General features: G+C 71.1%; 52 protein-coding genes and 4 tRNA genes (2 of these 56 running past the window's edge). 14 read left to right on the forward strand and 42 right to left on the reverse strand.

The window, feature by feature from the left end; translation table 11 throughout:
- The 11 genes from rplP to gdhA form a co-directional block, all read right to left on the reverse strand.
- Positions 1-156, reverse strand: the 5' portion of a protein-coding gene (gene rplP, locus ACI2LW_RS02865; protein ID WP_029380975.1) for a 50S ribosomal protein L16. The gene continues 264 nt to the left of window position 1, outside the view; only the first 156 of its 420 coding nucleotides appear in the window; its start codon is at positions 154-156; its stop codon lies off the left edge, out of view.
- A gap of 5 nt (positions 157-161) precedes the next feature.
- Entirely contained in the window at positions 162-992 is an 831-nt protein-coding gene (rpsC, locus tag ACI2LW_RS02870) for a 30S ribosomal protein S3 (RefSeq protein WP_028420771.1), read from the reverse strand.
- Positions 992-1339 (reverse strand): 50S ribosomal protein L22, encoded by a 348-nt coding sequence (gene rplV, locus ACI2LW_RS02875; RefSeq protein WP_351890877.1) that lies wholly within the window; start codon positions 1337-1339, stop codon positions 992-994. The genes rpsC and rplV overlap by 1 nt, the downstream gene beginning before the upstream one ends.
- Before the next feature lie 43 nt (positions 1340-1382).
- On the reverse strand, positions 1383-1664 hold the full coding sequence (gene rpsS, locus ACI2LW_RS02880; RefSeq protein ID WP_006130777.1) for a 30S ribosomal protein S19: 282 nt from the start codon (positions 1662-1664) through the stop codon (positions 1383-1385).
- Between the two features lie 12 nt (positions 1665-1676).
- The gene (gene rplB, locus ACI2LW_RS02885) at positions 1677-2513 is read right to left on the reverse strand and encodes a 50S ribosomal protein L2 (RefSeq protein ID WP_361285554.1); all 837 of its coding nucleotides are present in this window, start codon (positions 2511-2513) and stop codon (positions 1677-1679) included.
- A 51-nt stretch (positions 2514-2564) separates the two neighbouring features.
- Positions 2565-2984 (reverse strand): 50S ribosomal protein L23, encoded by a 420-nt coding sequence (gene rplW, locus ACI2LW_RS02890; protein ID WP_404729304.1) that lies wholly within the window; start codon positions 2982-2984, stop codon positions 2565-2567.
- Entirely contained in the window at positions 2984-3643 is a 660-nt protein-coding gene (rplD, locus tag ACI2LW_RS02895; protein WP_404729305.1) for a 50S ribosomal protein L4, read from the reverse strand. Before rplD ends, rplW begins: the two co-directional genes overlap by 1 nt.
- 8 nt (positions 3644-3651) lie before the next feature.
- Positions 3652-4296, reverse strand: coding sequence for a 50S ribosomal protein L3 (gene rplC, locus ACI2LW_RS02900; RefSeq protein WP_404729306.1), 645 nt, complete (start codon positions 4294-4296; stop codon positions 3652-3654).
- Positions 4297-4314: 18 nt separating this feature from the next.
- Positions 4315-4623, reverse strand: coding sequence for a 30S ribosomal protein S10 (gene rpsJ, locus ACI2LW_RS02905; protein ID WP_003948644.1), 309 nt, complete (start codon positions 4621-4623; stop codon positions 4315-4317).
- Positions 4624-5212: 589 nt separating this feature from the next.
- Positions 5213-5545, reverse strand: a complete 333-nt coding sequence (locus ACI2LW_RS02910; RefSeq protein WP_404729516.1) for a cupin domain-containing protein — start codon at positions 5543-5545, stop codon at positions 5213-5215.
- Between the two features lie 462 nt (positions 5546-6007).
- Positions 6008-7369, reverse strand: a complete 1362-nt coding sequence (gene gdhA / locus ACI2LW_RS02915) for an NADP-specific glutamate dehydrogenase (protein WP_404729517.1) — start codon at positions 7367-7369, stop codon at positions 6008-6010.
- Positions 7370-8348: 979 nt separating this feature from the next.
- Between gdhA and ACI2LW_RS02920 the strand changes: the two genes are divergently transcribed.
- A complete protein-coding gene (locus ACI2LW_RS02920) occupies positions 8349-8897 on the forward strand; it encodes a YrhB domain-containing protein (protein ID WP_404729518.1) in 549 nt (182 codons plus the stop codon).
- Between the two features lie 153 nt (positions 8898-9050).
- Here ACI2LW_RS02920 and mycP read toward each other — a convergent pair whose 3' ends face one another.
- The 9 genes from mycP to rpsL form a co-directional block, all read right to left on the reverse strand.
- On the reverse strand, positions 9051-10277 hold the full coding sequence (gene mycP / locus ACI2LW_RS02925) for a type VII secretion-associated serine protease mycosin (RefSeq protein WP_404729307.1): 1227 nt from the start codon (positions 10275-10277) through the stop codon (positions 9051-9053).
- Positions 10278-11882: 1605 nt separating this feature from the next.
- Entirely contained in the window at positions 11883-12458 is a 576-nt protein-coding gene (locus tag ACI2LW_RS02930; protein ID WP_404729308.1) for a hypothetical protein, read from the reverse strand.
- 162 nt (positions 12459-12620) lie between these two features.
- Positions 12621-12872, reverse strand: a complete 252-nt coding sequence (locus tag ACI2LW_RS02935) for a hypothetical protein (RefSeq protein ID WP_404729309.1) — start codon at positions 12870-12872, stop codon at positions 12621-12623.
- Between the two features lie 296 nt (positions 12873-13168).
- Positions 13169-15199 (reverse strand): hypothetical protein, encoded by a 2031-nt coding sequence (locus ACI2LW_RS02940; RefSeq protein ID WP_404729310.1) that lies wholly within the window; start codon positions 15197-15199, stop codon positions 13169-13171.
- 130 nt (positions 15200-15329) lie between these two features.
- Entirely contained in the window at positions 15330-15704 is a 375-nt protein-coding gene (locus tag ACI2LW_RS02945) for a hypothetical protein (protein WP_404729311.1), read from the reverse strand.
- A gap of 175 nt (positions 15705-15879) precedes the next feature.
- On the reverse strand, positions 15880-17073 hold the full coding sequence (gene tuf / locus ACI2LW_RS02950) for an elongation factor Tu (protein ID WP_404729312.1): 1194 nt from the start codon (positions 17071-17073) through the stop codon (positions 15880-15882).
- Between the two features lie 157 nt (positions 17074-17230).
- A complete protein-coding gene (fusA, locus tag ACI2LW_RS02955; RefSeq protein ID WP_404729313.1) occupies positions 17231-19357 on the reverse strand; it encodes an elongation factor G in 2127 nt (708 codons plus the stop codon).
- Positions 19358-19395: 38 nt separating this feature from the next.
- A complete protein-coding gene (rpsG, locus tag ACI2LW_RS02960; RefSeq protein ID WP_003998848.1) occupies positions 19396-19866 on the reverse strand; it encodes a 30S ribosomal protein S7 in 471 nt (156 codons plus the stop codon).
- Between the two features lie 2 nt (positions 19867-19868).
- Entirely contained in the window at positions 19869-20240 is a 372-nt protein-coding gene (rpsL, locus tag ACI2LW_RS02965; protein WP_003948652.1) for a 30S ribosomal protein S12, read from the reverse strand.
- Between the two features lie 482 nt (positions 20241-20722).
- Here rpsL and ACI2LW_RS02970 point away from each other — a divergent pair, with 482 nt between their 5' ends.
- The 6 genes from ACI2LW_RS02970 to ACI2LW_RS02995 all read left to right on the forward strand — a co-directional run bounded on the left by ACI2LW_RS02970 (position 20723) and on the right by ACI2LW_RS02995 (position 29003).
- Entirely contained in the window at positions 20723-21445 is a 723-nt protein-coding gene (locus ACI2LW_RS02970; RefSeq protein ID WP_404729314.1) for a Crp/Fnr family transcriptional regulator, read from the forward strand.
- Positions 21446-21639: 194 nt separating this feature from the next.
- Positions 21640-22812, forward strand: coding sequence for a hypothetical protein (locus ACI2LW_RS02975; RefSeq protein WP_404729315.1), 1173 nt, complete (start codon positions 21640-21642; stop codon positions 22810-22812).
- A gap of 137 nt (positions 22813-22949) precedes the next feature.
- Positions 22950-25100: a hypothetical protein gene (locus tag ACI2LW_RS02980; RefSeq protein ID WP_404729316.1), complete on the forward strand. Its 2151-nt coding sequence runs from the start codon at positions 22950-22952 to the stop codon at positions 25098-25100.
- 31 nt (positions 25101-25131) lie between these two features.
- The gene (locus tag ACI2LW_RS02985) at positions 25132-26616 is read left to right on the forward strand and encodes a PE-PGRS family protein (RefSeq protein ID WP_404729317.1); all 1485 of its coding nucleotides are present in this window, start codon (positions 25132-25134) and stop codon (positions 26614-26616) included.
- Entirely contained in the window at positions 26613-27194 is a 582-nt protein-coding gene (locus ACI2LW_RS02990) for a Pycsar system effector family protein (RefSeq protein ID WP_404729318.1), read from the forward strand. The genes ACI2LW_RS02985 and ACI2LW_RS02990 overlap by 4 nt, the downstream gene beginning before the upstream one ends.
- 51 nt (positions 27195-27245) lie before the next feature.
- Positions 27246-29003: a M48 family metalloprotease gene (locus ACI2LW_RS02995; RefSeq protein ID WP_404729319.1), complete on the forward strand. Its 1758-nt coding sequence runs from the start codon at positions 27246-27248 to the stop codon at positions 29001-29003.
- Positions 29004-29086: 83 nt separating this feature from the next.
- Here ACI2LW_RS02995 and ACI2LW_RS03000 read toward each other — a convergent pair whose 3' ends face one another.
- The 12 genes from ACI2LW_RS03000 to ACI2LW_RS03055 all read right to left on the reverse strand — a co-directional run bounded on the left by ACI2LW_RS03000 (position 29087) and on the right by ACI2LW_RS03055 (position 43131).
- Positions 29087-32986 (reverse strand): DNA-directed RNA polymerase subunit beta', encoded by a 3900-nt coding sequence (locus ACI2LW_RS03000; protein WP_404729320.1) that lies wholly within the window; start codon positions 32984-32986, stop codon positions 29087-29089.
- 96 nt (positions 32987-33082) lie between these two features.
- Complete coding sequence (rpoB, locus tag ACI2LW_RS03005) at positions 33083-36568, reverse strand: DNA-directed RNA polymerase subunit beta (protein ID WP_404729321.1); 3486 nt, start codon at positions 36566-36568, stop codon at positions 33083-33085.
- A 273-nt stretch (positions 36569-36841) separates the two neighbouring features.
- Positions 36842-37042: a hypothetical protein gene (locus tag ACI2LW_RS03010; protein WP_404729322.1), complete on the reverse strand. Its 201-nt coding sequence runs from the start codon at positions 37040-37042 to the stop codon at positions 36842-36844.
- A 166-nt stretch (positions 37043-37208) separates the two neighbouring features.
- Entirely contained in the window at positions 37209-37595 is a 387-nt protein-coding gene (gene rplL / locus ACI2LW_RS03015; protein WP_404729323.1) for a 50S ribosomal protein L7/L12, read from the reverse strand.
- Positions 37596-37712: 117 nt separating this feature from the next.
- Positions 37713-38243, reverse strand: coding sequence for a 50S ribosomal protein L10 (gene rplJ, locus ACI2LW_RS03020; RefSeq protein WP_404729324.1), 531 nt, complete (start codon positions 38241-38243; stop codon positions 37713-37715).
- Between the two features lie 343 nt (positions 38244-38586).
- The gene (locus ACI2LW_RS03025; RefSeq protein ID WP_404729325.1) at positions 38587-39525 is read right to left on the reverse strand and encodes a hypothetical protein; all 939 of its coding nucleotides are present in this window, start codon (positions 39523-39525) and stop codon (positions 38587-38589) included.
- 207 nt (positions 39526-39732) lie between these two features.
- Positions 39733-40458, reverse strand: a complete 726-nt coding sequence (gene rplA / locus ACI2LW_RS03030; protein ID WP_404729326.1) for a 50S ribosomal protein L1 — start codon at positions 40456-40458, stop codon at positions 39733-39735.
- 108 nt (positions 40459-40566) lie between these two features.
- Positions 40567-41001, reverse strand: coding sequence for a 50S ribosomal protein L11 (gene rplK / locus ACI2LW_RS03035; RefSeq protein ID WP_404729327.1), 435 nt, complete (start codon positions 40999-41001; stop codon positions 40567-40569).
- Between the two features lie 234 nt (positions 41002-41235).
- The gene (locus tag ACI2LW_RS03040; RefSeq protein ID WP_404729328.1) at positions 41236-41451 is read right to left on the reverse strand and encodes a hypothetical protein; all 216 of its coding nucleotides are present in this window, start codon (positions 41449-41451) and stop codon (positions 41236-41238) included.
- A 204-nt stretch (positions 41452-41655) separates the two neighbouring features.
- Complete coding sequence (gene nusG, locus ACI2LW_RS03045; RefSeq protein WP_404729329.1) at positions 41656-42582, reverse strand: transcription termination/antitermination protein NusG; 927 nt, start codon at positions 42580-42582, stop codon at positions 41656-41658.
- Between the two features lie 81 nt (positions 42583-42663).
- Positions 42664-42951: a preprotein translocase subunit SecE gene (gene secE, locus ACI2LW_RS03050; RefSeq protein ID WP_404729330.1), complete on the reverse strand. Its 288-nt coding sequence runs from the start codon at positions 42949-42951 to the stop codon at positions 42664-42666.
- A 107-nt stretch (positions 42952-43058) separates the two neighbouring features.
- Positions 43059-43131: transfer RNA gene (locus tag ACI2LW_RS03055), tRNA-Trp, on the reverse strand.
- 261 nt (positions 43132-43392) lie between these two features.
- On the opposite strand from ACI2LW_RS03055, the gene ACI2LW_RS03060 reads away from it, so the two are divergent.
- Entirely contained in the window at positions 43393-44619 is a 1227-nt protein-coding gene (locus ACI2LW_RS03060) for a pyridoxal phosphate-dependent aminotransferase (protein WP_404729331.1), read from the forward strand.
- Between the two features lie 157 nt (positions 44620-44776).
- Positions 44777-45808 (forward strand): adenosine deaminase, encoded by a 1032-nt coding sequence (locus tag ACI2LW_RS03065; RefSeq protein WP_404729332.1) that lies wholly within the window; start codon positions 44777-44779, stop codon positions 45806-45808.
- Between the two features lie 28 nt (positions 45809-45836).
- On the opposite strand, the gene ACI2LW_RS03070 is transcribed toward ACI2LW_RS03065, so the two are convergent.
- From ACI2LW_RS03070 to ACI2LW_RS03100, 7 genes are all read right to left on the reverse strand, one after another.
- On the reverse strand, positions 45837-46559 hold the full coding sequence (locus ACI2LW_RS03070; RefSeq protein WP_404729333.1) for a DsbA family protein: 723 nt from the start codon (positions 46557-46559) through the stop codon (positions 45837-45839).
- Between the two features lie 174 nt (positions 46560-46733).
- The gene (locus tag ACI2LW_RS03075; protein ID WP_404729334.1) at positions 46734-47789 is read right to left on the reverse strand and encodes a UDP-N-acetylmuramate dehydrogenase; all 1056 of its coding nucleotides are present in this window, start codon (positions 47787-47789) and stop codon (positions 46734-46736) included.
- A gap of 127 nt (positions 47790-47916) precedes the next feature.
- Entirely contained in the window at positions 47917-48345 is a 429-nt protein-coding gene (locus tag ACI2LW_RS03080) for a MaoC family dehydratase (protein WP_404729335.1), read from the reverse strand.
- Positions 48346-48352: 7 nt separating this feature from the next.
- The gene (locus ACI2LW_RS03085) at positions 48353-48805 is read right to left on the reverse strand and encodes a MaoC family dehydratase N-terminal domain-containing protein (RefSeq protein WP_404729336.1); all 453 of its coding nucleotides are present in this window, start codon (positions 48803-48805) and stop codon (positions 48353-48355) included.
- Between the two features lie 97 nt (positions 48806-48902).
- Positions 48903-49067: a 50S ribosomal protein L33 gene (gene rpmG / locus ACI2LW_RS03090; RefSeq protein ID WP_003948671.1), complete on the reverse strand. Its 165-nt coding sequence runs from the start codon at positions 49065-49067 to the stop codon at positions 48903-48905.
- A gap of 87 nt (positions 49068-49154) precedes the next feature.
- Positions 49155-49227: transfer RNA gene (locus ACI2LW_RS03095), tRNA-Met, on the reverse strand.
- A 46-nt stretch (positions 49228-49273) separates the two neighbouring features.
- Positions 49274-49346: transfer RNA gene (locus tag ACI2LW_RS03100), tRNA-Thr, on the reverse strand.
- Between the two features lie 248 nt (positions 49347-49594).
- Between ACI2LW_RS03100 and ACI2LW_RS03105 the strand changes: the two genes are divergently transcribed.
- Complete coding sequence (locus ACI2LW_RS03105; protein WP_404729337.1) at positions 49595-51061, forward strand: amidohydrolase family protein; 1467 nt, start codon at positions 49595-49597, stop codon at positions 51059-51061.
- A gap of 189 nt (positions 51062-51250) precedes the next feature.
- Positions 51251-51907, forward strand: a complete 657-nt coding sequence (locus ACI2LW_RS03110; protein WP_404729338.1) for an SDR family oxidoreductase — start codon at positions 51251-51253, stop codon at positions 51905-51907.
- Between the two features lie 182 nt (positions 51908-52089).
- Here ACI2LW_RS03110 and ACI2LW_RS03115 read toward each other — a convergent pair whose 3' ends face one another.
- A complete protein-coding gene (locus tag ACI2LW_RS03115) occupies positions 52090-52935 on the reverse strand; it encodes an NAD(P)H-binding protein (RefSeq protein ID WP_404729519.1) in 846 nt (281 codons plus the stop codon).
- Positions 52936-53043: 108 nt separating this feature from the next.
- On the opposite strand from ACI2LW_RS03115, the gene ACI2LW_RS03120 reads away from it, so the two are divergent.
- Positions 53044-53487 (forward strand): winged helix-turn-helix transcriptional regulator, encoded by a 444-nt coding sequence (locus tag ACI2LW_RS03120; RefSeq protein WP_404729339.1) that lies wholly within the window; start codon positions 53044-53046, stop codon positions 53485-53487.
- Between the two features lie 156 nt (positions 53488-53643).
- On the opposite strand, the gene ACI2LW_RS03125 is transcribed toward ACI2LW_RS03120, so the two are convergent.
- Positions 53644-53725 (reverse strand) — tRNA-Tyr (locus tag ACI2LW_RS03125).
- Positions 53726-53980: 255 nt separating this feature from the next.
- Here ACI2LW_RS03125 and ACI2LW_RS03130 point away from each other — a divergent pair.
- On the forward strand, positions 53981-54469 hold the full coding sequence (locus ACI2LW_RS03130; protein ID WP_404729340.1) for a YajQ family cyclic di-GMP-binding protein: 489 nt from the start codon (positions 53981-53983) through the stop codon (positions 54467-54469).
- A 144-nt stretch (positions 54470-54613) separates the two neighbouring features.
- Here ACI2LW_RS03130 and ACI2LW_RS03135 read toward each other — a convergent pair whose 3' ends face one another.
- On the reverse strand, positions 54614-54880 hold the full coding sequence (locus ACI2LW_RS03135; protein WP_404729341.1) for a GlsB/YeaQ/YmgE family stress response membrane protein: 267 nt from the start codon (positions 54878-54880) through the stop codon (positions 54614-54616).
- A gap of 187 nt (positions 54881-55067) precedes the next feature.
- On the opposite strand from ACI2LW_RS03135, the gene ACI2LW_RS03140 reads away from it, so the two are divergent.
- A protein-coding gene (locus ACI2LW_RS03140; protein ID WP_404729342.1) for an APC family permease crosses the window boundary here: on the forward strand, positions 55068-56012 show its 5' portion. 330 nt of this gene lie beyond the right edge of the window; only the first 945 of its 1275 coding nucleotides appear in the window; its start codon is at positions 55068-55070; its stop codon lies beyond the right edge, outside the window.

Below are 56012 nucleotides of genomic sequence, written 5' to 3' on the forward strand. Positions count from 1 at the left end.
GATACGAGCCGCCTCGATCTGGCGGTTCGTCACGTACGCCGGGGTCAGCGCCTGGATGCCGTACTCGCCGAACGCAACCTGCGTGCCACCCTTGGACATACCGTTGCGCTTCGGGTGGTGCTGCTTGCGGTGCTTGACCCTACGGGGGATCAGCATGTCGGTCAGGCCTCCGTTCCGGTGCTCTCAGCCGGAGCGGCAGCGGCCGGAGCCTCGGCCTTGGGGGCCTCGGCGGCGGGAGCCTGCTGCTGCTGCGGCTTGCGACCGCGCCGCTCGCCACCGCGGCCACCACGGGCCGGGCGGTCGGCACCGCCGCGCGCCGGGCGGTTGCCCGCTCGGGCGGCGGCGTTCTCGGCGCGGACCTCGGCGATGTTCTTGACGTCGCCCTTGTAGATCCAGACCTTCACACCGATGCGGCCGAAGGTCGTCTTGGCCTCGAAGAAGCCGTAGTCCACGTTCGCGCGGAGGGTGTGCAGGGGCACGCGGCCCTCGCGGTAGAACTCCGAGCGGGACATCTCGGCGCCGCCGAGGCGGCCACCGCACTGGATCTTGATGCCCTTGGCGCCGGCCTTCATCGCCGACTGCATGCTCTTGCGCATGGCCCGGCGGAAGGAGACGCGGGAGGAGAGCTGCTCGGCAACGGCCTGGGCGACCAGCTGGGCATCGGTCTCGGGGTTCTTGACCTCGAGGATGTTCAGCTGGACCTGCTTGCCCGTGAGCTTCTCGAGGTCGCCGCGGATGCGGTCGGCCTCGGCGCCACGGCGGCCGATGACGATGCCCGGACGGGCGGTGTGGATGTCCACCCGCACGCGGTCACGGGTGCGCTCGATCTCCACCTTGGAGATGCCGGCGCGCTCCATGCCGGACGTCATCATCCGACGGATGGCGACGTCTTCCTTGACGTAGTCCTTGTACAGCTTGTCGGCGTACCACCGGGACTTGAAGTCCGTGGTGACACCGAGCCGGAACCCATGCGGGTTAACCTTCTGGCCCATTACCGGGTTCCTTCCTTGCTGCTGACGACCACGGTGATGTGGCTGGTCCGCTTGCGGATCCGGTAGGCACGGCCCTGGGCGCGCGGACGGAACCGCTTCAGGGTCGGGCCCTCGTCGACGTACGCCTCGGAGACGTAGAGGCTGTCGGCGTCGGTGTGGTCGTAGTTGTGCGCGGCGTTGGCGATGGCGCTGTCCAGCACCTTGCCGACCGGCACGGAGGCTGCCTGCGGAGCGAATCGCAGAACAGCCTGGGCCTCCGTGGCGTTCATGCCACGGATGAGGTCCACCACGCGGCGGGCCTTCATGGGCGTGACGCGGATGTACCGCGCCTGGGCCCTGGCTTCCATGGTTGTCCCTTCAGTTACTTACGTGTCTGAATGCGATCCGCTGCTAGCGGCGCTTCGACTTCCGGTCTTCCTTGACGTGACCCCGGAAGGTGCGCGTCGGCGAGAACTCGCCGAGCTTGTGGCCGACCATCGACTCGGTGACGAACACCGGGATGTGGGTCTTGCCGTTGTGCACCGCGATCGTGTGGCCCAGCATCGCCGGGACGATCATGGAGCGGCGGGACCAGGTCTTGATGACGTTCTTGGTGCCTGCTTCGTTCTGGGCGTCCACCTTCTTCATCAGGTGGTCGTCGACGAAAGGCCCCTTCTTCAAGCTACGAGGCATCTCAACCCGTCCTTAGCGCTTCTTGTTCGTCTTGCGGCGGCGGACGATGTACTTGTTGCTCGCCTTCTTGGGAGAACGAGTACGACCTTCCTTCTGACCCCAGGGGCTGACCGGGTGGCGGCCACCCGAGGTCTTGCCCTCACCACCACCGTGGGGGTGGTCAACCGGGTTCATCGCCACACCGCGGACGGTCGGGCGGACGCCCAGCCAGCGCTTGCGGCCTGCCTTGCCCCAGTTGATGTTGCTCTGCTCGGCGTTGCCGACCTCGCCGACGGTGGCGCGGCAGCGCACGTCGACCAGGCGGATCTCACCGGAGGGCATGCGGAGGTGGGCCATCGAGCCCTCCTTCGCGAGCAGCTGCACGGAGGCACCGGCGGAGCGGGCGAACTTGGCGCCACCACCCGGACGGAGCTCGATCGCGTGCAGCGTCGTACCGACCGGGATGTTGCGCAGGGCCAGGTTGTTGCCCGGCTTGATGTCGGCCCCGGGACCGTTCTCGACGCGGTCGCCCTGCGACAGGCCACGCGGCGCGAGGATGTAGCGCTTCTCGCCGTCCGCGTAGTGCAGCAGCGCGATGCGCGCGGTGCGGTTCGGGTCGTACTCGATGTGCGCGACCTTCGCCGGCACGCCGTCCTTGTCGTGACGACGGAAGTCGATCACGCGGTAGGCGCGCTTGTGGCCGCCGCCCTGGTGGCGGACGGTCACACGACCGGAATTGTTACGGCCGCCCTTGCTGTGCAGGGGACGGACCAGCGACTTCTCCGGCGTGGACCGCGTGACCTCGACGAAGTCGGCGACGCTGGCGCCACGACGGCCAGGAGTCGTCGGCTTGTACTTGCGGATACCCATTGTCTCTCAGTCCTCGGAAGTGATTTCCGAAATCTGGACGATCCCGACCGCTTACGCGGTCGGACCGCCGAAGATGTCGATTCGGTCGCCCTCGGCGAGGGTCACGATCGCGCGCTTGGTCGCCGCGCGCTGGCCGAAGCCGGTGCGGGTCCGCTTGCGCTTGCCCTGGCGGTTGATCGTGTTCACGCCGGTGACCTTGACCTCGAAGACCGCCTGGACGGCCTCCTTGATCTGGGTCTTGTTGGCACGCGGGTCCACGACGAACGTGTACTTGTTCTCGTCGAGGAGCGCGTAGCTCTTCTCCGAGACGACCGGCTTGATCAGGACGTCACGGGGGTCCGTGTACGACTTGCTCAGCGGGGTCTCGACGGTGTTCTTGCCCTCGGTGGCGTGGCGGCGCGCCTTGGCGACGCGCGCGGCCTTGGCGGCCTTGGCGGCCTTCGAGGCGATGGACGGGTGACGGGTAGCCATCAGGCCTCGCTCCCTTCGGTGTCGTTGGCCTTCTGCGGGCCGGCGACGAAGGACTCGAGAGCGGCCTTGGTGAAGACCACGTCGTCCGAGACGATCACGTCGTACGTGTTCAGCTGGCCCGGCTCCAGGATGTGGACCTGGGGCAGGTTGCGGGCGGACAGCCACGCGGCCTCGTCGGAGCGCTCGGCGACCAGGAGCAGGTTCTTGCGCTCGCTGATCTTGCCGAACAGGCTCTTGGCGGCCTTCGTGGAGGGGGTCTCGCCCTCGATCACGCCGGTGACGACGTGGATGCGGTTGAGGCGGGCCCGGTCGGTGAGGGCGTGGCGCAGGGCCGCGGCCTTCATCTTCTTCGGGGTGCGCTGCGAGTAGTCGCGCGGCACGGGACCGTGCACGACGCCACCACCGGCGAACTGCGGCGCACGGGTCGAGCCCTGACGGGCGCGGCCGGTGCCCTTCTGGCGGTACGGCTTCTTGCCGCCGCCGCGGACCTCGCCACGGGTCTTGGTCTTGTGGGTGCCCTGTCGGGCAGCGGCCTGCTGGGCGACGACGACCTGGTGGATCAGCGGGATGCTGACCTTCTCAACGTCGAAGATCTCCGCGGGGAGCTCGACGGTACCGGCCTTCTCGCCAGCCGGCGAAAGGATGTCAACAGTGCTCATCGGTTACCTCAGGCCCCCTTGGCCGCGGTGCGGACCAGGACGAGGCCGCCGTTCGGACCGGGAACCGCGCCCTTGATGAGCAGCAGGCCCTTCTCCGCGTCAACGGCGTGGACGGTCAGGTTCTGGGTGGTGACCCGCTCGTTGCCCATGCGACCCGCCATGCGGAGGCCCTTGAACACACGGCCCGGGGTGGCGCAGCCACCGATGGAACCGGGCGAGCGGTGCTTGCGCTGGGTACCGTGACCGGCACCGAGGCCACCGAAGTTGTGGCGCTTCATGACACCGGCGAAGCCCTTGCCCTTGCTCTTGCCGGTGACGTCGACCTTCACGCCGGCCTCGAACACCTCGGCGGTGACTTCCTGGCCGAGGGTGTACTCGGCGGCGTCCGCCGTGCGGATCTCGACGAGGTGACGACGGGGGGTGACGTCGGCCTTCGCGAAGTGGCCCTTGAGGGGCTTGTTCACCTTGCGCGGGTCGATCTCGCCGAAGGCGAGCTGGACGGACTCGTAGCCGTCGACGTCGTTGGTACGCACCTGGGTGACGACGTTGGGGCCGGCCTTGACGACGGTGACCGGGACGACACGGTTGTTCTCGTCCCACACCTGCGTCATGCCGAGCTTCTCGCCCAGGATGCCCTTGATCTGCTTAGCCATCTCTCAGATCACCGCGCCTCAGAGCTTGATCTCGATGTCGACACCGGCCGGGAGGTCGAGTCGCATCAGAGAGTCAACGGTCTTGGGGGTCGGGTCGAGGATGTCGATCAGGCGCTTGTGCGTGCGCATCTCGAAGTGCTCGCGCGAGTCCTTGTACTTGTGCGGCGACTTGATGACGCAGTACACGTTCTTCTCAGTGGGCAGCGGCACCGGGCCCGCGACCGACGCACCAGTGCGGGTCACCGTCTCGACGATCTTCTTCGCCGAGGAGTCGATGACCTCGTGGTCGTAGGCCTTGAGCCGGATGCGGATCTTCTGTCCCGCCATGGCTACTCAGTAGTCCTGTCTCTTCTCACGCTCTGGAACCCGGTGGTCCGCGGTCTCCCTCGGTTCCCTCGGCCTCTCCGACCCACGCGGTCGGGCGTGTCGCGCTCCCGCTGACATGGATGTCCCTTGTTCGAACATCCCTGCTGGGAAAGGACACGGTCCTTCCGGAACCGCGGTCGGGAGCCTCGGGCCCACCGGATGCCTGGCCGGTGCCGCGCCCACGCTTCCCGGAAGATTCCCGTACGTCCGCCCCAGCGCTGCCACCTGGCAGTTAGGGCGACGAGTACTGTGGGACTCGCTTCCGGTCCTCCCGGCGGGAGGCGCGCAGCATCAACACTCGACCGAGCAACTCGGACAGTCTGCCACATGCGGCGGGGGGCTGGCCAATCGGGCCGAAGAGATTACCCCGGGGCGGTCCGTGAGCAAACACGGACGGCCCCGTCGCGTGCCGGAGCGGGCCGCCGGCCGCGGTTCCCGGGTCGCCGGACGGGGGTCCCGGGCTCTCGGACGGCGGGTCCCCGGTCCTCGGACGGTGGGTCGCGGGTGACTGGCCGCAGGTGATCGCCCACGGGTGATCGCCCGCGGTCGACTACTCCCGCCTGGCGACCGTGAGGATCACGGCCGCGTCCTCCAGGGCCTCGAGGCCGTGCCGGGCCGGAGGGATGACGATGAGGTCGCCGGTGCGGCCCTCCCACGCGTGCCCGCCGCTGGTGAGGCGGACGCGGCCGCGCAGCACCAGCAGGGTGGCCTCGCCGGGGCTGTCGTGGTCGGCGAGGCTGGTGCCCGCGGTGAGGGCGAGGAGGGTCTGGCGCAGGGTGTGTTCCTGCCCGCCGTGGACGGTGGTGGCGCTGCGGCCGTTGGGGGCGGCGGCGGCGCGTTCCAGGTGTTCGCGGGCCAGGGCGTCGAGGGAGAACTTCCGCATGTCCCCAGCCTCCCCGGCCGGACCGGCGGCCACCAGGGCCGTGTGGGGCACATGGCCCTGACGGCCGCACATGCCGTGCCGGCCGGTGCGGGCGGTGCGGCCGGTGCGGGCGGTGCGGCAGGTGCGAGCGGTACGGCAGGTGCGGGCGGTGCGACAGGTGCAGGCGGTGCGGGCGGTACGGCAGGTGCCAGCGGTGCGGCAGGTGCGAGCCGTGCCGCGGGCGGTGCCGGCGGTGCCGGCGGTGTGACAGGTGCCGGCGGTGCGGGCGGTACGGCAGGTGCCAGCGGTACGGCAGATGGCAGCCGGCAGGTGCCAGCGGTGCGGCAGGTGCGAGCCGTGCCGGCCGGTGCCGGCGGTGCCGGCGGTGCCGGCGGTGCCGGCGGTGCCGGCGGTGCGGGCGGTGCGGGCGGTGCGGGGCACATGGCGCGCCCGCCAGGTGCCCCGGGGCTCGGCGCGTACGCCTCAGATGAGGCCCTGCGCGAGCATGGCGTCCGCCACCCGCTCGAAGCCGGCGATGTTCGCACCGGTCACATAGTCGCCGGGGGCGCCGTAGCGGTCGGCGGTCTCGTGGCAGGTGGCGTGGATACGGGTCATGATCCGCGCCAGCTCCTCCTCCACCTGCGCCGGCTGCCACGCCGTACGGGAGGCGTTCTGCGCCATCTCCAGCGCGCTGACCGCGACCCCGCCCGCGTTCGCCGCCTTGCCGGGCCCGAACGCGACCCCGGCCTCCTGGAAGAGCTGCACGGCCTCGGGCGTGGTCGGCATGTTGGCGCCCTCGGAGACCGCCTTCACCCCGTTGCGGACGAGGACGGCCGCGTCCTTCTCGTCCAGCTCGTTCTGTGTCGCCGACGGCAGCGCGAGGTCGGCCGGGACCTCCCAGACCCGCCCGCCGGGCACGAACCGCGCGGAGCCGCCCCGCCGCTCGGCGTAGGTGCTGATCCGGCCGCGCTCGACCTCCTTGACCTGCTTGAGCAGATGGAGGTCGATGCCCTTCTCGTCGACGACGTACCCGCTGGAGTCGGAGCAGGTCAGCGGCAGCGCGCCGAGGACGAGCAGCTTCTCGACGGTGTGGAGGGCGACGTTCCCGGACCCGGAGACGACGGCCGTCTGCCCCTCCATCTCCTCCCCGCGCACCCGCAGCATGGCCTCGGCGAACAGCACGTTGCCGTACCCGGTCGCCTCCGGCCGGATCGCCGAGCCGCCCCAGCCCGTCCCCTTGCCGGTCAGCACGCCGGCCTCCCAGCGGTTGGTGATGCGCCGGTACTGCCCGAAGAGGTAGCCGATCTCACGCCCGCCGACGCCGATGTCACCGGCCGGCACGTCGGTGTGCTCGCCGAGGTGCCGCTGGAGCTCGGTCATGAACGACTGGCAGAACCGCATGACCTCGGCGTCCGACCGCCCGTGCGGGTCGAAGTCGCTGCCGCCCTTGCCGCCGCCGATCCCGAGGCCGGTGAGCGCGTTCTTGAACACCTGCTCGAAGCCGAGGAACTTGATGATCCCCAGGTTCACCGAGGGGTGGAAGCGCAGCCCGCCCTTGTACGGCCCGAGCGCGCTGTTGAACTCCACCCGGAACCCGCGGTTCACGTGCACCTGCCCGTGATCGTCCTGCCACGGCACCCGGAAGATGATCTGCCGCTCCGGTTCGCACAGCCGCTCGAGGAGACCCGGATCCGCGTACTCCGGTCGCGCCGCGAACACCGGCGACAGCGTCTCCAGCACCTCCCGCACGGCCTGGTGGAACTCGGGCTGCGCGGGATTGCGGTGCTCGATCTCGGTTCGCAGGATGTCGAGCGAGGACGACGGGGACAGCAGCGTCGGCGCGATCCTGGCTTCGGGTCGGTTCCTCACGGGGCACCTTTCTGGCACGGCGGCCACCGGCTCGCGACCGGTGCGGGGTGGTCGGCGCCCGGCGCCGTTGCCGCGCGCGGGAGCAGGGCCGCCCGGCGCCGCCTGGTCGTCCGGGAGCGCCCCGCTCAAGTGTTACTCCTGTGTAAACCCCGAGGCGAGTATGGATCCGGAGCCGCCCACCATCCGAGACCCACCCCGCCCCGCCTGGCGTACCCCGGACGGCGCAGACGTACCCCGGACGGCGCAGACGTACCCCGGACGGCGCAGACGTACCCCGGACGGCGGTAGGCGTACCCCGGACGGCCGGGGGACGGTCACCACCCGATGACCGCTCCGCGCCACGTCCGCCCCGCACCGGGCACGGCATCCCGCAAGGGACCCTTCACGTCCCGGGCGGTGCCCCATGACGGAACCGCCCCCCACATCCCGCCGACGCACCTCCCGGTGGCCAGATACATGGACATGTGCGCCTCCGGCGACTGGCCACCGAACAAGGACCGCTGAAATGGCAGGTCCTGACCGCTCCGCCTCCGCATGGCTGAACTCCGTCTACGGCGGCCTCGTCGAGCTGGCCGCGGCCCAGCCGGTGCTCGAGACGGAGGCCTCATGGCTCATGGGCTGCCGGACCGTGCCGCAGCCCGGCTGTCCCGCCACCCCCATGCTCGCGGCCTCCGTCGTCGTACCCAAGGACGGCGGTTCGCCGTTCCGCCCCGCACCGAACGCCCCCTTGGCCGATCTGGAACCGGCCGAGCCGCAGGAGGCGGCACACCGGGTGCAGGGCCAGCCGCGGAGGATCAGCGCACGGGGCTGCATGCGATCAACGGCTGCCCCGCCGTGCCCCTGCCCTGGCGGCCGTCCGACGAGGCCCCGGGCTGGTGGGCGCGCCTCACCCGCCGGTACTTCGACGTCGTCCCTCGCCAAGCTCGACACCTCGCACGTGCGAGAAGTGGTTCTCATGCGCGCGCTTCCCGGAGTCGGCACGCCACGGCGCCGGCCGCCGTGGGAGAGGGAAGCAGCGGACTTCGCCGGCGCCGTCGCCAAGGCCCGCCTGTGGCTCGACGACGCCTACCAGGGACAGGTCGACCTGGTCACGCCGACCGCCCAGGACGAGACGCGCCGGGCCTGGGTCTTCTCCTGCAACACCAAGCGTTTCCTGCAGAGCGGACAGTGGCAGGACGTCCTGCTCGACGCCACGCTGGTCGTGCCGAAGGACGACAGCGCACCCTTCGGCCTGCCGAACTCGACCCGTGGAACTGGCTCGCCCGTTGGGACACCGGTGCGTCCTTCGGGACGGCGGATCTGGAGTCCCCGCCTCCTCCCGGCCACGCCTCGTGGTTCCGGCCGACCCTCGCGGAACTGGGCGGGCGGGTTCTGTCGCTGTCCGACCACCCGGACTGGCCATCCACGATGGAGGCGCTGTCGGCACTGCCGGCCGGTGCCCGTGCGCTGGTATGGGTCCGCCGCACGGACGGCCGCGGCCGGGAGGCCGTGGGCCTTGTGGTGAACGCACTGCGGCGGCCGGAGGGCGTCGTCGTGGTCGACGGGTCGTCGGACACCGGGGTGCACCTCGATGAGACGGGTGTGACGCGGCTGCACGTCATCCGCTACCGCTGAGGGGTGGGGCGGGGTCCCGCCGCCTGCTGCACGGCCCCTTTCCTCAGCCGTTCCCGGCTCGGCGTCTGCGGGCGACGGCGAAGGCGGTGACCGCGCCGAGGACCACGACGGCTGCGGCGCCGAGGCCGATCCACAGCGTGCGGTCGCCGCCGTCCTTCCTGGCGGACGCGGCCGCTGCGGGAGCGGTCCGGTCGCCGCCCTTGGGCGCGCCGGAGCCCTTCGCCGAGGGTTCGGGTGACGCGGTGGCCGCCGCGAGGTCCGGCAGCGGGTACACGTCGGCGGGGCCAGGGTCGCCCGGGTTCTGCAGCGCGATGCGCGGACGGACGATGCCGTACCCGATGGAGTCGTTGCGCTTGGCGCCGTCGGTCGGGCCACCGATGGTGTTCAGCATGACGCGCAGGACCTGGTTGTTGGTCCAGTCGGGGTGCTTGGCCCAGATGAGCGCGGCACTGGCGGAGGCGATGGCGGTGGCGTCGCTGGTGCCGCGGGATCTGCAAAGCCCCGTTTTGCCGCCGCAGGCGTGGACCATGTCCTCTCCGGGGGCGGCAACGTCCACCTGAGCGCCGTACTCGGAGAACGAGGTGCGGCGGAGGTTCTTGCCCACTGCTGCCACGCCGACGACACCAGGCACTGCGGCGGGATACTGGACGGCGTTCCCCTTGTCTCCGTCGTTGCCCACACCCGCGAAAACGAGCGAACCATGGTCGAGTGCGTATTTCACGGCGGAATTCAGCTGCGCTGAGTGGACAGTGGTGGCCAGCGAAATATTGATCACCTTGGCGCCGGAGTCCGCTGCGTAGCGAATGGCCTTGCTCAGGTAGGACGGACCCTCGAAGGGGTTGTAATCCTGCTGGCCCGGCATGCGGACGGGAAGGATTTTCGCTCCAGGCGCGAGACCGAAGGCTCCCTTGCCGCCTCCGTATGCTCCCGTGCCGGCAATGAGACCGGCCATCCCCGTGCCGTGGCCGTCGTAGTCCGTGTGCTCGTCTCCCGAACGGCTCGAAGCCAGATCGAGTCCGTCCAGGACTCGTCCCCTGAGGTCGGGGTTGTCCGCGTCGACGCCCGAGTCGATCACCGCCACGGTGACACCCTGGCCCGTACTCGTCCGCCACATCTCCTCTGCGCGCATGGCGTCCAGGAACCACTGCTGGGAACGAGTCGAGTCGGCGTGTGCCCACGTGTTTGCACCGCCCACCAGCAGGAGACCCACGGCCAGTGAGACCGAAGTCTGTATCCACCTGTGCTTCACGCCGGTGGGTAGGTGCAACATTCCTGTTCCTCTGATTGTCAGTCGGCGGTCGGGCGTTCACTGCGGCGGTCGTCGGGCCGTTTTTCCCGCTTCTTCCGAGCACCGGCGGAGTCGGGGGACGCCACGCGGCCGCCACCTTGTCTACGTGCTTCGCTGGGGACACCGCCGGAGATGCCTCCCCGCGTCGGCGCGGAAGGTACCGGTGTGCCAGGGCGTGCCGGCGCTCTCAGCGCTCGCTGCGGAGTCCCGCCGCTGATGCCGTCACGCGGCGTGGGTGCAACGCGACCGGCACCGCCCCCTGGCGAGCGCGTGATCGGCTGCCCTGTCACACCCGTGATCGGCGGGCGTGCCACCGAACTGCGGCCGACTGCGGGCTTGCCGACGGAGGACGCGCCGGACGCCGGACCGGTGGACCGGCCAGGAACGGACGGTGCGACGACACGCCCACCCGTGATTCCCGGACCCGCTGTCCGGCCCCGCACGGGGTTCGGGTTCTGGGCCGGGACGGGACGGCCTGCAGTACCGGCGCCAGGGGCCACGTTCCGGCCCGGGGTTGGGTTCACTCCTGTGACTCCGCGACCGGGAGTGGGCCCCACAGACACCCTCCCGGTCTGGACAGGCGATCGCCCCCCACCAACTGGCCTGGCGGGACCACCTGCCCCCGGAGGCATACGCAGAGGGCCGCCCATGTTCGGCGGGATCGGCCCGCCGGCCGGCAACGGCGCCGCTGGGTCCGGGCGGGGAGTCGTGGGGATTCCACCTGTCGGCCCAGCGTGCACCTCTGGCGGTGCAGTCACGGAGTCAATGCCGACGTGAGTGGCCGGTTCGGCCGTAGGGCGGTGCAGATGTTCCGACGATGGGGTGATCGTCGGCGACTCCGACGGGAGTTGCGGGGTCGTGGCCTGCCGATGCTGAGTGCTCGAGGTCCCAGCGTGGCCGACAGTCCCCGAGTGAGAGCCTCCACCGGCTTGTTCCGTAGGCGTACCGACCGGGCGGGCCACATCGTCGGAACCCTCACGAATGGGCTGGATGGCCGCTGGCGGTGGGGGGAACTTGGGGCGTTCCAGGGTGTTCATTTGGGTGGCGGACAGGGAGTAGGACTGGGCCAGCTTGCGCATCTGGGCCGCCGCCTCCTGGCGGACCTTCTCGCGGTCGGCCTTCAGCGCGGCCAGTTCGCTCGCCGACTTCGAGCGGACCGCCGCGGCGTCCGGGTCGTTGTGCGCGGCCGTCGCCGCGTCCAGGTTCGCCCGGGCGCTCTTCGTGTCCCGCGGGATCGACGTCTGGGCCGTGGCGATCGCGCCGGACGCCTCGCCCAGCCACTTCGCCGCGCCCTCGCTGAAGTCCCCCAGCCGGTGGGTGGAGTTGGCCAGGTCACCGGCCCAGGTACGGAACGCGTCCGCGCCCTCGCCCTTCCACTCCACCCACTGCGGACGGACCTTCAGCTCCTCCGCGATCTTCCGGATCTCCTTCGCGGCCGCAATCAGCCGGTCCGCCGCGGCCTGCACCTCACCGGCGTTCGCCTGGTCCAGCCACGCCAGCATCTCCTCGTGGCTCATGCCCTCGAAGGACGTACCGCCACCGGAACCCTTGCCCGCCATCAGGCCTCCCCCGTCACCGTCGGATGCATCAGATCGTGCCGCCCGTGTCGCCCGCCGGCGGGGTCGCGGTCCGCTCGGGCTCGGCCGCCCCGCCGCCATGGCCGCCATGACCGTCACCGTGGCTCTTCTGCGGCAGTGACGGGTCGTAGCTCCCGCCGTAGTGCTTGGTCGTCTCGGCGCTGATCGACGCCATGCGGTGGCGGACGTCGGCGTCGATGTTCTGGTAGCCCTTGTGCGAGGCCATGACCGCGATGCCCATGCCCTCCATGGAGTCGGACAGCAGCTTCGACAGCGTCTCCAGCTCGCTGATCACCGTCTCGTACGCGGAGTACAGGCCCGCGGCCTCGGCCCACGAGCCGCCACCGCCACCGAACTGGTGACGGGCCAGCTGGGCCTGTCCCACCTTGCCCGGACCGGCGTCGGAGCCCTTCAGGTCGCGGATCAGGTCGTCCACGCGCTTCTGGAACTTCGTGAACGACGACATCTCCATGGCCATGTCGGCCTGGGCCCCTATGACGGCGCCCAGTGCGCCGGGCAGGCCCAACAGTCCCGAGAACAGCGACGGCGGCTCGGCCGTCGCCCCAGACCCGGCATCGCTCGGCAACACAACGTCCTCCCCCGTGCGTTCGTAAAGCGGAAGCCTCGGTGACAACTCTAGCTACGACCAGTGACAGATCTCAGTCGGGGCATGCCCTCAGGTGACAGATACGGCCAACGTCACACCCATCCAAGTGGGTTGTGCGGGACGGGACATGAGCGCTCGTACTCAGATCCGCGGTCGGGTCCCGGCCTTCGCACAGCCCAGCGTCTTCACCGTGGCGGGGAAGTAGGCCCGCATGAACCGTTCGATGTCAGCGCGGTGGCTCCGGTCCGTGAGCTTGATCTGCGGGAGCTGCAGGGTGAGGGTGAAGAACTCGCCGCCCTTGGTCTTGCAGGGGGTGGTGGCGATGGCCCCGTCGGTGCCTACAACTGCCTTGTAGGAGGCGGCGATGCGACGAGGGGCAGTGACGCCCGACACGGAGCCTGTGTTGTTGGCCAGGTATGTCAGGCTTCTGGCGTCCTCGTCCCACGAAAAGCGCAATCGAATCATTACGTCGCCATTCGACAGAACCAGGCATGGAGCTGTGATCGCCTCCACGCGATTCACACGGTCGTACTCGTTCCAATCCTCGAAAGAGGGTACGAGTGGGCGTGCAATGTTCGGATCGATAGGTGTTCCGCAAATAGCTTTCGGAATGGTCTGTTTGTTGCAGGATGCGCAACAGAGCAGGAGACAGGCCGCGAAAGCCAAGGAGCCGACTCGGTAACGTGCGCTCACTTCGGCTGCCTCCCGGATACGCCTGTGGCATGCGCCATCCCATCTTCCGCGGACCGGCCGATTTCTGTTTTTGCATCGAACGAGTCGGCGCTCATGTGATGCCTTCTCATCCACTGATCCGCGAGACCCATCAGTTGACCATTTCTCGTGTCATAGGCCTGAATATTCTGGTCCGCTTGTTTCTTGTCCAGCCTCCTCTGCTCGTCCTCCAGCCACTTGTCCGTGACGTAGTCGAAGCCCTCCTGGACGTGTTCGTTGACCAGCGGGATGTAGCCGATCGCTCTGTCGAAGAGGGGCTTGGTGGCGAAGGTGGCCGTTTTGGGGTCGCCCTGGGACTGGATGCGGGCCTCTTCCAGGAAACCGACCGTGCGGCCGGCGCGGACCAGGGGTTCCGTGGAGGTCGAGTGGTCGCCGTGGATGCCGGTGACCATGGCCTGGTTGAGGCCGCCGTTCAGGGTGCCGTAGGCGTCCTTGTCCTTGGAGATCTGTTTCGCCACCTCGAAGAGGTCGTCCTGTTTCAAGGGGGACTTCGAGATGTCGATCTCGCTCATCGAGGCGTGGACCGTCGCGCCGTGGTTGACCAGGATGCCGGCCATGGGTCCCCGCAGAGCCGGGGGGAATTCGTCGCCCTGGGCCGCCAGGTGGGTGAGGGCGGATTTGAGGACCGCCTCGTTCCGCGCGGTGTGGGGGACGTAGTGGGCGTGGGCGTTCGCGGGGTCGATTCCCGTGGTGGCCGCCTGGAGGGCCGCTCCGAGGCCCGCGCGGTTGTCCGTGTCCGGGGCCGGCGAGTAGCCGCCCGACTTGGCGTTGCCGTGTTCGTGCAGGGCGACGTTCCAGTCGCGTTCCCTGATCAGGTACTTCATATGGGCGTCGGAGTTCAGGTAGTGCGCCGCTGTGGCCGGGTCGCGGCTCATGATGCCGAGCGCTCCGTCGACCGGGTCGTTCGCGAACCAGCCGTCGCGGTGGCCGGCGTAGGTGCCCTTCAGGCGCCAGATGCCGGGGTCGGCCTTCTCCGCCGCGATCATGTCGTCGGTCAGGTTCTCGAGCATGTCGCGGCCGTAGCCGTGCCCCTGCCGCATCAGCGTGACCAGGGACTGGTAGCCCAACGCCGTGTCCAAGCGGAATCCCTGGGCCTGCGTCGCGTAGTGCTCGACGCCTGCGTGCCGCACGTCCGCCCGCCAGTGCCTGTACCAGGGTGCGTGCGTGTCCCTCGTCGCCGTCGCCAGTGTGTCGGCCAGGCCCGTCCCGAGGGTCGCGTAGGTGCGCGCGTCGTGACCGCCCTGGACGTGGACGAGGTCGTTCAGGCGGTTGGCGAGGCGGATCGTGCCCGCGGCTCCCAGGTCGTCCAGGAGGGTGCGGGAGAACGACTCGTCGTGGCGGTTGTCGCGGAAGGTCCTCTCCAGTTCCGCCAGTTGGGCGGGCGTCAGGCGGCCGCCCCGGCTCAGCTTCTCCAGCGCCCGTTCCGCGGCGCGTGCCTCGTACTTCTCGACGTCGCCCAGCGCCGCGCCGTTGAAGCCGCGGCCGCCCGCCGGTCCGTCGAAGGGCACTCCCACCGCCGCCAGGGCCAGCCGCACGCCGGTGTCGGCGTCCGTCACGTCCCTGACCGCCTTGTCGATGAGGGCCTGCCAGGACCGCGCCGCGGCCCCACCGACACCGTTGGTGGCCTCCGGGTCCGGGCTCACCACTCCGCGGTCCGACACCCGCATTCCCGCAGCTACCGCCTCCCGGCGCGCCGCCGTCAGCCCGGCCCGCAGGCCGGTGAACTGTGCGTGTGCGTCCCTCAGCAGCGAGGCGACCGCCCTGGCCTGGGTCTGCGCGGACCGGAACTCCTCCAGCGTGGCGGCGAAACGGGCGCTCGCCGCGTCGGCGCTCAGGCCGGTCCAGGTGCGGCCCATGGAGATACCGCGGACGTGGTGCCGGTACGCCTTCTCCTGCTTCCCGAACTCCGCCGCCATGCCGTCCCAGCGGTCCGCCGCGGTCGTGAGAGCGGAGAGGTCGGTGGTCATGATCTCGTGGTAGGTCGGCATTCCGCTCCTTCCCGCGGCCTGCGGCCCGCGGCCCGGGGCCCTCGGCCCGCGGCGGCCGGTGGTGTCGCCGCTCCGGTGCCCGCCGCGCGGCCGGCACCGGATGCCCGCGACGGACCGCTCCTCCGGCTCGTCACAGCCGGTCCAGCGCCGATGTCTCCCGCAGTGTGGAGCCGACCGCCAGGTCCGTGCTCGTCAGCACCCGGCCGGTGCTTCTCAGGGCGTCCTTCTCCGCGGCTAGGCGGTTCATCAGGTTCCCGACCTGGCCGGCCCAGGTGGCGTGCGCCTTGCTCAGCGCGGCGGAGGTCAGCCAGCCCTCCCCGTCCCGCGGGCCGAAGGCCCTGACCGCGGCGGCCGTCTCCTCGTCCGCCCAGTCGCCGGCCCGGCGCGTGCCCGGCTGGATGTGCTCCTCGATGGCCCTGGCGGCGGCCCGCTTCTCGGTGGGCGAGGAGGCGAGGTCCTCCGGCCGTGCGAGGCCGTCCGTGCCGTCCGTCCCGTGTCCCGTCACGCTCCCTTCAACCGGGGCGCGGCCGCGCAGGTCACGGTGCCGATCGGGTCCACGGGAGCAGGAGGGGAGGGCAGGGCCCGTGTGCGGGCATGCGAAAGGGCCCGTACGACCGGAGTCGTACGGGCCCTCTCAGGTGCTCAGCTCACGCTGGAGTCACCCGGTCAGGAAGCCGCGATCACTTGGTGATCTTGGTGACCTGGCCGGCGCCCACGGTGCGGCCACCCTCGCGGATGGCGAACTTCAGGCCCTCCTCCATGGCGACGGGCTGGATGAGCTCCACCTTCATCTCGGTGTTGTCACCCGGCATGACCATCTCGGTGCCCTCGGGGAGGGTCACGACGCCGGTCACGTCCGTCGTACGGAAGTAGAACTGCGGACGGTAGTTGTTGAAGAACGGGGTGTGGCGGCCACCCTCGTCCTTCGACAGGATGTAGGCCTGGGCCTCGAACTCGGTGTGCGGGGTGACCGAGCCCGGCTTGATGATGACCTGGCCGCGCTCGACGTCCTCGCGCTTGATGCCGCGGAGCAGCAGACCGACGTTCTCACCGGCCTGGCCCTCGTCGAGCAGCTTGCGGAACATCTCGATGCCGGTGACCGTGGTGGAGGTCTTCTCCGGCTTGATGCCGATGATGTCGACGGTCTCGTTGACCTTGAGGACACCACGCTCGATGCGGCCGGTGACGACCGTACCGCGACCGGTGATGGTGAAGACGTCCTCGATCGGCATCAGGAACGGCTTGTCGACGTCACGCTCGGGCTCCGGGATGGAGGTGTCGACGGCGTTCATGAGGTCCAGGACCGACTGGGTCCACTTCGGGTCGCCCTCGAGAGCCTTCAGGGCGGAGACCTTCACGACCGGGACGTCGTCGCCCGGGAACTCGTACTCGGAGAGGAGCTCACGGACCTCGAGCTCGACGAGCTCCAGGATCTCCTCGTCGTCCACCATGTCGGCCTTGTTCAGGGCGACGACGATGTACGGCACGCCGACCTGGCGGGCCAGGAGCACGTGCTCCTTGGTCTGCGGCATCGGACCGTCGGTCGCGGCGACCACGAGGATCGCGCCGTCCATCTGGGCGGCACCGGTGATCATGTTCTTGATGTAGTCCGCGTGACCCGGGCAGTCGACGTGGGCGTAGTGACGCGCCTCGGTCTGGTACTCGACGTGCGCGATGGAGATGGTGATACCGCGCTGGCGCTCCTCGGGAGCCTTGTCGATGTTGTCGAACGGGGTGGCCTCGTTCAGCTCCGGGTACGCGTCGTGCAGCACCTTGGTAATGGCGGCCGTGAGGGTCGTCTTACCGTGGTCGATGTGACCGATGGTGCCGATGTTGACGTGCGGCTTAGTCCGCTCGAACTTCGCCTTCGCCACTGGGGTCCTCCTGTGGAGTGGTTCTGTACGCCTTACTTCATCGGCGCCAGGTGATCTTTGCTGGATGGCCCGGATCCCCGGGGCATTCCGCCCGCGTTTGCGGTGGAATGCCCCACGAGGCTCCGGAGTCAAGCCTAAGGGCTGGAACTCGGAAGAGTTACTCGCCCTTGGCCTTCGCGATGATCTCCTCGGCGACGTTCCGCGGAACCTCGGCGTAGGAGTCGAACTGCATGGAGTAGCTGGCCCGGCCGGACGTCTTGCTGCGCAGGTCGCCGACGTAGCCGAACATCTCCGAAAGGGGCACGAGGCCCTTCACGACGCGGGCACCCGCCCGCTCCTCCATGGCCTGGATCTGGCCACGGCGGGAGTTGATGTCGCCGATGACGTCACCCATGTAGTCCTCGGGCGTGGTGACCTCGACGGCCATCATCGGCTCGAGGAGAACCGGGCTGGCCTTGCGCGCGGCCTCCTTGAAGGCCTGCGAGCCGGCGATCTTGAACGCGAGCTCGGAGGAGTCCACCTCGTGGTAGGCACCGTCGAGCAGCGTCACGCGGACGCCGGTCATCTCGTAGCCGGCGAGGATGCCGAACTGCATGGCCTCCTGGCAGCCGGCGTCGACCGAGGGGATGTACTCCTTCGGGATACGACCACCAGTGACCTGGTTGACGAACTCGTAGGAGGCGTCGCCACCCTCGATCGGCTCCACCGAGATGATGACGCGGCCGAACTGGCCGGTACCACCGGTCTGCTTCTTGTGGGTGTACTCGACCTTCTCGACCGACTTGCGGATGGTCTCGCGGTACGCGACCTGCGGCTTGCCGACGTTGGCCTCGACCTTGAACTCACGGCGCATGCGGTCGACCAGCACCTCGAGGTGCAGCTCGCCCATGCCGCCGATGATGGTCTGGCCGGTCTCCTCGTCCGAGTGGACCTGGAAGGACGGGTCCTCCTCGGCCAGGCGCTGGATCGCGACGCCGAGCTTCTCCTGGTCGCCCTTCGACTTGGGCTCGATGGCGACCTGGATGACCGGGGCCGGGAAGTCCATGGACTCCAGGATCACCGGTGCCTTGTCGTCGCACAGCGTCTCACCGGTCGTGGTCTGCTTCAGACCCATGACCGCGACGATGTCGCCGGCGCCCACCGACTCGATCTCCTCACGCTTGTTGGCGTGCATGCGGTAGATCTTGCCGATGCGCTCCTTGCGGCCCTTGACGGAGTTCAGCACGGCGGTGCCGGACTCCAGGCGGCCGGAGTACACGCGGACGAACGTGAGCTTGCCGAGGTGCGGGTCGCTCATGATCTTGAACGCCAGCGCCGACAGCGGCTCCTCGTCGGACGGCTTGCGCTTGATGACCGTCTCCGGGTCCTTGACGTCGTGGCCCTCGATGGCCTCGATGTCGACCGGGGACGGCAGGTAGCGCACGACCGCGTCGAGCAGCGGCTGGACACCCTTGTTCTTGAAGGCGGTGCCGCAGAACACGGGGGTGACCGTGGTGCCGGTGCCCTTGCCGGAGGCGATGGTGATACGGCGGATCGCCGCGTACAGCTGCTCCTCGGAGGGCTCCTCGCCCTCCAGGTACAGCTCCATCATCTCCTCGTCGTTCTCGGCGACGGCCTCGAGCAGCTTGCCGCGCCACTCCTCGGCGGCCTCGGTGTGCGTGGCCGGGATGTCGACGGTGTCGTACATCTCGCCCTTGGTGGCCTCGGCGGACCACACCAGGGCCTTCATCTTCACCAGGTCGACGACGCCCTTGAAGTCCGCCTCGGCGCCGATCGGCAGCTGCATGACCAGCGGCTGCGCGCCCAGACGGTCGGAGATCATGTCGACACAGCGGTGGAACTCGGCACCGGTGCGGTCGAGCTTGTTGACGAAGCAGATGCGCGGCACGCCGTAGCGGTCCGCCTGACGCCACACCGTCTCGGACTGGGGCTCGACGCCGGCGACGCCGTCGAACACCGTCACGGCACCGTCGAGCACGCGCAGGGAGCGCTCCACCTCGACGGTGAAGTCCACGTGCCCCGGCGTGTCGATGATGTTGATCGTGTGGTCGACGTTCTCCAGCGGCCAGTGGCAGGTGGTGGCAGCAGAGGTGATCGTGATGCCACGCTCCTGCTCCTGCTCCATCCAGTCCATGGTGGCAGCGCCGTCGTGGACCTCACCGATCTTGTAGGACACACCGGTGTAGAACAGGATCCGCTCGGTGGTGGTCGTCTTGCCCGCGTCGATGTGGGCCATGATGCCGATGTTGCGCACCCTGGCCAGGTCAAGTGAAGTGGTAGCCATAAGGCTTCAGTCTTCTCTCGGTCTCGATGGGGAAGCGACTACCAGCGGTAGTGCGCGAAGGCCTTGTTGGACTCGGCCATCTTGTGGGTGTCCTCACGCTTCTTCACAGCGGCGCCGAGGCCGTTGGAGGCGTCGAGGAGCTCGTTGAGGAGACGCTCGGTCATGGTCTTCTCGCGACGGGCGCGGGAGTAACCGACCAGCCAGCGCAGCGCCAGGGTGTTGGCGCGGCCGGGCTTGACCTCGACCGGCACCTGGTAGGTGGCGCCACCGACACGGCGGGACTTGACCTCGAGGGTCGGCTTGATGTTCTCCAGGGCGCGCTTGAGCGTGATGACCGGGTCGTTGCCGGTCTTCTCGCGCAGGCCCTCCATGGCGCCGTAGACGATGCGCTCGGCGGTGGAGCGCTTGCCGTTCAGCAGCACCTTGTTGATCAGGGAGGTCACCAGGGGGGAGCCGTAAACCGGGTCGATGATGACCGGGCGCTTCGGGGCGGGGCCCTTACGAGGCATTCTTACTTCTCCTTCTTGGCGCCGTAACGGCTGCGGGCCTGCTTGCGGTTCTTGACACCCTGGGTGTCGAGGGAGCCACGGATGATCTTGTAGCGAACACCCGGCAGGTCCTTCACACGGCCGCCGCGCACGAGCACGATGGAGTGCTCCTGCAGGTTGTGTCCCTCACCCGGAATGTAGGCCGTGACCTCGATGCCGCTGGTCAGACGCACACGCGCGACCTTACGGAGGGCCGAGTTCGGCTTCTTCGGGGTGGTCGTGAACACACGCGTGCAGACGCCCCGGCGCTGAGGGGAACCCTCGAGTGCGGGCGTCTTGTTCTTCTCGACCTTGTCCTGCCGGCCCTTGCGGACCAGCTGCTGGATCGTAGGCACTACTTCTCCGGTTTCTGTGTGCCGATGGGTACAGCTAACCTGGAACGTCGCCGACCCACGCGGTCGGGTGTGTCGAATGCCGCGGACTCCCGCCGCTAGGCAGAAAGAGGCGCGGATTACGGTGGCCGATGGCGGCTCTCGGTGCGGTGTGAAGGCACGCACGAGGGCCAGGGCACACCCCAGGCACAAGGTCTGAGCGTACCTACCTCACGGACTTCGGTCAAAACAAATGCAGTCCACCCCGACACGCCGGACTTGTCCAGGTTCAGGTTCCCCGCGTTTCCCGCGATTGTGCCCGCCACACACGGATCCGTACCGGGAATGAGCAATCCCGTCCGTTTTGCCGCGCCCGGCCCCGCCGCGTCAGTACGTTGAGCAGTCGCCGGGACCCGGCCGGGCAGGCCACGCCGGGGCGGCGCGGGCCGGGAAGCGGGGGGCCGGGAAACCGGGGGCAACCGGGGGAACCTGGGGGGCGGAGTTCGATGACGGCGGGTCGCGCGGCGGGGAAACCGGGGGACGAGGGCCTCGGTGACGGGGTGCCCTTCCTGGCCCGGCTGGAGCAGCCGGACCAGGACGCGCTGCTGGCCCTCGGCCATGAGCTGTCCTTCGCGCCGCGGGTGGTGCTCATCCATCAGAGTGAACCGTCCTCGCACGTGCTGTTCATCGTGCGCGGCTGGACCAAGGTGACGGCCGCGGCGGCCAACGGGTACGAGGCGCTGCTCGCGCTGCGCGGCCCCGGTGACGTGGTCGGCGAGTCGGCGGCGCTGACCGGGCGGCGGCGGTCGGCGACCGTGACCGCGCTGGAGCAGGTGCGCACCGTCGCCGTGCAGCGGGAACGCTTCACGGAGTTCCTGGCCGGCTCCCCCGCCGCCTCCTTCGCCCTGCTCGGCCTGGCCTCCGACCGCACCCGCGCGGCCGACCGGCGGCGGCTGGAGTTCGCCTCGATGACCGTCAAGGAACGGTTCGCCGCCCTGCTGCTGGACCTCGCCCGCAGCCACGGCCGGCGCACCGCGGAGGGCGTCGAGCTGTCCGTGCCGCTGAGCAAGCAGGAGCTGGCGGGGTCGGTGGGCGCCTCGCGGGAGGCGGTGCAGCGGCTGCTGAAGGAGCTGCGCGAGCGGGGTGTGGTCACCACCGGGCGGCGGGCGCTGGTGATCGTACGGCCGGACGTGCTGCGGCTGATCGCGCGGGCGCGGGAAGGCGAGTGACCGCTGTGCCCGCCGGGGGCCGGTGGGCCCTGTGTGCACACCGTCACAGTCCGGGTGCGTCATCCGTCCTCACGGCGCCGGCCCGCCCCGGGCCAGTCTGCTGCCCCGGCCGCGCCCCGCGCGGCACCTCGGGCACGACAGCACGACAGCACGACACCCGCACACACGAACCAGCGAGCCGTGGAAAGGCGAAGATGACCGACCCCGTGAGCCGGACGATCCTCCTGCTCGACATCGAGAAGTACAGCGACCGCGACGACGTCGCGCAGGGCTTCCTGCGCCGCAAGCTCTACGAGATCGCCGACCTCGCGCTGGAGGCCGCGGGCATCGAGGAGACGCGGCGGTTACGGGCGGACCGGGGCGACTCGGTGATGGAGCTGATCGACGCGGGCGCCTCCGTACGGGCGCTGCTGCGGGCGCTGCTGACCGAGGTGCCGGCGCAGCTGCACGAGTACAACCGGATGGCCTCCAGCACGGCGCAGATCCGGCTGCGGGGTGTGGTCGCCAACGGTTACGTCGCCGTGGACGGGCACGGCGGCTGGGTCGGCTCCGACCTGAACCACGCCTGCCGGCTGCTCGACGCCCAGCTGCTGCGCGAGGCGCTGCGGGCCCGCCCGGACGGGTTCGCGCTGTGCGTGTCGGAGGGCGTGCACGCGGGCATCGTGCGCCACGACCACGCCGGCGTGCCCGCCGCCGACTTCCACCCGGTGACGGTGGCGAGCAAGAACGGCCCACTGCGCGCCTGGCTCCACGGCCCGGTACCGCCGGGCCGCGACGACCGCGCGGACCGAGGGGACAGCGGGGACGCAGGGGCGGGGCGGGCCGCGGTGCCGGGGCCGGGGCCGTCGGGGGGCGGCCCGGCGGCGGGGGCACCGGGGGTCGCGCCCGGCTCCTCGGGGGGCGGCTCGGCAGCGGGGGCGGGGGACGGAGCGGAGACGGCCGCGGGGGCCGGTGCGTCGGGGGAGGCGGCCGGGGCGCAGGCACCCCTGCCCGCCGCCTCCGGGGAGGCGGCCGGGGCGCCGGGCCGGGCGGAGGCCGGGCGTGTCGCCTCCGGCGGAGCGGACCGGCCGGCATCCACCGAGGGCGGTGACGCCGCCGCAAGGGGCGGTGACGCCGACGGTGGCCGGGGCCGCGCCGCCGCAAGGGGCGGTGACGCCGACGCGGGGGGCGCTGACGCCGACGGCGGGCGTGGGCGTGCGGCTGCCGGGGTGGTGTTCAACTTCGGGAGCGGGGCGCCGCGGTTCGGGGGCAGCCTGGTGGCCGGTGATCAGCACGGTGTGTCCGGCGGGCAGGTCACCGGCGACGTACGGCTCGGCGGTACGGCCGGTACGGCCGGTACGGCCGGTACGGCCGGGGAGGGCGCGTGACGGCGCCCGGGGCCGGGCCCGAGGGGATGCCCGGTGGCGCGCCCGGCGCCGGCGCCCCGCCGGAACCCGGCGGCGCGTACGGCACGTCCCCCGCGTCGTCCACGTCCCCCGCGTCCCCGGATTCCGCCGGGTCCGGTGTGCCAGGCGGCCCCGCGGCGTCCGGCGAGTCCGCCGGCTCCGCGACGGCCGCCGCGCCCGGGACGCCCGACGCCGGTGCGAGTGCCGAGCCCGAGGAGGAGCGCACCCACGAGGCGCGGGCGGCGCAGCGGGAGCTGTTCGCACACACCCCCGGGTTCATCCTCGGGGACACCGCGGCCTTCGGCGGCAGCCTGGTCGGCGGGGCCCAGCACGGCGTGTCCGGCGGGCGGGTCGACGGCGACGTCTACCTGGGCGGCCGGACCGAGTACCACTACCACGGGGCGGCCCCCGCCACCGCGGGCGGCGCCTCCGGGGAGATCCCCCGCGCCGACCTGGACGCGCTGGCCGCCGTCTTCGCGGACGGCCCCGTCTTCGCGGACGCCCTGCGGCGGCTGCGCGAGGAGCGCGTGCTGGTCCTGTCCGGGGCGCACGGCACCGGCCGCGGCGCCGCCGCGCTGATGCTGCTGCACCGGCTGGGCGTGCCCGCCGTCACCGCGCTCGACCCCGACACCGTCCCGGGGGCGCTCGCCGGCCGGATCACCCGGCCCGGCGGGTACGTCCTGCGCGACCTGCCGCTCAGCCGCAACCGGCCGCTGCGCGACACCCACCTCTACGCCGCCCGCGAGCAGCTCGAGAAGGCCGACGGCCACCTCGTCCTCACCGTCGAGAACTCCCCCCACCTGCCGGGCGTCACCCCGTGCGCCTGGGGGCCGCCGAGCGCGCGGGACGTCGTACGGGCGCGTCTGTCCCGCCTCCGGCCGGACGCCGCCGACGTCGAGCGGCTGCTCGCGCTGGAGCCGGTGGCCGCGTTCCTCGCCGGCGGCCCCCGGCCCGCCGAGGCCGCCGCCTTCGCCGGCGCGCTCGCCGAGTACGACGGCAGCGAGCGGGCGCTGGCGCGGCTGGCCGACTTCGGGCAGGCCGCGGTGGAGAAGCAGTGCCGCGACTGGCTGGGCGACCCGGACCTGCGGCTGCGGGACAAGGCCTTCCTCGTCTCCCTGGCCGTGTTCGACCAGGCGCCGTACGTCCTGGCGGCCGAACTCGCCGACCGGCTGTACGTGCACCTCCAGGGCCTGCAGCAACCCGGGAAACCGCCCGACATCCCGGTGTTCGGGCCGCCGGCCGCCGACCGGCTCGCCCTGGCCCGCGCCCACGGTGAACTGCGCGGCGAGCAGACCGAGTGGGGCCCGGTCACCCAGTTCACGGCCTGCTTCGGCGAGGAGCGCACCGCGCGCGTGCTGCTCACCGAGGTGTGGACCCGGCACCCTTCCGCACGCCCCGCGCTCGTGGAGTGGATCAGGGAGCTGGCCCGCGACGGGCGCCCGCTGGTGCGCACCCGGGCCGCCGCGGCCACGGCGCTGCTCGCCGCCGCCGACCTGCCCTCGACCATGGCCCTCCTCGTCGACCGCTGGGCCACCTCCCGCGCCATCGGACCGCGCGTCACCGCCGCCGGTACCCTCACGCTCGCCCAGCTCCTGGACGCGCCCGTGGTGTTGCGGCTGCTCACCCAGTGGTGCTCCGACGGGCACTGGGGCCGCCGCTGGACGGCCATCCGCGCCTTCGGCCTGCTCGCCCCGCTCCGCCCCGACCTCGCCGGAGCCGCGCTCGGCGCGCTGGCCGGCCGGGCCCGCGCCGCGGCGAGCAACAAGGCCGAGCGGAACAACCTCACCGAGTCCGCCGCGCTGCTGCTGTCCGGCGGCCCGGGCCGGCGCCGCGGCGAGACGCTCGCGGAGTTCGTCCGGCTGCTGTACCAGGACGCACCGGCGGTGCGCGAGCTGGCGCTGGCCGCCTTCGTGCGGGCCTGCGACAACGCCGAGGACGGCGCGCTGGTGGGCTGGTACGCCGAGAGCGGCATGTACGAGGCGGACACCGCCCGCGATCTCGCCACCCTGTGGCGCACCGCGCTGCGCGACCGCGCCCACACCCGCGCGGCGCTGAACGCCCTGCACACGTGGGTGCACGTCGCCGGCCGCCGCGCCGACGCCGCGCACGCGCTGGAACTGCTGCTGCCGGCCCTCGTGGTCACCGCGGACGACCGCAAGCGGCTCGACCACGAACTGCGCACGCTGCGCGCCGAGGACGGCGGCCCGCGCCCGCCCCTGGCCGACCACCTGCTCACGGTGCTGCACCCGGCCGCCCCCACCGTCCACTGAACGTCCCCTATTTCGTTCGAGGAGTTGACCCATGGCGGACTTCCGCCGGCCGCCGGAGTGGCAGCAGGACGCCGACCGGCACAGCACACTGATCGACCCGGTGCTGACCGTGCGCCCCATCTCGCGCTTCGACTACGTCGCCCGCAGACAGGTCGGCGCGATCGACCACGCGCTGGTCTTCGTCACCGCGGGCGGCGCCTACGACGTCTTCATGCCGCCGCAGCGGCCGAGCCGCGCGGAGGCGGCGACCCGGCGCTACACCTCGGTGTACGAGGTGGACATGGGAAGCCACCCGGTCCATCTGAAGCTGCGGCTGCCGAGCGACGACGACGCGTTCTCCTTCGGCGCGACCGCCGACCTGACCTGGCGGGTGGCCGACCCGGTCGCCTACGTGGCGAGCGGCGAGCGCAACGTGCCCGACCGCCTCCAGCGCGAACTCCAGCAACTGGCCCGCCCGGTCACCCGGCGCTTCTCCATCGAGGACAGCCCGCAGGCCGAGCAGGCGGTGCTCGAGGCGGTCATGGAGCAGGGCCGTTTCGCCGCGGGCACCGGACTGGACGTGACGTGCGTGGTGCGGCTGCGCCTGGACGACGAGGCGATCGCCCACCGCAGGCGCAAGCGCAGCCTGCGCTACGAGTCCGAGATGCTGGACCCGGAGCACGAGTACCGGATGCGCCAGGCCCGGCACGAGCACGAACTGGAGTGGCTGCGCCAGCGGCAGTCGCAGCAGCTGGTAGCCGAGAAGATCGCGTTCTACCAGTACCACCTCCAGCACGGCGGGGTCGCCGCTTGGGCGCTGCATCTCGCGCAGCACCCGATGGACACCAAGATGGTGATCGGCACCCTCCAGAAGGACCAGCTGGGCTCCATCCGCAGTCAGCTGGAGTTGATCGCGGGCGACACGCTGGAGGACTTCCAGAAGGCCGAGTCGGCGCGGACGGTGCTGAAGTCCGTGGACGACCTGATCGAGCAGCAGGACCAGGCCGCCGCCCAGCCCCCGCCCGTGGCGCAGGCCCTCCCGCCGGGCGCGGAGACACCACCGCCGACGCCGCCGTACGGGGGCCCGGGGCCGGGTCCGTACGCGACCCCGGAGCCGCCGTACGGGGCTCCGGGACAGCCGTACGGGACCCCCGAGCCGCCGTACGGGACTCCGGGGGCGCAGGGTGCGACGGCTCCGGGGGCGTACGGCGCCACGGCTCCGGGGGCCGCCGGGGCCGCGCAGCCGCCGTACGACCCCGGGTCGCCCCGAGTGCCGCAGGCGCCGCAGGCGCCGTCCGGGACGCCGCAGGCTCCGCAGGTGCCCCAGCAGGCGCCGCAGTCGCCGTACACCGCCGTGCCGCAGCCGTCCGCGCCCGGGCCCGGGGCCGCCGCCGGGACGTACGGTCAGGCCGCGCTCGCCCCGCCGCCCGTACCGCCCGCGGCCCCCGGTCCGGCGCCGTTGGTGCCCCGGCCGCCGGGCCAGGCACCGGACACCGCCGCGCGGCCCCCGGAACACCCCGGAACGGACCCGGCATGACCGTGCCGGACCCGTTGCCGGGCCCCGCCCCGGGCCGTACCGCCGCCCCGCCCGCCCCGCCCGGCCCGGACGACGCGGCCCGCTCCGAGGCCGGTGGCCGGGCGGGCGAGCGGCTGCTCGGCGAACTGCGGGGCGAGATCGCGCGCGCCGACGCCAAGGCCTCCGTGCTGGTGGCGGCGCTCGGCCTGACCGCGGGCCTGTTCACCGGGCTGCTGTCGGGCCGCGACTGGTCGCCGGGCGAGCTGTCCGCGCCCGGGGCGGTGGTGTGGTGGTCCGGAGCCGGCTCGCTCGCGCTGTCGCTGGGCGCGCTGCTGCTCGCCGTCCTGCCGCGCTGCCACGGCGAGGCATGGGCGCCCGGCCGGCCGCTGTGCTACTTCGGCGACATCCGGCAGGCCGTACGGCAGGGCCGGCTCGCCGAGGCGCTCGCCGACACCGACCGCGACCCCGCCGCCGGGCTGCTGGCGGCGCTCGCCGCGACCAGCGGCATCGCCGCGTCCAAGCACCGGTGGATCCGCACCGGTCTGATCGCCTTCTGCGCCGGCGCCCTGCTGCTGCCCACCGCCCCGCTCATCGGCTGAGCCGGCCGGCCGCCGTCCCCCCGCCCGCCCCTTCGAAGGAGTCCCCTCTCCATGTCCCAGCCCCCGGACCGGGCCTTACCGACCGGTCTCCCCCCTGCCGCCGAACCGCCCCGGCTCACGGACGCGGCACCCACGCCGCCGTACCCCGGCCCGGCTGCCCCGGACCCGCGGTATCCGGCCCCGCCTCCGCAGTACCCGGGCGCCGCGGACGCGCCCGCGTACGCCGCCCCGGCCCACCCCGCGGACCCGGCGCACCCGGCCCACCCGGCCACGGACGCCCCGGCGTACCCGGCCGCCGCGCACGAGCCCCGCTACCCGGACGGCACCGGCCCCGCGCCGCAGTACCCGGCCGCGCCGGTGCCCGCCCCTTGGGGCACCGCCCCGCGGGAGCCGCAGTACCCGGGAGCCCCGGCCGCTCCCCCGTACCCCGGCGCACAGGACCCCGGCGCGCAGACCGCGGCCCCCGCGTATCCGGAGGCCGCGCTCCCTCCGCCCGCGTACCCGGACCCCGCACAAGCCGCTCCCCCGCCACCCACGTATCCGGGTCCCGCACCCGCCTACCCGGGCCAGGACACCGCCCGGGCCCACCCAGGCAGCGGGCCCTCCTGCCCCAACGCCACCCCCGCCCACCCGGCCACCGGCCCCGCGTACCCGAACGCCGGACCCGCGTACCCGAACGCCATGCCCCCCGGGACACCGGCCCCGCACCCGCCCGCCCCCGGCCCGGCGGCGTACGCCGGCCCACCGGCGCCCGAGCCCCGGCCCGCCGCCGGGCCCACCCCCGGAACCGCCCCCGGAACCGCTGCCGGAACCGCCCCCGGAACCGCTGCCGAGCCGGCCCCCGAGCCCGCCCCCGACGACCTCGACTACCGCCACCGCGGCGCCCGGCTGCACGTCGCCGAGCATCAGCGCGGCGCCGACGCGACCGCGATCGGGCGCCTCGCCGTGCAGCTGCCGGGCGCGCTGGTCAGCCTGGCCGTGGTCGGCTCGATCGCGGTGGGGGTGCTGGGCAGCGTGCTCGGCTGGATCGTCACCGCGGGCTGGGTGGTCAGCGGCGCCCTCGTCTTCCACCGGCCCGCCGAGCTGGCGTTCGCCCGGCACGTGCTCAAGCTGCGCGCGCCCACGCCCGAGGAGCGGGCCCGGCTGGAGCGGGTGTGGCGGGAGGTCACCGCGCGGGCGGGCATCGAGGCGCACACCTACGAGCTGATGGTGGAGAACAGCGACGAGCTGAACGCCGTCGCCGTGGCCGGACACGTCGTCGGCGTCACCACCTACGCCCTCGACCGCATCCCGAGCGCCAACCTCGCCGCCGTCCTCGCCCACGAGCTGGGCCACCACACCGGCGGCCACGCCTGGGCCGGTCTGCTGGGCTACTGGTACTCGCTGCCCGGGCGGATCGCCTGGGCGGTGATGCGGGGCCTGGCCCGGCTGGCCATCGTCGTCGCGGGCGCGTTCTCAGCGGTGGCCGCCGGGTTCGTGTACCTCTTCATCGGCATGACGGTGGTCGCCGGGTTCCTCGGCGCCTGGTACATCACGATCCCGCTTGTCGCCGCGCCCTATCTGCTGGCCTACGCCGGCCGGCGCGGCGAGCTGCGCGCCGACCAGCAGGCCGCCGAGCTCGGTTTCGCGGGGCGGCTGGCCGAGGTGATCCACCACTTCCGCACCGAGGAGGAGACGGCGAAGGCCGCCGCCGTGGCGCGGGGGGAGAAGCTGCGGGAGCCCGGCACCCTGGACCGTCTGCTGTCCACCCACCCCGATCACGAGACCCGGCTCGGCGCCCTGGAGCCCTATCTGCGGCTGCGGCGCTGAGGGGCCCCGCAGCAGGACACGCCGAAGGGCGGCCACCCCGCGCACGGGGTGACCGCCCTTCACCGCTTCAAGCGGCTGCCCGCCTACTGGTTGTACGGACCGTAGTCGTAGTCCTCCAGCGGAACGGCCTGGCCGGAGCCGGTGCCGAACGGCGAGTAGTCGATGTCGTCGTAGCCGACGGCCGAGTACATCGCGGCCTTGGCCTCCTCGGTCGGCTCGACCCGGATGTTGCGGTAGCGGGACAGACCCGTACCGGCCGGGATGAGCTTACCGATGATGACGTTCTCCTTGAGGCCGATGAGGCTGTCGGACTTGGCGTTGATCGCCGCGTCCGTCAGGACTCGGGTCGTCTCCTGGAAGGAGGCGGCCGACAGCCAGGATTCCGTCGCCAGCGAGGCCTTGGTGATACCCATCAGCTGCGGACGACCGGAGGCCGGGTGACCGCCCTCCTGGACCACACGACGGTTCTCCTGCTCGAACTTCGAGCGCTCGACCAGCTCGCCGGGCAGCAGCTCGGCGTCGCCGGACTCGATGATCGTCACACGGCGCAGCATCTGCCGGATGATGATCTCGATGTGCTTGTCGTGGATCGACACACCCTGCGAGTTGTAGACCTTCTGGACCTCGCCGACCAGGTGGACCTGGACGGCCCGCTGGCCCAGGATGCGCAGCACGTCGTGCGGGTTGGTGGCACCCACGGTGAGCTTCTGGCCCACCTCGACGTGGTCGCCCTCGCCGACCAGCAGACGGGCGCGCTTCGAGATCGGGTAGCTCGTCTCGTCGCTGCCGTCGTCCGGGGTGATGACGATCTTCTTGGTCTTCTCGGTCTCCTCGATCCGGACACGTCCGGCCGCCTCGGAGATCGGGGCGACACCCTTCGGGGTACGGGCCTCGAAGAGCTCGACGACACGCGGCAGACCCTGGGTGATGTCGTCACCGGCCACACCACCGGTGTGGAAGGTACGCATCGTCAGCTGGGTGCCGGGCTCACCGATGGACTGGGCGGCGATGATGCCGACCGCCTCACCGATGTCGACCAGCTTGCCGGTGGCGAGCGAACGGCCGTAGCACATCGCGCAGGTGCCGACGGCGGACTCGCAGGTCAGGACCGAGCGGGTCTTGACCTCCGAAACGCCGCGGGAGACGAGCTCCTCGATGAGGACGTCGCCCAGGTCGGTGCCGGCCGGGGCCAGCACCTGGCCGTCGACCACGATGTCCTCGGCGAGGCAGCGCGCGTACACGGACGTCTCGACGTTGTCCGCCTTGCGCAGCACGCCGTCCGCGTCGACCTCCGCGATCTGCAGCTTGAGGCCGCGGTCGGTGCCGCAGTCCTCCTCGCGGATGATGACGTCCTGGGAGACGTCGACCAGACGACGGGTGAGGTAACCCGAGTCGGCGGTACGCAGAGCGGTGTCCGCCAGACCCTTACGGGCACCGTGCGTGGAGATGAAGTACTCCAGCACGGACAGACCCTCACGGAACGAGGCCTTGATGGGCCGCGGGATCGTCTCGTTCTTCGCGTTCGACACCAGACCGCGCATACCGGCGATCTGACGCATCTGCATCATGTTCCCTCGGGCGCCCGAGTTCACCATCATGAAGATCGGGTTGGTCTTCGGGAAGTTGTCGTTCATCGCCTCGGCGACCTCGTTGGTCGCCTTGGTCCAGATCGCGATGAGCTCCTGCGTGCGCTCGTCCTTGGTGATCAGACCGCGCTCGTACTGCTTCTGGACCTTCTCGTCCTGCGCCTCGTAGCCGCGGACGATCTCCTTCTTCGCCTCGGGAACGACGACGTCGGAGATGGCGACGGTGACGCCGGAACGGGTGGCCCAGTAGAAGCCGGCCGCCTTCAGGTTGTCGAGCGTCGCCGCCACGATGACCTTCGGGTAGCGCTCGGCGAGGTCGTTGACGATCTCGGAGAGCTGCTTCTTGCCGACCTCGTAGTCGACGAACGGGTAGTCCTCGGGCAGCAGCTCGTTGAAGAGCGCGCGGCCCAGGGTGGTCCTCAGCCGGAAGCTGTCACCCTGCTGCCACTCCGGCTCGCCCTCCTCGCGGGCCGGCGGGGTCCAGCCGCGCGGCGGGATGGTGCCCACCGGGAAGCGGATGTCCACGCGCGACTGCAGCGAGAGCTCGCCGGCGTCGAACGCCATGATCGCCTCGGCCACGGAGGAGAAGGAGCGCTCCTCGCCCTTCACGTCCCGCATCTCGCCGTCGGTGGTGAGGAAGAACAGACCGAGGACCATGTCCTGGGTCGGCATCGTCACCGGACGGCCGTCGGCCGGCTTGAGGATGTTGTTCGAGGACAGCATCAGGATGCGGGCCTCGGCCTGCGCCTCCGCGGACAGCGGCAGGTGCACGGCCATCTGGTCGCCGTCGAAGTCCGCGTTGAACGCGGTGCACACGAGCGGGTGGATCTGGATGGCCTTGCCCTCGACCAGCTGCGGCTCGAAGGCCTGGATGCCCAGGCGGTGCAGGGTGGGCGCACGGTTCAGCAGAACCGGGTGCTCCGCGATGACCTCTTCCAGCACGTCGTACACGACCGTGCGGCCGCGCTCGACCATGCGCTTGGCGCTCTTGATGTTCTGCGCGTGGTTCAGGTCGACCAGGCGCTTCATCACGAACGGCTTGAACAGCTCCAGCGCCATCGCCTTCGGCAGACCGCACTGGTGCAGCTTGAGCTGCGGGCCGACGACGATCACGGAACGCGCCGAGTAGTCGACGCGCTTGCCGAGCAGGTTCTGGCGGAAGCGGCCCTGCTTGCCCTTGAGCATGTCGGACAGCGACTTCAGCGGACGGTTGCCGGGGCCCGTGACCGGGCGGCCGCGGCGGCCGTTGTCGAAGAGCGCGTCGACGGCCTCCTGGAGCATGCGCTTCTCGTTGTTCACGATGATCTCGGGCGCGCCGAGGTCGAGAAGCCGCTTCAGGCGGTTGTTGCGGTTGATGACACGGCGGTACAGGTCGTTCAGGTCGGAGGTCGCGAAGCGGCCACCGTCCAGCTGCACCATCGGACGCAGGTCCGGCGGGATGACCGGGACGCAGTCCAGGACCATGCCCTTGGGGCTGTTGGAGGTCTGCAGGAACGCGGAGACGACCTTCAGCCGCTTCAGGGCGCGGGTCTTCTTCTGGCCCTTGCCGGTGCGGATGATCTCGCGGAGCTTCTCGGCCTCCTCCTCGAGGTCGAAGGACTCCAGGCGCTTCTGCAGCGCCGCGGCACCCATCGAGCCGTCGAAGTACGTGCCGAAGCGGTCGCGCAGCTCGCGGTAGAGCAGCTCGTCGCCCTCGAGGTCCTGGACCTTGAGGTTCTTGAACCGGGTCCACACCTCGTCGAGACGGTCGATCTCGCGCTGGGCGCGGTCGCGCAGCTGCTTCATCTCGCGCTCGGCGCCCTCGCGCACCTTGCGGCGCACGTCGGCCTTGGCGCCCTCGGCCTCGAGCTCGGCGAGGTCCGCCTCGAGCTTCTTGGCGCGGGCCTCCAGGTCGGCGTCGCGGCGCTGCTCGATCTGCTGGCGCTCGACGGAGACATGGGCCTCCAGCGAGGGCAGGTCGCGGGTACGGCGCTCCTCGTCGACGTACGTGATCATGTACGCGGCGAAGTAGATGACCTTCTCGAGGTCCTTGGGAGCCAGGTCGAGCAGGTAGCCCAGCCGGCTCGGGACACCCTTGAAGTACCAGATGTGCGTGACGGGGGCGGCCAGCTCGATGTGGCCCATCCGCTCGCGGCGCACCTTGGCGCGGGTGACCTCAACGCCACAGCGCTCACAGATGATGCCCTTGAAGCGGACGCGCTTGTACTTGCCGCAGTAGCACTCCCAGTCCCGGGTGGGGCCGAAGATCTTCTCGCAGAAGAGGCCGTCCTTCTCGGGCTTGAGGGTGCGGTAGTTGATGGTCTCGGGCTTCTTGACCTCGCCGTGGCTCCACTGACGGATGTCGTCAGCGGTGGCCAGGCCGATCCGGAGCTCGTCGAAGAAGTTGACGTCGAGCACTATGCGTCAATCCCTCTCAGGGTCGTAAGTCTGTGGTCTGAAACGGGGGCCTGGGGGTCGGCGGGCCTCCTGGTCAGGAGGCCCGCCGGACTCCCGTCAGACCTCTTCGACGCTGCTCGGCTCGCGCCGGGACAGGTCGATGCCGAGCTCCTCCGCGGCGCGGAAGACATCCTCGTCGGTGTCGCGCATCTCGATGGACATACCGTCGCTGGACAGCACCTCCACGTTCAGGCAGAGAGACTGCATCTCCTTGATGAGCACCTTGAAGGACTCGGGGATGCCGGGCTCGGGGATGTTCTCGCCCTTGACGATGGCCTCGTAGACCTTCACGCGGCCGGTGACGTCGTCGGACTTGATGGTCAGCAGCTCCTGGAGGGCGTAGGCGGCGCCGTAGGCCTCGAGTGCCCACACCTCCATCTCGCCGAACCGCTGACCGCCGAACTGCGCCTTACCGCCCAGCGGCTGCTGGGTGATCATCGAGTACGGACCGGTCGAGCGGGCGTGCAGCTTGTCGTCGACCAGGTGGTGCAGCTTCAGGATGTACATGTAGCCGACCGAGATCGGGTCCGGGAACGGCTCACCGCTGCGGCCGTCGAACAGCCGCGCCTTGCCGGACGGGAGGACCATGCGGTCGCCGTCGCGGTTCGGAATGGTGTGCTCGAGCAGACCCGCCAGCTCGTCCTCGCGGGCACCGTCGAAGACCGGGGTCGCCACGTTGGTGCGCGGGTCGACCTGGTCGGCGCCGATGGCCTGCAGGCGCTGGGCCCACTCGTCGGCCAGGCCGGAGACGTCCCAGCCCTGGCTGGCGAGCCAGCCGAGGTGGATCTCCAGGACCTGTCCCGGGTTCATCCGGGACGGGACGCCCAGCGGGTTGAGGATGATGTCGACCGGGGTGCCGTCCTCCAGGAACGGCATGTCCTCGATCGGCAGGATCTTGGAGATGACACCCTTGTTGCCGTGGCGGCCGGCGAGCTTGTCACCGTCGGTGATCTTGCGCTTCTGCGCGACGTAGACGCGGACCAGCTGGTTCACGCCCGGCGGCAGCTCGTCGCCCTCCTCGCGGTCGAAGACGCGCACACCGATGACCTTGCCGGTCTCGCCGTGCGGCACCTTCAGCGAGGTGTCACGGACCTCACGGGCCTTCTCGCCGAAGATCGCGCGCAGCAGGCGCTCCTCCGGGGTCAGCTCGGTCTCGCCCTTCGGGGTGACCTTGCCGACCAGGATGTCGCCGGCGATGACCTCGGCGCCGATGCGGATGATGCCGCGCTCGTCGAGGTCGGCGAGGACCTCCTCGGAGACGTTCGGGATGTCCCGGGTGATCTCCTCGGGGCCGAGCTTGGTGTCACGGGCGTCGACCTCGTGCTCCTCGATGTGGATCGAGGAGAGGACGTCGTCCTGCACGAGGCGCTGCGACAGGATGATCGCGTCCTCGTAGTTGTGGCCCTCCCACGGCATGAACGCGACCAGCAGGTTCTTGCCGAGCGCCATCTCGCCGTTCTGGGTGGCCGGGCCGTCGGCGAGGACCTGGCCCTCGATGACGCGGTCGCCCTCGTTGACGATGACCTTCTGGTTGACCGAGGTGCCCTGGTTGGAGCGGGCGAACTTGGCCAGCCGGTAGGTGATGTAGGTGCCGTCGTCGTTGGCGGTGGTGATGTAGTCCGCGGAGACCTCCTGGACCACACCCGCCTTCTCGGCCTTGACCACGTCGCCGGCGTCGACCGCGGAGCGGTACTCCATGCCGGTGCCGACGAGCGGGGCCTCGCTCTTGATGAGCGGGACGGCCTGGCGCATCATGTTCGCGCCCATGAGGGCACGGTTGGCGTCGTCGTGCTCGAGGAAGGGGATCATGGCGGTCGCGACCGACACCATCTGGCGCGGCGAGACGTCCATGTAGTCGACGTCCTCGGGGCTGACGTAGTCGACCTCGCCGCCACGGCGGCGGACCAGGACGCGGGCCTCGGCGAACCGCAGGTCGTCGCCCAGCGTGGCGTTGGCCTGCGCGATGACGAAGCGGTCCTCCTCGTCGGCGGTCAGGTAGTCCACCTCGTCGGTGACCTGGCCGTCGATGACCTTGCGGTACGGGGTCTCGACGAAGCCGAACGCGTTGACCCGGCCGTAGGAGGCGAGCGAGCCGATCAGACCGATGTTCGGGCCTTCCGGCGTCTCGATCGGGCACATGCGGCCGTAGTGCGAGGGGTGCACGTCACGGACCTCGAAGCCGGCCCGCTCACGGGAGAGACCACCCGGGCCCAGCGCGGACAGACGCCGCTTGTGCGTCAGCCCGGAGAGCGGGTTGTTCTGGTCCATGAACTGGGACAGCTGGCTGGTGCCGAAGAACTCCTTGATGGAGGCGACGACCGGCCGGATGTTGATCAGGGTCTGCGGCGTGATCGCCTCGACGTCCTGCGTGGTCATGCGCTCGCGCACGACGCGCTCCATCCTGGCCAGACCCGTGCGGACCTGGTTCTGGATGAGCTCGCCCACGCTGCGCAGACGGCGATTGCCGAAGTGGTCGATGTCGTCGGTCTCGACGACGATCGTCTCGCCGGAGTCACCGGTGGTCTCGGTCTCGCCGGCGTGCAGCTTCACCAGGTACTTGATCGTCGCGATGATGTCCTCGACGGTCAGGATGCCCGCGTCCAGCGGGGCGTCCGCACCCAGCTTCTTGTTGACCTTGTACCGGCCGACCTTGGCGAGGTCGTAGCGCTTGGGGTTGAAGTAGAGGTTCTCCAGCAGCGTCTGCGCGGCCTCACGCGTGGGCGGCTCGCCCGGACGCAGCTTGCGGTAGATGTCGAGGAGCGCGTCGTCCTGGCCCTGGGTGTGGTCCTTCTCCAGGGTGGCGCGCATCGACTCGTACTCGCCGAACTCCTCGAGGATCTGCTCGTTGGTCCAGCCGAGCGCCTTGAGCAGGACGGTGACGGACTGCTTGCGCTTGCGGTCGATGCGCACACCGACCATGTCGCGCTTGTCGATCTCCATCTCCAGCCAGGCACCCCGGGACGGGATGATCTTGGCGGAGAAGATGTCCTTGTCGGACGTCTTGTCGATGCTGGAGTCGAAGTAGACACCGGGGGAACGGACCAGCTGGGACACCACGACACGCTCGGTGCCGTTGATGACGAAGGTGCCCTTGTTCGTCATGAGCGGGAAGTCGCCCATGAAGACCGTCTGGGACTTGATCTCACCGGTCTCGTTGTTGGTGAACTCGGCGGTGACGAAGAGCGGGGCGGCGTACGTGAAGTCGCGCTCCTTGCACTCGTCGATGGAGTTCTTCGGCGGCTCGAAGCGGTGGTCCCGGAACGTCAGCGACATCGACCCGGAGAAGTCCTCGATCGGGGAGATCTCCTCGAAGATCTCCTCCAGACCGGACTTGGTGGGGACGTCCTGACCGTTCTCCAGAGCCTGCTCGACGCGAGCCTTCCACGCGTCGTTGCCGAGCAGCCAGTCGAAGCTCTCGGTTTGCAGCGCGAGAAGGTTCGGAACCTCGAGGGGCTCCTTGATCTTTGCAAAGGAGATGCGCAGCGGGGCGGTGCTGGCGCCGTTGTTCGTATTCGCGGTCGAGGCAGTGCGCGAGGCGGCCAAGAGGGGGTCCTTCCGAGGGCTCGGACTCACTACGCGCGTACCGGCCCCTCCCCCGGGCAACGGGACAGACGGTGCCTGAAGTGGCCGAAGGGCCAGGTCAGGTGCGGTCTGGTCGTCGATGCTCGAGCGAGGGCAGGCCCCTGGTGACGGGCAGGGGACAGCTAACAGGCAGCGCAAAGGGTCAGTGTAGCCACTTGGCACACTGATGTCCAGTGCGGGTTTCCGAGAACCCTTGAGACCCTCGTTGTCGTCACCGCCTGCGGCATGCTGCCTTCAACGCACGTTGATACTGCCCTCTTCGCCGTCGATCCATGCCTCGGATTCGGATCCTTGTGACGACGCGTCCTGAGAATTGCGCGCTGCGTGCAGTTCGTCAAGGCCCCCCATGCCCAAACCGGATGCTGCCATCGTCACTTGCGTCGTCTCTTGCAGCCTGCCGCCGGGGGCCTCTCGAGGTACGGCGAAGATCACCATACCCGTCCCCGTCCCGGGTGCAAGGCCGCCACAGCCACCCCGGGGAACGCCGAAGAGCGACCACCCGGATGGATGATCGCTCTTCGGTGCGTTCGCGTTACAGCCCTGCCGGGCCGTCTACGGCACGCGTACGGCCGCGCGGAGACGCGGCCGGTCCGCGAAGGTCTTACTTGACCTCGACGGAGGCGCCGGCGCCCTCGAGGGCTTCCTTCGCCTTGTCGGCCTGCTCCTTGTTGACCTTCTCCAGGACGGGCTTCGGCGCACCGTCGACCAGGTCCTTGGCCTCCTTCAGGCCGAGGGAGGTCAGCTCGCGCACGACCTTGATGACCTGGATCTTCTTGTCGCCGGCGCCGGAGAGGATGACGTCGAACTCGTCCTTCTCCTCGGCGGCCTCGGCGGCCGGGGCACCCGGGGCGCCGGCGGCGGCCACGGCGACCGGGGCGGCGGCGGTGACGTCGAACTTCTCCTCGAAGGCCTTCACGAACTCGGAGAGCTCGATGAGGGTCATCTCCTCGAACTGCGCGAGCAGGTCTTCCTGGCTGAGCTTCGCCATGACGGGCGATCCTTCCACTAATTCGGCTGGTGCCGGATGTACATGAATGGCGGGCGTACGTCGGCCCGCTGTGACCCCTGCCGCCGTGCGGCGGCGTGAGTCAGAAAGCGAGCCGAGTTACTCGGCACCGCCCTGCTCGGCCTGCTTGGCGCGCAGCGCGTCCACGGTGCGGACGAGCTTCGACGGGAGCGCCTGGAAGAGCGCGGCAGCCTGGGACTGCTTGCCCTTCATGGCGCCCGCCAGCTTGGCGAGCAGAACCTCGCGGGACTCGAGGTCCGCAAGCTTCTTGATCTCGTCGGCGGACAGCGCCTTGCCGTCAAGGACACCGCCCTTGATGACGAGGTTGGGGTTGTCCTTGGCGAAGTCACGGAGACCCTTCGCCGACTCCACCGGGTCACCGGTGACGAAGGCGACCGCCGTCGGACCGTTGAACAGGTCGTCGAGCGTGGAGATCCCGGCCTCGTTGGCCGCAATCTTGGTCAGCGTGTTCTTCACCACGGCGTACTGGGCGTTCTCACCGAGCGACCGGCGCAGCGTCTTGAGCTGCGCCACGGTGAGACCGCGGTACTCGGTCAGCACGGCGGCGCTCGAGTTGCGGAACTTGTCCGTCAGCTCGGCAACCGCGGCAGCCTTGTCGGGCCTCGCCATAGAGCCTCGGCCTCCTTCCGGGTGATTCGGACCGCGCGGACCCGAAGGAGGACTGGGGAAAACGAAACGCCCCGGCGCAGGCGCACGGGGCGGACTCGACCGGGGCGGCACGCGTCTGAGGCGCACGGACTCCGGGAGTTCTTCCACAGTCACCTACGCGGGTCGTCCGCAGTTCAGCGGATCCTTCGGCCACCGCGCCCTCGCGTGAGCGCACGGCAACGACCAGCGGTCTTTGGCTTCTGTAGGAGAGTACGGGAACGGGTCGCCGTCGGGCAAATCCGCCCGCGCGGGCCGGGGCCGGGCACCCCCGGCTTCCTCCCGGCCCCGCGCGGTGCGCGGCCGCTCAGGAGCCGGTGCCGGTGCCGGTCCCGGTGCCGGTGCCGGTGCCGCCCGTGACGGTCCCCTGCGACTTCATCAGGTCCTTGAAGTCCCTGGTGTCGCCGGCCGGCGGCGCGGTCACCGAGACCTTCACGCCGTAGTCGCTGTAGTAGGCGGTGCTGACCATGGTGCCGGCCGTCATGTCGGCCTTCTCGACCTTCTTCACCAGCAGGTTCTTGTCGTTGATCCAGATGTCGACGCTCTCGGTGGTGACACCCGCCTGGGAGAGCTGCTTCTTCAGCTGGTCGAGCTGGTCCTTCGGCAGGTGGGAGCTGCGGGTCGCCAGGTCCGCCACGTTCACCGTGCCGGCGTAGTGCGTGGTGTGCTGCCCGCGCACCGTGGCCTCACCGGCCTTCTTCACGTCGCCGGAGGCCAGCAGCAGCTTCACCGACTGGTTCGGCGTGGTGTTCTGCAGCTGGTCCTTCAGATAGGCGCCGGAGCCGCCCGCGAGCCGGCCCAGGTCGTCGTAGCCGTACCGCAGCCAGTGCCGGCCGCCGGCCTGGGCGGCGAACGTGTCGCTCATGTGCGCGTAGTACGCGTCGGGCAGGTACCGGGCCTCCATGGAGGTGATGCCGGCCTTGCTGCGCATGGTCTCCGCCATCGTGCCGCCCGTGTAGGTGAGCGTCAGCCGGCCCGTCAGGCCGTGGCCCCAGTCGAGCGCCCCCTGCGCCTTCATGGACACCATCGAGCCGATCGTGGTGGTCCCCTCGACCTTGGCGGAGTCCGCCTTGTCGGTGGACGTCTCGGCGGAGCGCAGGGCCGCGACGGGGCTCACGTGCGTCACACCCTGCCCGGCCGCGCCGTCGCCCTTGTCCGAGCCCCCGGAGCCGCAGGCGGCCACACCCGTCAGCGCGGTCACCACCGCGATCGAGAGCGTGATACGGCGCACGGTCCTGCTCTTCATTCGTCCCACCCCTATGCGATTGCTGTGTCCCGACGCTAGCGCAGCGCACTGACAGCCGTCCGGGAACCGGCGCAGAAGGCGTTGCGCGCACGTCCCCTCGTACCCGCGTCTCCTGCCGCGTCGTACAGGAGTTCCACAGAAAAAGGGACGAGCCCCGCACCGGAACGGTTGCGGGGCTCGTCGCCGACTTCAGGCGAGCCGTGGGGCTCAGACCGCGGCCGGGTCCTCCTCGACGAGGAGGTTGCGGGTGCGGTTCGGGTCGACCGGAATGCCGGGGCCCATCGTGGTGGTGATGGCGGCCTTCTTGATGTACCGGCCCTTGGCGGCGGACGGCTTCAGACGGAGGATCTCCTCCAGCGCCGCGCCGTAGTTCTCCACCAGCTTGGTGTCGTCGAACGACGTCTTGCCGATGATGAAGTGCAGGTTCGAGTGCTTGTCGACACGGAACTCGATCTTGCCGCCCTTGATGTCGGACACGGCCTTGGCGGTGTCCGGGGTGACCGTGCCGGTCTTCGGGTTCGGCATCAGACCACGGGGGCCGAGGACGCGGCCGAGGCGGCCGACCTTGCCCATGAGGTCCGGAGTGGCGACGACGGCGTCGAAGTCCAGACGGCCCTTCGCCACCTCGTCGATCAGCTCGTCGGCGCCGACGATGTCGGCGCCCGCGGCACGCGCGGCCTCGGCACGGTCGCCGGTCGCGAAGACCAGGACCCGGGCGGTCTTGCCGGTGCCGTGCGGGAGGTTCACGGTGCCACGGACCATCTGGTCGGCCTTGCGCGGGTCGACACCCAGGCGGAAGGCGACCTCGACGGTGCCGTCGAACTTGGTCGTGGAGGTCTCCTTGGCGAGACGGACGGCCTCGAGCGGGGCGTACAGCTTCTCCCGGTCGATCTTGGCGTCCGCAGCGCGAAGGGCCTTGCTGCGCTTGCTCACTACTGCTCCTGTGTGTTCTGAAAGGAGTCGTGGTACGGGCCGAGCAGGCCCTGCCACGTGCGGCGCCGCGATCGGGCGATCACGGCCGCATACGTACTACGGGTGGGTTCAGCCCTCGACGGTGACGCCCATGGAACGCGCGGTACCGGCGATGATCTTCGCGGCGGCGTCCAGGTCGTTGGCGTTGAGGTCGGGCAGCTTGGTCTGGGCGATCTCACGGACCTGCGCCTGGGTGATCCTGGCGACCTTGGTCTTGTGCGGCTCGCCGGAGCCCTTCTCCACGCCCGCGGCCTTGAGGATCATCTTGGCGGCCGGCGGCGTCTTGGTGATGAAGGTGAAGGAACGGTCCTCGTAGACCGTGATCTCCACCGGGATGACCCAGCCGCGCTGCGACTCGGTCGCGGCGTTGTAGGCCTTGCAGAACTCCATGATGTTGACGCCGTGCTGACCCAGCGCCGGACCGACCGGCGGAGCCGGGTTGGCGGCACCGGCCTGGATCTGGAGCTTGATGAGCCCCGTGACCTTCTTCTTCTTGGGAGGCATTGCTCTCCGGGTCCTTTCGATTCGGGTCCTGCCCGCTCCCGGGGGCCACCCGGGCACAGGCATACCGCACAACGATAGCGGGTATGCATGCACGGTTGAAAACCGGGCAGGTCACACCGTCGCGGAACCCCGCCCCGCCCGCCACGAAGCCGCAGGTCGGCCGGCCTTTGCCACCGCTCACGCGCGAGCACCCCGCGGCGCGTGGCCACGGGGCGCCTTGCGCGCTTGCGGGGGCTAGTCGACCGCCTGCCCGTCGTGCGTACCGCCGTTGCACACGTTGGCCGACAGATCGGGCGTTCCGCCACCCTCCCTGCACTCGGAGGGGGTGACGGCGGATGGAGCGCCCTTCGCGGTGGCGGCGGTGGCGGTGGCGGTGGCCGCACCGGTGAGGCCGAGTCCGGCGAGGGCTGCCGTCGCGATGACGGCGGCGAGGGTTCGTCGGATGCGCATGGGGTTCCCCTTTCGCGGATTGCCTCGGTTGGGGGCACTAGCCAGCCTGATCTTCACCCATCCGGGTGGCGCGTTATGTTCCGCCATTCGGGTGAAAGCGCACCCGGTCCCGGACACCGGCCCCGGACACGGCCCCTGGACACGGAAGAGCCCCCGACCAACGGCAAACCGCCGGGCGGGGGCTCTTCCGGATGATCGTGGGGGCTAGTTCTTCTGGATCTGGTCGAAGCTCAGCTCGACCGGGGTCTCGCGGCCGAAGATCTCGACCAGGCCCTTGACCTTCTTGGAGTCGGGGTTGATCTCGTTGATGGTGGCCTGCAGCGTGGCGAACGGGCCGTCGGTGACGGTGACCGAGTCGCCGACCTCGAAGTCCAGCACCTGGACCTCGACCTTGCGCTGCGGGGCCGGCTTGCCCTCGGCCTCGGCGGCCTCGCGGGCGGCCTTCTCCTCCGCCTCCGGGGCGAGCATCTTGACGATCTCGTCCAGGGACAGCGGGTAGGGGTCGTAGGCGTTGCCGACGAAGCCGGTGACGCCCGGCGTGTTGCGGACGACGCCCCAGGACTCGTTCGTCAGGTCCATGCGGACGAGGACGTAACCGGGCAGCTTGTTCTGCCGGACGGTCTTGCGCTCGCCGTTCTTGATCTGGACGATCTCTTCCTCGGGCACCTCGGCCTGGTAGATGAAGTCCTCGACGTTCAGCGAGACGGCGCGCTGCTCCAGGTTGGCCTTCACGCGCTTCTCGTAGCCGGCGTAGGTGTGGATCACGTACCAGTCGCCGGGCAGCGTCCGCAGCTCCTCGCGGAGCTTGGTGACCGGGTCGAGCTCCTCCTCGGGCTCCGCGGACTCCGCGGGCTCCTCTACCGCTTCCGCTTCCGCGGCCTCGGCGGCCTCGGTGGTCTCGCCCTCCGCGGCCTCGACGTCGAGGGCCTCGACGTCGGCGGCCTCGACATCGGAGACCTCGGTCTCGCCGATCTCGTCCTCGATGTGGACGGCGGCCTTCTCGGCCGGCTCCCCCGCGGCGGCCTCGGCAGCCTCGGCCTCGTCGACCTCGTCCGCACCCTCGACGATGTCGAGCTCGTCATCCACGGACTCGGTCGGCTCGATGGCGTCGTTCAGGTTCGGGTCAGACACGGTGGCTGCTTCTTCCTGGATACATAGAGGTGGAACATGCGAAAACGGGCGCCGGTAACCACGGCGCCCTTCGCTCCTGGCTCAGCCGAAGACGTACTTGGCCGCGTGGTTGAGCCCATAGTCAATCACGGTCACCAGAGCGATCATGACGGCGACGAAGAAGATCACCACGGTGGTGTACGACGTCAGCTGGTTGCGGGTGGGCCAGACGACCTTGCGGAGTTCCGCGACGATCTGACGGTAGAAGAGGGCAAGGCGCTTGAGCGGGCCCTTCTTGGCACGCTTGCCGCCCTTGCGGGGCTTCTTCCTCGAGTCCGTCAGCTGGTCCTGGGCATCAGGCGTGTCGATGGAGCCCACGGCGTCCGTCATTCGTCCTCACCTGATTCCGGGTCGTGGCCGTGCCGCGCCCGGTCGAGCCGCACGGCGGTGCATTGCTGTACGTACATGCGCACACATCCTGGCGAAGGTGTGTGTAGCAGGGCCGGAGGGACTTGAACCCCCAACCGCTGGTTTTGGAGACCAGTGCTCTACCAATTGAGCTACGACCCTTTGTGTGTCCCCCAACGTACCGCATCCGACCGGATGCCCGGTGTGCACCGGGTGCGGCGGCGGCTGCTGAAGGCCAACGAGGTGAGAGTGTACGTGGTCCGGAGCCGGGCGTCGAACAGAAAGTCCCGCTGGGGGCCCCTCCGTTGGAAGATCGGCTGGCCGGGAGGCGGATCCGGACGGTTGTTCCAGGCGTCGACCGGTCCTGCCCAGTCTGTGGAACCGGCGTGCCCGGGGGGTTACCGGTCTGAAACGATGGACCGTATGAGCGCTGCAACCCCTCCCACCGAGCGCCGGGTCTCCGCCCGCATCGGCGCGATCTCCGAGTCCGCCACCCTCGCCGTGGACGCCAAGGCCAAGGCCCTCAAGGCCGCCGGGCGTCCGGTGATCGGCTTCGGCGCCGGCGAGCCGGACTTCCCGACCCCGGACTACATCGTCGAGGCCGCCGTCGAGGCCTGCCGGAACCCCAAGTACCACCGGTACACCCCGGCCGGCGGCCTGCCCGAGCTGAAGTCCGCGATCGCCGCCAAGACGCTGCGCGACTCGGGCTGGGAGCCGGACGTCTCCCAGATCCTGGTCACCAACGGCGGCAAGCAGGCCATCTACGAGGCCTTCGCCGCGATCCTCGACCCGGGCGACGAGGTGATCGTGCCCGCGCCGTACTGGACGACGTACCCGGAGTCCATCCGCCTGGCCGGCGGTGTCCCGGTCGAGGTCGTCGCCGACGAGACCACCGGCTACCGGGTCACGGTCGAGCAGCTGGAGGCCGCCCGCACCGAGAGGACCAAGGTCGTCCTGTTCGTCTCCCCGTCCAACCCGACCGGCGCGGTGTACTCCGAGGCCGAGACGGAGGCCGTGGGCCGCTGGGCCCTGGAGCACGGCCTGTGGGTGCTCACGGACGAGATCTACGAGCACCTGGTCTACGGCGACGCCGTCTCCGTGTCCCTGCCGGCCCTGCTGCCGGAGCTGCGCGACAAGTGCATCGTGGTCAACGGCGTCGCGAAGACCTACGCCATGACCGGCTGGCGGGTGGGCTGGATCATCGGCCCGAAGGACGTCGTCAAGGCCGCGACCAACCTCCAGTCGCACGCCACGTCGAACGTGTCGAACGTCGCACAGGTCGCCGCCCTCGCCGCCGTCTCCGGCGACCTGGAGGCCGTCGCGAGGATGCGGGAGGCCTTCGACCGCCGGCGGAAGACCATCGTGCGGATGCTCAACGAGATCGACGGCGTGCTCTGCCCGGAGCCGGAGGGCGCGTTCTACGCCTACCCGTCGGTGAAGGCGCTGATCGGCAAGGAGATCCGCGGCAAGCGCCCGCAGAACACGGTGGAGCTGGCCGCGCTCATCCTGGAGGAGGCCGAGGTCGCGGTCGTCCCGGGCGAGGCCTTCGGCACGCCGGGCTATCTGCGCCTGTCCTACGCCCTCGGCGACGAGGACCTGGTGGAGGGCGTGAGCCGGATCCAGAAGCTGCTGGCGGAGGCGCGGGACTGAGAGTCCGCTCCGCCCGGCGGGGGACCGCTTCCGGACGTCCGGAGGCGGTCCCTCTTTTTTGTCCGGGCGAGCCGGTCCCGGGGATCGTTTGTGCGAGCAAGACCACGAACGGGGAAACAGCTACCGGGACGCGGCCGGCGTGCGGCAGGATCCTCGGATGGAGCGTGTACGTGATGTCTCTGAGCTGCCGAAAGCCCATCTGCACCTGCACTTCACCGGATCGATGCGGCCCACCACCCTGCTGGAGCTGGCCGACAAGTACGGCGTACGCCTGCCCGAGGCGCTGACCGACGCCCTCACCAGCGGGGAGCCGCCGAAGCTCCGGGCCACGGACGAACGGGGCTGGTTCCGCTTCCAGCGGCTGTACGACGCGGCGCGCTCCTGCCTGCGCGCCCCCGAGGACATCCAGCGGCTGGTGCGCGAGGCGGCGGAGGAGGACCTGAACGACGGCTCCGGCTGGCTGGAGATCCAGGTCGACCCCACGTCGTACGCCCCGCGCCTGGGCGGGCTGATCCCGGCGCTGGAGATCATCCTGGACGCGGTGGAGACGGCGTCGCGCGACACGGGCCTCGGCATGCGGGTCCTGGTGGCCGCGAACCGCATGAAGCACCCGCTGGACGCGCGCACGCTGGCCCGGCTGGCCGTGCGCTACCGCGACCGGGGCGTGGTCGGCTTCGGCCTGTCGAACGACGAACGCCGGGGCATGGCGCGGGACTTCGACCGGGCGTTCGCGATCGCCCGGGAGGGCGGCCTGTTCGCCGCCCCGCACGGCGGCGAGCTGACCGGCCCGGCCTCCGTCCGCGACTGCCTGGACGACCTGCACGCCCACCGCGTGGGCCACGGGGTGCGCGCGGCGGAGGACCCGCGGCTGCTGGCGCGCCTGGCCGACCGCCAGGTGACCTGCGAGGTGTGCCCGGCCTCCAATGTGGCGCTGGGCGTGTACGAGAAGCCCGCGGACGTCCCGCTGCGCACGCTGTTCGAGGCGGGGGTGCCCATGGCGCTGGGCGCGGACGACCCGCTGCTGTTCGGCTCCCGGCTGGCGGCCCAGTACGACATCGCACGCCGGCACCACGCCTTCACCGACGCCGAACTCGCGGAGCTGGCCCGCCAGTCGATCCGCGCCTCGGCAGCCCCCGACGACGTGCGGGACAAGCTGCTGTCCGGGGTGGACGACTGGCTGGCGGTCTGACAGCGGACCGCTGGGCCCGCGGGCGCGGTCAGGAGTGGGCCGTCACGCCGATCACGACGGGCAGCGACTCCTTTTCGAAGATGGCGCCGTACAGGCTCTGGTCGACCATCCTGCCGTCGACCTCCATCGTGGGTGTCCCGGGCGCCCCGGACTTCTCGTAGGCCCTCTCGGAGGCGGTCACGAAGTCCCGGTACTTCATGCCCTTGACGGCCGCGCCGAACTCCGCGCCCCGCAGGCCGGGCACCTGGGAGGCCATCTCGAGCAGGAACGCGTCGGTGTAGCCGTCCTCGCTCTCCTCGGGCTGGTGGGCGAAGAGGACGTCGTGGTACTCGACGAACCTGCCCCGCTCCAGGGCCGCCCGCAGGGCGTTGGCCGCCTTCTTGGAGCCCTTGCCGCCGAGCCGGTCGTCGAGGAAGGAGGCCAGCGTGTACTCGGCCCGCACCTCGCCGTCCAGGATCAGCTCGCGCAGTCCCTCACTGCCGCTCCCCGTCTCGAACTCCTCGCAGACCGGGCAGCGCATGTCCTCGTAGAGGTGCACCACGGTCGTGGCCCGGGCGGACCCGACGCGGACGGTGACGCCGTCGGGGGCCAGCGACTCGTCGAACTCCCGCACGCTCGTGTACGCGGGCGTGTCCGGCCGTCCGTCCCCGGCCTCGGCGGCACGGCTTCCGCACCCCGTGGCGAAGGCTCCCGTCAGAACCGCGGCCGTGAGCGCGAGCGCGTGCGTCCGGCCGCCGCGCGGCTTCCCCATGGTCTGCCCCTCCCCTTGCTCCCCTGCGGGTGCGGGCCGACTCTGAGGGATCTCCGCGGGCCGCCCCTGGGCGCCCCCGGGACGGCCCGGGGTGCCGGTGCGCGGCCCAGGTGTGCGCGGCCCGGGCGTGTCCTGGCGGCCGACGCCGGCCCGGACGCGGTGTCCTGCGGTGTCCTAGAGGCTGACGCCGACCGTCACCGGCTCGTTGACCAGGGTGATGCCGAAGGCGTCCCGGACACCGGCCACGACCTCGCGGGCCAGGGTCAGCAGGTCCTCGGTCGTCGCGCCGCCGCGGTTGGTGAGGGCGAGGGTGTGCTTGGTGGAGATGCGGGCGGGCCCGGTGCCGTACCCCTTGGTGAAGCCGGCCTTGTCGATCAGCCAGGCCGCGGAGGTCTTGGTGTGGCCCTGGCCCGCCGGGTAGGCGGGCGGCTCGACGCCGTCGCCCAGCCTTTCGCGCACCCGCGCGCGGAACGCGGCGAACTCGGTGTCGCCGAGCACGGGGTTGGTGAAGAACGAGCCGGCCGACCAGGTGTCGTGGTCCTCGGGGTCGAGGACCATGCCCTTGCCGGCGCGCAGCTTCAGCACGGTGTCGCGGGCGGCGCCGAGCGGCACCCGGTCGCCCGGTTCCACGCCGAGGGCGCGGGCGGTCTCGGCGTAGCGCAGCGGCGCCGACAGTCCGTCCGCGTCCTCCAGCCGGAAGCGGACGCGCAGGACGACGTACCGGGCGGGGTCGGCCTTGAAGCGGCTGTGGCGGTAGGAGAAGGCGCACTGCTCGTTCGTCAGCGTCACCGTCCGGCCGGCGGCGCGGTCGTAGGCGACGACCTCGGTGATGGTGGTGGAGACCTCCTGGCCGTACGCCCCGACGTTCTGGATCGGGGTCGCGCCCGCGGAGCCCGGGATGCCGGACAGGCATTCGACGCCGGCGAGCCCGGCCTCCACGGTGCGGGCCACCGCGTCGGTCCACACCTCGCCCGCGGCCAGCTCCAGCTCCGTACCGCTCAGCTCGAAGCCGCGGGTGGCGATGCGCAGGGCGGTGCCGTCGAACCCCTTGTCTCCGATGACCAGGTTGGAGCCGCCGCCGATGACCAGCAAGGGGGTGCCGGCGGCGTCGGCCTCGCGGACGGCGTCGATCACCTCGGCGTCGGTGGTCGCCGTGATCAGCCGGGTCGCGGGGCCGCCCAGCCGGAAGGTGGTCAGCGGGGCGAGGGGCGCGTCGTGGAGTTCCTGCACGCGCCCAAGACTACGAGACCCCGCCGACGGCCCCGCACGCCGCGGGGCCGTCGGCGACCGGTGCCGCGGTGCGGACCGGGCCGTCGGACGGCGGCCGTAGGGCCGTAGGGGTGGGGCCGTACGGTCGTCAGGCCAGCCGGACGACGGCGCGGGACATCCCGAGGACCTTCTGCCCGCCGCTGGTGACGGTCAGGTCGACCCGTACGGTGCTGTCGTCGAGCTTGGCGGCGACCTTGCCGGTCACCTCGATCAGGGCGCCCTTGTCGTCGTCGGGCACGACCACGGGCTTGGTGAAGCGCACGCCGTACTCGACGACGGCGCCGGGGTCGCCGGCCCAGTCGGTGACGACGCGGATCGCCTCGGCCATGGTGAACATGCCGTGCGCGATCACGTCCGGCAGTCCGACCTCCTTGGCGAACCGCTCGTTCCAGTGGATCGGGTTGAAGTCCCCGGAGGCGCCCGCGTACTGCACGAGGGTGGCGCGGGTCACGGGGAAGGTGCGCGCCGGCAGCTCCGTGCCGACCTCGACGTCGTCGTAGGCGATCTTCGCCGTCATCGGTTCCTCACGCCTCCTCGGCCGCGCGGGCCACGAGCTTGGTCCAGGCGGTCACCACGTGCTCGCCGGCCGCGTCGTGCACCTCGCCGCGGATGTCCAGGATGTCGTTGCCGGCCAGGGACTTGACCGCCTCGATGGTCGAGGTGACCGTCAGCCGGTCGCCGGCGCGCACCGGGCGGGTGTAGGCGAACTTCTGGTCGCCGTGCACCACCCGGCTGTAGTCGAGGCCGAGCTGCGGGTCCTGGACGACCGCTCCGGCCGCCTTGAAGGTGATCGCGAAGACGAAGGTCGGCGGGGCGATCACATCGGTGTGGCCGAGCGCCCTGGCGGCCTCCGGGTCGGTGTAGGCCGGGTTGGCGTCCCCCACGGCCTCCGCGAACTCGCGGATCTTCTCCCGGCCCACCTCGTAGGGGGCGGTGGGCGGGTAGGTCCGCCCCACGAAGGACTGGTCGAGCGCCATGGCTCGTACCTCCTGGTGTCGCTCTGGTGTCGCTCCGGGTCGAAACACCATGAGGCCGCCCCCCTACTGCGGGGGCGGCCTCATGGATGAGCCTGAATTATCGCGTCTCGCGGTGCGCGGTGTGCGCGTTGCAACGCGGGCAGTGCTTCTTCATCTCAAGACGGTCCGGGTTGTTACGCCGGTTCTTCTTGGTGATGTAGTTCCGCTCCTTGCACTCCACGCAGGCCAGCGTGATCTTCGGGCGGACGTCGGTGGCAGCCACGTGAGTGCTCCTTGACGAACGGGTGGGTTTTCAACGCAAGAAAGAGTAGCCGATCGAAGGACCGACCCCGCAATCGGCTACTGTCAGTAGCGGTGACCGGACTTGAACCGGTGACACAGCGATTATGAGCCGCTTGCTCTACCGACTGAGCTACACCGCTGCGATGCGATCGGGCCCCGCCTCGCGGCGGGAACCTCTCACACCAGAGCCCCAAAACGGAATCGAACCGTTGACCTTCTCCTTACCATGGAGACGCTCTGCCGACTGAGCTATTGGGGCGAGCGATGAAGACATTACACGGTCCGCCGCCGTTCGCCCAAATCCGTTTCGCGCCGCCCTCGCCGTGCCCGCCGCCCGCGGGGCCGCGCGGCCACACCGGTACGACGCGCGGCCACACCGGTACGACTATTGCGCTCCTCCCGCTCCCCGGCGGGTCACCGGCCTAGGCTCGTCTCACTCTGCGTGATCTTGCGTCCGCGTTGTCCGCCGTACGCCGCCGTACGTACGTCCGCCGTTGCTGGAGTGCGATGCCCCCAGGTAAGCCGCAGCCGCCCCACTCGTCCGCCTCGCCGGGGCCGTCCGGCCGGCCGGAGCCGGACGGTCTGCTGCTGTGCGGTGCGCGGCTGGCCGACGGGCGCACCGTCGACGTACGGCTGGCCGGCGGGCGGATCGAGGCGGTGGGCACGGCCGGCAGCCTGGGCACGGGCGGCGGCCCCGCCGCGGGAACCGCCGGGCGCGGGGCCGCGCCGGGCGGCGGTGGCCGCGGGAGTGCCCCCGGCGGGGGCCGCGACGGTTCGGCGGACGGCGCCCGGGACGGCGGGGGCCGCGGCTCGCGCGAGGGCGGGGCCGCCGGCTCGCGGGAGAGCGGACCCGGCGGCTCGCGCGAGGGCGGGCCCGGCGGCTCGCCCGAGGGCGGCACCGGCGGCGAGCGGGTGGACCTCACCGGCTACCTCCTCCTGCCGGCCCCGGCCGAGCCCCACGCCCACGCCGACACCGCCCTGACCGCCGAGGTCGACGGCCCGGTGTCGTACGACCCGGAGGACGTCCAGCGCCGGGCCACCGAGGCCGCGCTGCTGCAACTGGGCCACGGGGCGACCGCGCAGCGCGCGCACGTGCGCGTGGGCGACGTACAGGGACTCGGCGCCCTGACGGCCGTCCTGCGGGCGCGCCGGGCGCTGCGCGGTCTGGCCGAGCTGACGACGGTGGCGGTGCCGCGCGTGCTGACCGGGGCCGCCGGCGCGGACGGTCTGGCGATGCTGCGGGACGCCGTGAAGATGGGCGCCTGCGTGGTGGGCGGCTGTCCCGACGTGGACCCGGACCCCACGGGTTACGTGGAGGCGGTGCTGGAGGTGGCCTCCGAGCACGGCTGCCCGGTCGACCTGCACACCGACGGCTCCGATCCGGCGCGTCTGGGGCGCATCGCGGCCATGGCGGGTGGGCTGCGCCCCGGGGTGACGCTGGGACCCTGCGGGGGACTGTCCCGGCTGCCCGCCGCGGCGGCCTCGCGTGCGGCGGACCAACTGGCCGCCGCCGGAGTGACGGTGGTGTGCCTGCCGCAGGGCGGCTGCGGCGGTGCCGAGCGGCGCGGTACGGCCCCGGTACGGCTGCTGCGGGCGGCCGGGGTGCGCCTGGCGGCGGGCAGCGGCGCCCTGCGGGACGTGGCCAACCCGGTGGGGCGCGGCGACCCGCTCGAGGCGGCGTATCTGCTGGCCTCGCGGCACGGGCTGAGCCCCGAGGACGCCTACGACAGCGTGAGCGCGTCGGCCCGCGCGGTGCTCGGCCTGCCCCCGGTGCGCGTGGAGGCGGGCTTCCCCGCCGATCTCCTCGCGGTGCGCGGCGAACGGCTGGCGGGGGCGCTGTCACTGGCGTACAGCCGCATCGTGGTGCACCAGGGGCGGGTGGTGGCACGGACCAGCGCGGTACGGGAGTTCTGCGACTCGGCGGCCGCGGTGGAACTGGGCCTGCCCCGGCAGGGGCGGGGCGAGCCGTCGTAGGTGTCCGCCCCACCCCGCGCCCTCTGCCGTGCCCTGCCGGGGCGGGGGATGGGGACCCGGCCGAGGTCGTGCGGCGTGTGGCGTGCGGCGGGCGGCATGCGGACCTGGCCGAAGTCGTGCGGCAGGCGGTGATGCGGACCGGCCGAAGTCGTGCGGCGGGCGGGGCCGTCCGGGCGTACGGTCAAAGACATGCGCATTGTCATCGCTGGTGGTCATGGTCAGATCGCGCTGCGGCTCGAGCGGCTGCTCGCCGCGCGCGGGGACGAGGTGGCGGGCATCATCCGGCGGGCCGAGCAGGGGGACGACCTGCGGGCGGCGGGAGCCGAGCCGATCGTGCTCGATCTGGAGTCGGCCTCGGTCGAGGAGGTCGCCGAGCGGCTGCGGGGCGCCGACGCGGCGGTGTTCGCGGCGGGCGCGGGCCCGGGCAGCGGCGCGGCCCGCAAGGAAACGGTGGACAAGGGCGCGGCGGTGCTGTTCGCGGACGCCGCGGTCCGGGCCGGCGTGCGGCGCCACGTCGTCGTCTCCTCGATGGGCGCGGACGCCGGCCACAAGGGCGACGAGGTGTTCGACGTGTACCTGCGCGCGAAGGGCGAGGCGGACGATCACGTGCGTCGCCAGGAGGCCCTGGACTGGACGATTCTGCGTCCCGGCGCGCTGACGGACGAGCCCGGCACCGGTCTGGTCCGGCTGGAGGCCCACACCGGCCGCGGCTCGGTGCCCCGCGACGACGTCGCCGCCGTCCTCGCCGAGCTGGTCGACACCCCGGCGACCGCCGGCCTCACCCTGGAGCTCGTCAGCGGCTCCACCCCGGTCTCGGTGGCGGTGAAGTCGGTGGCCGGCAACTGAGGAAGAGGCCGGCGGCAGTGGCAGTGGCACTGCCGCCGGCACTGGCACTGGCGGCGGCCTGACGCACGGACACGCCACCGCCGGCGGACGACGCCGGCCTCCGCCCGTCCGTTCCCCTTCCGGCCCCTGGGCCCCTTGAGCCCCTTCAGCCCCCGGCGGACGGAGGCCGGCACCGCCGCGTCCTAGCGGAAGGCCTCGGCGTTGCGGCGGGCCCATTCCGCGAAGGTGCGCGGGGCGCGGCCGAGCACCCGCTCGACGTCCGGGCCGATGCGCAGCTCGGCGGCGTTGGGCGTGCCGAGGATGGCCAGCGTGGTGTGCACGACCGGCTCGGGCAGGAACGCGGCCATCCGTGCGTGGGCCTCGGCCCGGGTCAGTTCCGTGAACCGCACCGGCTCGCCGAGGGCCGCGCCGATCGCTTCGGCCTGCTGCCGGGGCGTGACGAGCGCCGGCCCGGTCAACTCGTAGATCTCACCGGCGTGTTCATCCTTGCGCAGGGCTGCCGCCGCGACCTCCGCGATGTCCGCCGGATCGATCACGGGGAGCCCGACGTCACCGAACGGCGCCGCGACGGTCCGCTCGGCGCGTACCGACTCGGCCCAGCCGAAGGCGTTGGACGCGAAACCTCCGGGGCGCAGGATCGTCCAGGCCAGGCCCGACTCGCGCACCGCTTCCTCCCGCGCCCGCACGAGGCCCCCGTGCGAGGGCGACTCGGGCCGGGTCACCACGCCCTGCGAGGACAGCAGCACCACCCGCCGGACCCCCGCGGCCCGGGCCACGTCCAGCACCGGGCGCGGGTCGAACCCCTGGCCGCCGGCGCCGCCGTCGTGCAGGAACAGGGCCTCGGCGCCGTCGAGGGCGGGCCGCAGGGTCTCCGGCCCGGTCAGGTCGGCCCTCGTGTGCGCGGTTCCCGGCGGCAGGTCCACCGGGGCCCTCCCCCTGGACACCGCCGTCACCTTCTCGCCGGCGTCCGCCAGGGCCCGCACCAGCGGCCGCCCGACGTTCCCGGTCGCACCCGTCACCACGAACATGGTCAACTCCCGTCTCCCCACTGGGGTTTCTCGCGATGACGACGACGCTAGCAGCGTCGGTATAGTAGGTACCCAGAGGAAAGTGACTACCTCAGAGGGGCGGGGCCCATGGCGACCGACACCGCACGGCCGGGGACCGACACCGCACGGCAGGCAACTGAGACCGGACGGCCGGCGACCGACCCCACGGCGGACCCCGAGCTCGCCTGCCCGGTCTCCCCGGTCGTGGACATCGTGTTCAGCAGGTGGACCACGCCGATCCTCTGGTCGCTGCACACCTTCGGCCGCCAGCGCTTCGTCGAACTGGAGCGCCGCATCAAGGGCATCACCCCCAAGGTGCTCACCCAGCGCCTGCGCCAGTTGGAACGCGACGGCCTGGTCGTGCGCACGTACCACCCCGAGGTGCCGCCGCGCGTCGAGTACGAGATCAGCGAACTCGGCCGCAGCCTCGCTCCCCTGTTCGCCCACATGGCCGAGTGGGCCGCCACCCACCTCGACCACGTCGAGGCGGCCCGGCGACGCTACGACGCCTCGGGCTCACCCCGCGCCTGACTCCCACCACGGCGGGCGGCCCTCCCGCCCCGGCCCGCGTGACACGCGGTCAGCCCTCATGCCTGACTCCCGCCGCGTGAGGCGCCGCCCGTCCATGCGCACGACAAGGGCCCCGTGACCTGCTGTACGCAGAGGTCACGGGGCCCTTGTTCCGTGTGGCGGCGCCAGGATTCGAACCTGGGAAGGCTGAGCCGGCAGATTTACAGTCTGCTCCCTTTGGCCGCTCGGGCACACCGCCGGGGTCGCTGCCCTTCGAACCGCCTTTCGGCGGTGCTCTCCGGCAACGACGTAAACAATACCCGATGCACAGGGGTGCTTCGCCACCTGGTTGATCGGCTCCTCGGGCGCGGCGGGTGGCTAGGCTTGGGCGGATGCGGACCGGGTACGAAGGCCCGGCTCGGCGGCTTTCCCGCGCCCGCCGGTACGCACCCCCGACGCAGGCCGGCACGCCCGGACACACCCCGATACAACCCGATACAAGGAGCCACAGGACATGGCCGACTCCAGTTTCGACATCGTCTCGAAGGTCGAGCGGCAGGAGGTCGACAACGCCCTCAACCAGGCCGCCAAGGAGATCTCGCAGCGCTACGACTTCAAGGGCGTGGGCGCCTCGATCTCGTGGTCCGGCGACAAGATCCTCATGGAGGCGAACTCCGAGGACCGGGTGAAGGCAGTCCTCGACGTCTTCCAGTCCAAGCTGATCAAGCGGGGGATCTCGCTGAAGGCCCTGGACGCGGGCGAGCCCCAGCTCTCCGGCAAGGAGTACAAGCTCTTCGCGTCGATCAAGGAGGGCATCTCCCAGGAGAACGCCAAGAAGGTGGCCAAGCTCATCCGGGACGAGGGCCCCAAGGGGGTCAAGGCCCAGGTGCAGGGCGACGAGCTGCGCGTCAGCTCCAAGAGCCGTGACGACCTGCAGTCCGTGATCGCGCTGCTGAAGGGCCAGGACTTCGACTTCGCACTGCAGTTCGTGAATTACCGGTAGGCGCGGGCAGCCGGGCGGAAGAGACGGGAGAAGGGTGGGCCCCCGGGGGCGCCCACCCTTCTCCCGTGCCCGTGCCCGTGCCCGTGCCCGTGCCCGTGCCCGTGCCTGTGCGGGGCCCCGACTCGGTCGCGACCCGGTGGCGGCTCAGTCGCGCGAGTTGCCGAAGAGGATGCGGAAGGCGATCAGCAGCACCAGGGAGCCGCCGATCGCGGCGGCCCAGGTCGCGCCGTCGTAGAAGTCCTTGGAGATCGGGTGGTCCAGCCAGCGGGCCGAGATCCAGCCGCCGACGAACGCGCCCGCGACGCCGATCAGCGTCGTGCCGATGAAGCCGCCCGGGTCGCGCCCCGGCAGCAGGAACTTCGCGATGGCCCCGGCCAACAGTCCCAGGATGATCCAGCTGATGATGCCCATGCCCTGAACCTGCCCTTCCACGCTGTGCCTGCGCTGTTCCGGCGCTGCGATGTCCGGCGGCGGCAGGCTGTGTGCCCGCAGGCCGTGCGTCGTCTTTCCGTCTCTTTTCCCACGTGTTCGTGCCGTGTCGACCTGAGGGACGCCACGGCCGCCCCCCACGGTTGCACCGATCAGTAGGGTGCGGCCCATGACACGCCCCGGTTCCGCCTCCGCGTCCCACTCCGGGCTGCGGCGCACCCTGGGGGTCGGGGACGCCGTGGTCATCGGGCTCGGCTCGATGATCGGCGCCGGCATCTTCGCCGCCCTGGGCCCGGCCGCGCGCGCGGCCGGTCCGGCGCTGCTGCCCGGGCTCGCGGTGGCCGCCGTGGTGGCGTACTGCAACGCCACCTCCTCGGCGCGACTGGCCGCCCGGTACCCGGCCTCCGGCGGCACCTACGTGTACGGGCGGGAGCGGCTCGGCGGGTTCTGGGGCTACCTGGCGGGCTGGGCGTTCGTGGTGGGGAAGACCGCCTCGTGCGCGGCGATGGCGCTCACCGTGGGCGCGTACGTCTGGCCGGGGCAGGCGCACGCCGTGGCGGTCGCGGCCGTGGTGGCGCTGACCGCGGTGAACTACGGGGGCGTGCAGAGGTCGGCGTGGCTGACGCGGGTGATCGTGGCGGTGGTGCTGGCGGTGCTGGCCGCCGTGGTCGTGGTGTGCCTGGGCTCGGACACCGCCGACGCCGGGCACCTGGCCCTCGGCGGCCCGTCGGGCCACGGTGGCGCCGGCGGGGTGCTGCAGGCCGCCGGGCTGCTGTTCTTCGCGTTCGCCGGGTACGCGCGGATCGCGACCCTCGGCGAGGAGGTGCGGGACCCCGCGCGCACCATTCCCCGCGCCATCCCGCTCGCCCTCGGCATCGCGCTGGCGGTGTACGCGTGTGTGGCGGTGGCCGCCCTGTCCGTGCTGGGGCCGGAAGGGCTCGGGCGCGCGAGCGCGCCACTGGCCGACGCGGTGCGCGCGGCCGGCGCGGGGTGGCTGGTGCCGGTGGTAGGGGCCGGTGCCGCCGTGGCCGCGCTGGGGTCGCTGCTCGCGCTGATCCTGGGTGTCTCGCGCACCACGCTGGCGATGGCGCGGGACGGTCATCTGCCGGGCGCG

Origin of the sequence: Streptomyces sp. NPDC004065 (assembly GCF_044903565.1) — a bacterium.
Taxonomy (GTDB): domain Bacteria; phylum Actinomycetota; class Actinomycetes; order Streptomycetales; family Streptomycetaceae; genus Streptomyces.

Excerpts from the sequence above, each read along its gene's own strand:
- rpsC (WP_028420771.1), bottom strand. The coding sequence starts at position 992 with ATGGGCCAGAAGGTTAACCCGCATGGGTTCCGGCTCGGTGTCACCACG.
- rplV (WP_351890877.1), bottom strand. The coding sequence starts at position 1,339 with ATGGAAGCCAGGGCCCAGGCGCGGTACATCCGCGTCACGCCCATGAAG.
- rpsS (WP_006130777.1), bottom strand. The coding sequence starts at position 1,664 with ATGCCTCGTAGCTTGAAGAAGGGGCCTTTCGTCGACGACCACCTGATG.
- rplB (WP_361285554.1), bottom strand. The coding sequence starts at position 2,513 with ATGGGTATCCGCAAGTACAAGCCGACGACTCCTGGCCGTCGTGGCGCC.
- rplW (WP_404729304.1), bottom strand. The coding sequence starts at position 2,984 with ATGGCTACCCGTCACCCGTCCATCGCCTCGAAGGCCGCCAAGGCCGCC.
- rplD (WP_404729305.1), bottom strand. The coding sequence starts at position 3,643 with ATGAGCACTGTTGACATCCTTTCGCCGGCTGGCGAGAAGGCCGGTACC.
- rplC (WP_404729306.1), bottom strand. The coding sequence starts at position 4,296 with ATGGCTAAGCAGATCAAGGGCATCCTGGGCGAGAAGCTCGGCATGACG.
- rpsJ (WP_003948644.1), bottom strand. The coding sequence starts at position 4,623 with ATGGCGGGACAGAAGATCCGCATCCGGCTCAAGGCCTACGACCACGAG.
- ACI2LW_RS02910 (WP_404729516.1), bottom strand. The coding sequence starts at position 5,545 with ATGCGGAAGTTCTCCCTCGACGCCCTGGCCCGCGAACACCTGGAACGC.
- ACI2LW_RS02920 (WP_404729518.1), top strand. The coding sequence starts at position 8,349 with ATGCGCGCGCTTCCCGGAGTCGGCACGCCACGGCGCCGGCCGCCGTGG.
- mycP (WP_404729307.1), bottom strand. The coding sequence starts at position 10,277 with ATGTTGCACCTACCCACCGGCGTGAAGCACAGGTGGATACAGACTTCG.
- ACI2LW_RS02940 (WP_404729310.1), bottom strand. The coding sequence starts at position 15,199 with ATGCCGACCTACCACGAGATCATGACCACCGACCTCTCCGCTCTCACG.
- fusA (WP_404729313.1), bottom strand. The coding sequence starts at position 19,357 with ATGGCTACCACTTCACTTGACCTGGCCAGGGTGCGCAACATCGGCATC.
- rpsG (WP_003998848.1), bottom strand. The coding sequence starts at position 19,866 with ATGCCTCGTAAGGGCCCCGCCCCGAAGCGCCCGGTCATCATCGACCCG.
- ACI2LW_RS02970 (WP_404729314.1), top strand. The coding sequence starts at position 20,723 with ATGACGGCGGGTCGCGCGGCGGGGAAACCGGGGGACGAGGGCCTCGGT.
- ACI2LW_RS02975 (WP_404729315.1), top strand. The coding sequence starts at position 21,640 with ATGACCGACCCCGTGAGCCGGACGATCCTCCTGCTCGACATCGAGAAG.
- ACI2LW_RS02985 (WP_404729317.1), top strand. The coding sequence starts at position 25,132 with ATGGCGGACTTCCGCCGGCCGCCGGAGTGGCAGCAGGACGCCGACCGG.
- ACI2LW_RS02990 (WP_404729318.1), top strand. The coding sequence starts at position 26,613 with ATGACCGTGCCGGACCCGTTGCCGGGCCCCGCCCCGGGCCGTACCGCC.
- ACI2LW_RS02995 (WP_404729319.1), top strand. The coding sequence starts at position 27,246 with ATGTCCCAGCCCCCGGACCGGGCCTTACCGACCGGTCTCCCCCCTGCC.
- ACI2LW_RS03010 (WP_404729322.1), bottom strand. The coding sequence starts at position 37,042 with ATGGTGATCTTCGCCGTACCTCGAGAGGCCCCCGGCGGCAGGCTGCAA.
- rplL (WP_404729323.1), bottom strand. The coding sequence starts at position 37,595 with ATGGCGAAGCTCAGCCAGGAAGACCTGCTCGCGCAGTTCGAGGAGATG.
- rplJ (WP_404729324.1), bottom strand. The coding sequence starts at position 38,243 with ATGGCGAGGCCCGACAAGGCTGCCGCGGTTGCCGAGCTGACGGACAAG.
- ACI2LW_RS03025 (WP_404729325.1), bottom strand. The coding sequence starts at position 39,525 with ATGAAGAGCAGGACCGTGCGCCGTATCACGCTCTCGATCGCGGTGGTG.
- rplK (WP_404729327.1), bottom strand. The coding sequence starts at position 41,001 with ATGCCTCCCAAGAAGAAGAAGGTCACGGGGCTCATCAAGCTCCAGATC.
- ACI2LW_RS03040 (WP_404729328.1), bottom strand. The coding sequence starts at position 41,451 with ATGCGCATCCGACGAACCCTCGCCGCCGTCATCGCGACGGCAGCCCTC.
- secE (WP_404729330.1), bottom strand. The coding sequence starts at position 42,951 with ATGACGGACGCCGTGGGCTCCATCGACACGCCTGATGCCCAGGACCAG.
- ACI2LW_RS03060 (WP_404729331.1), top strand. The coding sequence starts at position 43,393 with ATGAGCGCTGCAACCCCTCCCACCGAGCGCCGGGTCTCCGCCCGCATC.
- ACI2LW_RS03065 (WP_404729332.1), top strand. The coding sequence starts at position 44,777 with ATGGAGCGTGTACGTGATGTCTCTGAGCTGCCGAAAGCCCATCTGCAC.
- ACI2LW_RS03070 (WP_404729333.1), bottom strand. The coding sequence starts at position 46,559 with ATGGGGAAGCCGCGCGGCGGCCGGACGCACGCGCTCGCGCTCACGGCC.
- ACI2LW_RS03080 (WP_404729335.1), bottom strand. The coding sequence starts at position 48,345 with ATGACGGCGAAGATCGCCTACGACGACGTCGAGGTCGGCACGGAGCTG.
- ACI2LW_RS03085 (WP_404729336.1), bottom strand. The coding sequence starts at position 48,805 with ATGGCGCTCGACCAGTCCTTCGTGGGGCGGACCTACCCGCCCACCGCC.
- ACI2LW_RS03105 (WP_404729337.1), top strand. The coding sequence starts at position 49,595 with ATGCCCCCAGGTAAGCCGCAGCCGCCCCACTCGTCCGCCTCGCCGGGG.
- ACI2LW_RS03110 (WP_404729338.1), top strand. The coding sequence starts at position 51,251 with ATGCGCATTGTCATCGCTGGTGGTCATGGTCAGATCGCGCTGCGGCTC.
- ACI2LW_RS03115 (WP_404729519.1), bottom strand. The coding sequence starts at position 52,935 with ATGTTCGTGGTGACGGGTGCGACCGGGAACGTCGGGCGGCCGCTGGTG.
- ACI2LW_RS03120 (WP_404729339.1), top strand. The coding sequence starts at position 53,044 with ATGGCGACCGACACCGCACGGCCGGGGACCGACACCGCACGGCAGGCA.
- ACI2LW_RS03130 (WP_404729340.1), top strand. The coding sequence starts at position 53,981 with ATGGCCGACTCCAGTTTCGACATCGTCTCGAAGGTCGAGCGGCAGGAG.
- ACI2LW_RS03135 (WP_404729341.1), bottom strand. The coding sequence starts at position 54,880 with ATGGGCATCATCAGCTGGATCATCCTGGGACTGTTGGCCGGGGCCATC.